This window comes from Roseomonas sp. E05 (assembly GCF_030063475.1).
GTDB lineage: Bacteria > Pseudomonadota > Alphaproteobacteria > Acetobacterales > Acetobacteraceae > Pseudoroseomonas.
In genome coordinates this window covers 1-53,930 of sequence record NZ_JASIRT010000029.1, presented here as the reverse complement: position 1 = coordinate 53,930, position 53,930 = coordinate 1, and the positions used below count along the sequence as shown (strand labels likewise).

59 protein-coding genes (1 of these 59 running past the window's edge) are annotated in these 53,930 nt (G+C 70.4%); 29 read left to right on the top strand and 30 right to left on the bottom strand.

Annotation, left to right across the window (positions count from 1 at the left end; genetic code table 11):
* The 11 genes from QMO56_RS21280 to QMO56_RS21230 form a co-directional block, all read left to right on the top strand.
* Positions 1–348, top strand: partial view of a nitrate reductase subunit alpha gene (locus QMO56_RS21280; protein ID WP_283529151.1) — the final stretch only. The gene continues 3,363 nt to the left of window position 1, outside the view; only the last 348 of its 3,711 coding nucleotides appear in the window; the start codon falls outside the window, past its left edge; it ends in the stop codon at positions 346–348.
* Positions 348–1,868: a nitrate reductase subunit beta gene (gene narH / locus QMO56_RS21275; protein WP_283529150.1), complete on the top strand. Its 1,521-nt coding sequence runs from the start codon at positions 348–350 to the stop codon at positions 1,866–1,868. Before QMO56_RS21280 ends, narH begins: the two co-directional genes overlap by 1 nt.
* Positions 1,868–2,548, top strand: coding sequence for a nitrate reductase molybdenum cofactor assembly chaperone (gene narJ, locus QMO56_RS21270; RefSeq protein ID WP_283529148.1), 681 nt, complete (start codon positions 1,868–1,870; stop codon positions 2,546–2,548). The genes narH and narJ overlap by 1 nt, the downstream gene beginning before the upstream one ends.
* 13 nt (positions 2,549–2,561) lie before the next feature.
* Positions 2,562–3,356: a respiratory nitrate reductase subunit gamma gene (gene narI, locus QMO56_RS21265; protein ID WP_283529147.1), complete on the top strand. Its 795-nt coding sequence runs from the start codon at positions 2,562–2,564 to the stop codon at positions 3,354–3,356.
* Positions 3,357–3,359: 3 nt separating this feature from the next.
* The gene (locus tag QMO56_RS21260) at positions 3,360–4,181 is read left to right on the top strand and encodes a peptidylprolyl isomerase (protein WP_283529145.1); all 822 of its coding nucleotides are present in this window, start codon (positions 3,360–3,362) and stop codon (positions 4,179–4,181) included.
* 11 nt (positions 4,182–4,192) lie between these two features.
* Positions 4,193–4,498, top strand: a complete 306-nt coding sequence (locus QMO56_RS21255; RefSeq protein WP_283529143.1) for a hypothetical protein — start codon at positions 4,193–4,195, stop codon at positions 4,496–4,498.
* Positions 4,495–5,742: a gephyrin-like molybdotransferase Glp gene (gene glp / locus QMO56_RS21250; protein WP_283529142.1), complete on the top strand. Its 1,248-nt coding sequence runs from the start codon at positions 4,495–4,497 to the stop codon at positions 5,740–5,742. Before QMO56_RS21255 ends, glp begins: the two co-directional genes overlap by 4 nt.
* Positions 5,735–6,253 carry a group III truncated hemoglobin gene (locus tag QMO56_RS21245; RefSeq protein WP_283529140.1) on the top strand — a complete coding sequence of 173 codons (519 nt, stop codon included), beginning with the start codon at positions 5,735–5,737 and terminating at the stop codon, positions 6,251–6,253. Before glp ends, QMO56_RS21245 begins: the two co-directional genes overlap by 8 nt.
* Entirely contained in the window at positions 6,250–6,804 is a 555-nt protein-coding gene (mobB, locus tag QMO56_RS21240; RefSeq protein ID WP_283529138.1) for a molybdopterin-guanine dinucleotide biosynthesis protein B, read from the top strand. Before QMO56_RS21245 ends, mobB begins: the two co-directional genes overlap by 4 nt.
* Positions 6,805–6,869: 65 nt before the next feature.
* Positions 6,870–7,601: a carbonic anhydrase gene (locus QMO56_RS21235; protein WP_283529136.1), complete on the top strand. Its 732-nt coding sequence runs from the start codon at positions 6,870–6,872 to the stop codon at positions 7,599–7,601.
* 287 nt (positions 7,602–7,888) lie between these two features.
* Positions 7,889–8,233 (top strand): carboxymuconolactone decarboxylase family protein, encoded by a 345-nt coding sequence (locus tag QMO56_RS21230; protein WP_283529134.1) that lies wholly within the window; start codon positions 7,889–7,891, stop codon positions 8,231–8,233.
* A 43-nt stretch (positions 8,234–8,276) separates the two neighbouring features.
* On the opposite strand, the gene QMO56_RS21225 is transcribed toward QMO56_RS21230, so the two are convergent.
* On the bottom strand, positions 8,277–8,759 hold the full coding sequence (locus QMO56_RS21225; protein ID WP_283529132.1) for a hypothetical protein: 483 nt from the start codon (positions 8,757–8,759) through the stop codon (positions 8,277–8,279).
* Between the two features lie 37 nt (positions 8,760–8,796).
* On the bottom strand, positions 8,797–9,474 hold the full coding sequence (ytfE, locus tag QMO56_RS21220; RefSeq protein ID WP_283529130.1) for an iron-sulfur cluster repair protein YtfE: 678 nt from the start codon (positions 9,472–9,474) through the stop codon (positions 8,797–8,799).
* A gap of 148 nt (positions 9,475–9,622) precedes the next feature.
* On the opposite strand from ytfE, the gene QMO56_RS21215 reads away from it, so the two are divergent.
* Together QMO56_RS21215 and ilvD are read left to right on the top strand one after the other, a co-directional pair.
* A complete protein-coding gene (locus QMO56_RS21215; RefSeq protein WP_283529128.1) occupies positions 9,623–10,042 on the top strand; it encodes an Rrf2 family transcriptional regulator in 420 nt (139 codons plus the stop codon).
* A 246-nt stretch (positions 10,043–10,288) separates the two neighbouring features.
* Positions 10,289–12,142, top strand: a complete 1,854-nt coding sequence (ilvD, locus tag QMO56_RS21210; protein WP_283529126.1) for a dihydroxy-acid dehydratase — start codon at positions 10,289–10,291, stop codon at positions 12,140–12,142.
* An 89-nt stretch (positions 12,143–12,231) separates the two neighbouring features.
* On the opposite strand, the gene QMO56_RS21205 is transcribed toward ilvD, so the two are convergent.
* Positions 12,232–12,543: a hypothetical protein gene (locus QMO56_RS21205; RefSeq protein ID WP_283529124.1), complete on the bottom strand. Its 312-nt coding sequence runs from the start codon at positions 12,541–12,543 to the stop codon at positions 12,232–12,234.
* Between the two features lie 305 nt (positions 12,544–12,848).
* Between QMO56_RS21205 and QMO56_RS21200 the strand changes: the two genes are divergently transcribed.
* A complete protein-coding gene (locus QMO56_RS21200; protein ID WP_283529122.1) occupies positions 12,849–13,175 on the top strand; it encodes a hypothetical protein in 327 nt (108 codons plus the stop codon).
* A gap of 38 nt (positions 13,176–13,213) precedes the next feature.
* Here the strand turns inward: QMO56_RS21200 and QMO56_RS21195 are convergent, their stop codons facing one another.
* On the bottom strand, positions 13,214–13,420 hold the full coding sequence (locus tag QMO56_RS21195) for a hypothetical protein (RefSeq protein WP_283529121.1): 207 nt from the start codon (positions 13,418–13,420) through the stop codon (positions 13,214–13,216).
* Positions 13,421–13,612: 192 nt separating this feature from the next.
* Between QMO56_RS21195 and QMO56_RS21190 the strand changes: the two genes are divergently transcribed.
* The 3 genes from QMO56_RS21190 to QMO56_RS21180 all read left to right on the top strand — a co-directional run bounded on the left by QMO56_RS21190 (position 13,613) and on the right by QMO56_RS21180 (position 15,463).
* Positions 13,613–13,888 carry a metal/formaldehyde-sensitive transcriptional repressor gene (locus QMO56_RS21190; protein WP_283529119.1) on the top strand — a complete coding sequence of 92 codons (276 nt, stop codon included), beginning with the start codon at positions 13,613–13,615 and terminating at the stop codon, positions 13,886–13,888.
* 10 nt (positions 13,889–13,898) lie between these two features.
* Positions 13,899–14,843, top strand: a complete 945-nt coding sequence (dmeF, locus tag QMO56_RS21185; RefSeq protein WP_283529117.1) for a CDF family Co(II)/Ni(II) efflux transporter DmeF — start codon at positions 13,899–13,901, stop codon at positions 14,841–14,843.
* Between the two features lie 173 nt (positions 14,844–15,016).
* Complete coding sequence (locus QMO56_RS21180) at positions 15,017–15,463, top strand: YqaA family protein (RefSeq protein WP_283529115.1); 447 nt, start codon at positions 15,017–15,019, stop codon at positions 15,461–15,463.
* A 13-nt stretch (positions 15,464–15,476) separates the two neighbouring features.
* Here QMO56_RS21180 and QMO56_RS21175 read toward each other — a convergent pair whose 3' ends face one another.
* Both QMO56_RS21175 and QMO56_RS21170 read right to left on the bottom strand, forming a co-directional pair.
* On the bottom strand, positions 15,477–16,013 hold the full coding sequence (locus tag QMO56_RS21175) for a metallophosphoesterase (protein ID WP_283529114.1): 537 nt from the start codon (positions 16,011–16,013) through the stop codon (positions 15,477–15,479).
* Between the two features lie 133 nt (positions 16,014–16,146).
* Positions 16,147–16,575 (bottom strand): VOC family protein, encoded by a 429-nt coding sequence (locus QMO56_RS21170; protein ID WP_283529111.1) that lies wholly within the window; start codon positions 16,573–16,575, stop codon positions 16,147–16,149.
* 229 nt (positions 16,576–16,804) lie between these two features.
* Here QMO56_RS21170 and QMO56_RS21165 point away from each other — a divergent pair, with 229 nt between their 5' ends.
* Complete coding sequence (locus QMO56_RS21165; RefSeq protein ID WP_283529109.1) at positions 16,805–17,782, top strand: zinc-binding dehydrogenase; 978 nt, start codon at positions 16,805–16,807, stop codon at positions 17,780–17,782.
* Positions 17,779–18,804 (top strand): Gfo/Idh/MocA family protein, encoded by a 1,026-nt coding sequence (locus QMO56_RS21160; protein ID WP_283529107.1) that lies wholly within the window; start codon positions 17,779–17,781, stop codon positions 18,802–18,804. Before QMO56_RS21165 ends, QMO56_RS21160 begins: the two co-directional genes overlap by 4 nt.
* Before the next feature lie 153 nt (positions 18,805–18,957).
* Here the strand turns inward: QMO56_RS21160 and QMO56_RS21155 are convergent, their stop codons facing one another.
* The 8 genes from QMO56_RS21155 to QMO56_RS21120 all read right to left on the bottom strand — a co-directional run bounded on the left by QMO56_RS21155 (position 18,958) and on the right by QMO56_RS21120 (position 28,541).
* Positions 18,958–20,556 (bottom strand): ABC transporter substrate-binding protein, encoded by a 1,599-nt coding sequence (locus tag QMO56_RS21155; protein ID WP_283529105.1) that lies wholly within the window; start codon positions 20,554–20,556, stop codon positions 18,958–18,960.
* Positions 20,553–22,085 carry a serine hydrolase gene (locus QMO56_RS21150; RefSeq protein ID WP_283529104.1) on the bottom strand — a complete coding sequence of 511 codons (1,533 nt, stop codon included), beginning with the start codon at positions 22,083–22,085 and terminating at the stop codon, positions 20,553–20,555. Before QMO56_RS21150 ends, QMO56_RS21155 begins: the two co-directional genes overlap by 4 nt.
* A gap of 60 nt (positions 22,086–22,145) precedes the next feature.
* Positions 22,146–22,844, bottom strand: a complete 699-nt coding sequence (locus tag QMO56_RS21145) for a DUF2161 family putative PD-(D/E)XK-type phosphodiesterase (protein WP_283529102.1) — start codon at positions 22,842–22,844, stop codon at positions 22,146–22,148.
* A 44-nt stretch (positions 22,845–22,888) separates the two neighbouring features.
* Positions 22,889–24,403 carry a DHA2 family efflux MFS transporter permease subunit gene (locus QMO56_RS21140; RefSeq protein ID WP_283529100.1) on the bottom strand — a complete coding sequence of 505 codons (1,515 nt, stop codon included), beginning with the start codon at positions 24,401–24,403 and terminating at the stop codon, positions 22,889–22,891.
* 11 nt (positions 24,404–24,414) lie between these two features.
* The gene (locus tag QMO56_RS21135; RefSeq protein WP_283529098.1) at positions 24,415–25,575 is read right to left on the bottom strand and encodes an HlyD family secretion protein; all 1,161 of its coding nucleotides are present in this window, start codon (positions 25,573–25,575) and stop codon (positions 24,415–24,417) included.
* A 51-nt stretch (positions 25,576–25,626) separates the two neighbouring features.
* A complete protein-coding gene (locus tag QMO56_RS21130) occupies positions 25,627–26,088 on the bottom strand; it encodes a MarR family winged helix-turn-helix transcriptional regulator (RefSeq protein ID WP_283529096.1) in 462 nt (153 codons plus the stop codon).
* Positions 26,089–26,406: 318 nt separating this feature from the next.
* Positions 26,407–27,117 carry a FadR/GntR family transcriptional regulator gene (locus QMO56_RS21125; protein WP_283529094.1) on the bottom strand — a complete coding sequence of 237 codons (711 nt, stop codon included), beginning with the start codon at positions 27,115–27,117 and terminating at the stop codon, positions 26,407–26,409.
* Positions 27,117–28,541 (bottom strand): FAD-binding oxidoreductase, encoded by a 1,425-nt coding sequence (locus QMO56_RS21120; RefSeq protein WP_283529092.1) that lies wholly within the window; start codon positions 28,539–28,541, stop codon positions 27,117–27,119. Before QMO56_RS21120 ends, QMO56_RS21125 begins: the two co-directional genes overlap by 1 nt.
* Positions 28,542–28,750: 209 nt before the next feature.
* On the opposite strand from QMO56_RS21120, the gene QMO56_RS21115 reads away from it, so the two are divergent.
* From QMO56_RS21115 to QMO56_RS21095, 5 genes are read left to right on the top strand one after another with little or no spacing between them, the layout of a single operon-like run.
* Positions 28,751–29,695: an NAD(P)-dependent oxidoreductase gene (locus QMO56_RS21115; protein ID WP_283529090.1), complete on the top strand. Its 945-nt coding sequence runs from the start codon at positions 28,751–28,753 to the stop codon at positions 29,693–29,695.
* Positions 29,696–29,698: 3 nt separating this feature from the next.
* Positions 29,699–30,580, top strand: coding sequence for an NAD(P)-dependent oxidoreductase (locus QMO56_RS21110; RefSeq protein ID WP_283529088.1), 882 nt, complete (start codon positions 29,699–29,701; stop codon positions 30,578–30,580).
* 53 nt (positions 30,581–30,633) lie between these two features.
* On the top strand, positions 30,634–31,629 hold the full coding sequence (locus tag QMO56_RS21105; RefSeq protein WP_283529086.1) for a TRAP transporter substrate-binding protein: 996 nt from the start codon (positions 30,634–30,636) through the stop codon (positions 31,627–31,629).
* A gap of 21 nt (positions 31,630–31,650) precedes the next feature.
* Complete coding sequence (locus tag QMO56_RS21100) at positions 31,651–32,199, top strand: TRAP transporter small permease (RefSeq protein ID WP_283529084.1); 549 nt, start codon at positions 31,651–31,653, stop codon at positions 32,197–32,199.
* A gap of 10 nt (positions 32,200–32,209) precedes the next feature.
* Entirely contained in the window at positions 32,210–33,514 is a 1,305-nt protein-coding gene (locus tag QMO56_RS21095) for a TRAP transporter large permease (protein ID WP_283529082.1), read from the top strand.
* 85 nt (positions 33,515–33,599) lie between these two features.
* On the opposite strand, the gene QMO56_RS21090 is transcribed toward QMO56_RS21095, so the two are convergent.
* The 4 genes from QMO56_RS21090 to QMO56_RS21075 form a co-directional block, all read right to left on the bottom strand.
* The gene (locus tag QMO56_RS21090) at positions 33,600–33,794 is read right to left on the bottom strand and encodes a hypothetical protein (protein WP_283529080.1); all 195 of its coding nucleotides are present in this window, start codon (positions 33,792–33,794) and stop codon (positions 33,600–33,602) included.
* A 7-nt stretch (positions 33,795–33,801) separates the two neighbouring features.
* Positions 33,802–34,104: a hypothetical protein gene (locus QMO56_RS21085; protein ID WP_283529079.1), complete on the bottom strand. Its 303-nt coding sequence runs from the start codon at positions 34,102–34,104 to the stop codon at positions 33,802–33,804.
* A gap of 33 nt (positions 34,105–34,137) precedes the next feature.
* On the bottom strand, positions 34,138–34,353 hold the full coding sequence (locus QMO56_RS21080) for a dodecin (protein WP_283529077.1): 216 nt from the start codon (positions 34,351–34,353) through the stop codon (positions 34,138–34,140).
* A gap of 98 nt (positions 34,354–34,451) precedes the next feature.
* A complete protein-coding gene (locus QMO56_RS21075) occupies positions 34,452–35,375 on the bottom strand; it encodes a LysR family transcriptional regulator (protein WP_283529075.1) in 924 nt (307 codons plus the stop codon).
* 98 nt (positions 35,376–35,473) lie between these two features.
* On the opposite strand from QMO56_RS21075, the gene QMO56_RS21070 reads away from it, so the two are divergent.
* The 3 genes from QMO56_RS21070 to QMO56_RS21060 are packed head-to-tail and all read left to right on the top strand — an operon-like array spanning position 35,474 to position 38,507.
* Positions 35,474–36,343, top strand: a complete 870-nt coding sequence (locus QMO56_RS21070; RefSeq protein WP_283529073.1) for a MaoC family dehydratase N-terminal domain-containing protein — start codon at positions 35,474–35,476, stop codon at positions 36,341–36,343.
* Positions 36,340–37,539, top strand: coding sequence for a CaiB/BaiF CoA-transferase family protein (locus QMO56_RS21065; protein WP_283529071.1), 1,200 nt, complete (start codon positions 36,340–36,342; stop codon positions 37,537–37,539). Before QMO56_RS21070 ends, QMO56_RS21065 begins: the two co-directional genes overlap by 4 nt.
* A complete protein-coding gene (locus QMO56_RS21060; protein ID WP_283529069.1) occupies positions 37,536–38,507 on the top strand; it encodes a tripartite tricarboxylate transporter substrate binding protein in 972 nt (323 codons plus the stop codon). The genes QMO56_RS21065 and QMO56_RS21060 overlap by 4 nt, the downstream gene beginning before the upstream one ends.
* Before the next feature lie 126 nt (positions 38,508–38,633).
* Here the strand turns inward: QMO56_RS21060 and QMO56_RS21055 are convergent, their stop codons facing one another.
* The 8 genes from QMO56_RS21055 to cyoA form a co-directional block, all read right to left on the bottom strand.
* Positions 38,634–39,560 (bottom strand): NYN domain-containing protein, encoded by a 927-nt coding sequence (locus QMO56_RS21055; RefSeq protein WP_283529067.1) that lies wholly within the window; start codon positions 39,558–39,560, stop codon positions 38,634–38,636.
* A gap of 73 nt (positions 39,561–39,633) precedes the next feature.
* Positions 39,634–40,167 (bottom strand): response regulator transcription factor, encoded by a 534-nt coding sequence (locus QMO56_RS21050; protein ID WP_283529065.1) that lies wholly within the window; start codon positions 40,165–40,167, stop codon positions 39,634–39,636.
* A complete protein-coding gene (locus tag QMO56_RS21045; RefSeq protein ID WP_283529063.1) occupies positions 40,157–41,551 on the bottom strand; it encodes an ATP-binding protein in 1,395 nt (464 codons plus the stop codon). Before QMO56_RS21045 ends, QMO56_RS21050 begins: the two co-directional genes overlap by 11 nt.
* A 35-nt stretch (positions 41,552–41,586) precedes the next feature.
* The gene (locus tag QMO56_RS21040; protein WP_283529061.1) at positions 41,587–42,363 is read right to left on the bottom strand and encodes an SURF1 family protein; all 777 of its coding nucleotides are present in this window, start codon (positions 42,361–42,363) and stop codon (positions 41,587–41,589) included.
* Between the two features lie 2 nt (positions 42,364–42,365).
* Positions 42,366–42,755, bottom strand: a complete 390-nt coding sequence (cyoD, locus tag QMO56_RS21035) for a cytochrome o ubiquinol oxidase subunit IV (protein WP_283529059.1) — start codon at positions 42,753–42,755, stop codon at positions 42,366–42,368.
* On the bottom strand, positions 42,752–43,387 hold the full coding sequence (gene cyoC, locus QMO56_RS21030; RefSeq protein ID WP_283529057.1) for a cytochrome o ubiquinol oxidase subunit III: 636 nt from the start codon (positions 43,385–43,387) through the stop codon (positions 42,752–42,754). Before cyoC ends, cyoD begins: the two co-directional genes overlap by 4 nt.
* 4 nt (positions 43,388–43,391) lie before the next feature.
* Complete coding sequence (gene cyoB, locus QMO56_RS21025; protein ID WP_283529055.1) at positions 43,392–45,392, bottom strand: cytochrome o ubiquinol oxidase subunit I; 2,001 nt, start codon at positions 45,390–45,392, stop codon at positions 43,392–43,394.
* Positions 45,393–45,396: 4 nt separating this feature from the next.
* Positions 45,397–46,494, bottom strand: a complete 1,098-nt coding sequence (gene cyoA, locus QMO56_RS21020; RefSeq protein WP_283529053.1) for a ubiquinol oxidase subunit II — start codon at positions 46,492–46,494, stop codon at positions 45,397–45,399.
* Between the two features lie 255 nt (positions 46,495–46,749).
* Here cyoA and QMO56_RS21015 point away from each other — a divergent pair, with 255 nt between their 5' ends.
* Positions 46,750–48,096, top strand: a complete 1,347-nt coding sequence (locus tag QMO56_RS21015) for an MFS transporter (RefSeq protein WP_283529051.1) — start codon at positions 46,750–46,752, stop codon at positions 48,094–48,096.
* Between the two features lie 49 nt (positions 48,097–48,145).
* Here the strand turns inward: QMO56_RS21015 and QMO56_RS21010 are convergent, their stop codons facing one another.
* Together QMO56_RS21010 and QMO56_RS21005 are read right to left on the bottom strand one after the other, a co-directional pair.
* Positions 48,146–48,397, bottom strand: coding sequence for a DUF6489 family protein (locus QMO56_RS21010; protein ID WP_283529049.1), 252 nt, complete (start codon positions 48,395–48,397; stop codon positions 48,146–48,148).
* Between the two features lie 21 nt (positions 48,398–48,418).
* Complete coding sequence (locus QMO56_RS21005) at positions 48,419–50,407, bottom strand: alpha/beta hydrolase (protein ID WP_283529047.1); 1,989 nt, start codon at positions 50,405–50,407, stop codon at positions 48,419–48,421.
* A 617-nt stretch (positions 50,408–51,024) separates the two neighbouring features.
* Between QMO56_RS21005 and QMO56_RS21000 the strand changes: the two genes are divergently transcribed.
* A complete protein-coding gene (locus QMO56_RS21000; protein ID WP_283529045.1) occupies positions 51,025–51,318 on the top strand; it encodes a hypothetical protein in 294 nt (97 codons plus the stop codon).
* A gap of 69 nt (positions 51,319–51,387) precedes the next feature.
* Here the strand turns inward: QMO56_RS21000 and QMO56_RS20995 are convergent, their stop codons facing one another.
* Entirely contained in the window at positions 51,388–52,779 is a 1,392-nt protein-coding gene (locus QMO56_RS20995; RefSeq protein ID WP_283529043.1) for a DUF5666 domain-containing protein, read from the bottom strand.
* A gap of 2 nt (positions 52,780–52,781) precedes the next feature.
* A complete protein-coding gene (locus QMO56_RS20990; protein ID WP_283529041.1) occupies positions 52,782–53,624 on the bottom strand; it encodes a DUF6502 family protein in 843 nt (280 codons plus the stop codon).
* Between the last annotated feature and the right edge of the window lie 306 nt (positions 53,625–53,930).

Below are 53,930 nucleotides of genomic sequence, written 5' to 3'. Positions count from 1 at the left end.
GGCATCGCCGACAACGACTGGGTGGAGGCCTACAACGCCAATGGCGCGCTGGTCGCCCGGGCGGTGGTCTCCCAGCGTGTCAACCCGGGCATGGTCATGATGTACCACGCGCAGGAGAAGATCGTGAACATGCCGGGCAGCGAGGTCACGGGCAAGCGCGGCGGCATCCACAACTCCGTCACCCGCGCGGTGCTGAAGCCGACGCACATGATCGGCGGCTACGCCCAGCAGTCCTATGGCTTCAACTACTACGGCACGGTCGGCTCCAACCGCGACGAGTTCATCGTCATCCGTCGCATGAACAAGGTCGACTGGCTCGAGGAAACCACCGCGAAGGAGACCGTGTGATGAAGGTTCGCGCGCAGATCGCGATGGTGTTGAACCTCGACAAGTGCATCGGCTGCCACACCTGCTCGGTGACGTGCAAGAACGTCTGGACCAGCCGCGAGGGCGTCGAATACGCCTGGTTCAACAATGTCGAGACCAAGCCCGGCATCGGCTACCCTAAGGACTGGGAGAACCAGAAGCGCTGGAAGGGCGGCTGGGTGCGCCGCGAGGATGGCAGGATCGAGCCGCGCATCGGCGCCAAGTGGCGCGTGCTGAGCAAGATCTTCGCCAACCCCGACCTGCCGGAGATCGACGACTACTACGAGCCCTTCACCTTCGACTACGAGCACCTGCAGAAGGCGCCCGAGGTCAAGGCCATGCCGACCGCCCGCCCGCGCTCGCTGATCTCGGGCGAGCGGATGGAGAAGATCGAGTGGGGGCCGAACTGGGAGGAGATCCTCGGCGGCGAGTTCAGCAAGCGCAGCCAGGACTACAACTTCGAGGGCGTGCAGAAGGACATCTACGGCGCCTTCGAGAACACCTTCATGATGTACCTGCCGCGGCTCTGCGAGCACTGCCTGAACCCGGCCTGCGCCGCCGCCTGTCCCTCCGGCGCCATCTACAAGCGTGAGGAGGACGGCATCGTCCTGATCGACCAGGACAAGTGCCGGGGCTGGCGCATGTGCGTCTCCGGCTGCCCATACAAGAAGGTCTATTACAACTGGTCCTCCGGCAAGTCGGAGAAGTGCACCTTCTGCTTCCCGCGCATCGAGGCAGGCCTGCCCACGGTCTGCTCCGAGACCTGTGTCGGCCGCATCCGCTATCTCGGCGTGGTGCTCTATGACGCCGACCGTATCGCCGAGGCGGCTTCGGTGCCGGATGAGGGCGATCTCTACGAGGCGCAGCTGAAGGTCTTCCTCGATCCCTTCGATCCCCGCGTGCAGGCGCAGGCGCGGGAAGATGGGATTCCGGACGCCTGGCTGGAGGCGGCGCGCCGCTCGCCGGTCTGGCGCATGGCGATGGACTGGAAGATCGCCTTCCCGCTGCATCCGGAGTACCGCACCCTGCCGATGGTCTGGTACGTGCCGCCGCTGAGCCCGATCCAGTCCGCCGCCGCGAAGGGCGACCTCGGCGCCGTGAACGGCCTGCCGGACGTGAAGTCGCTGCGCATCCCCGTCGAGTACCTGGCGAACCTGCTGACCGCCGGCCGCAAGCAGCCCGTGGAACTGGCGCTGGAGCGGATGCTGGCGATGCGCGCCTACATGCGCAGCAAGACCGTGGACGGCGTGCTGGATGATGGTCTCGCCGAACGCGTCGGCCTCACCGGCAACGACATCGAGGAGATGTACCGGCTGATGGCCATCGCCAACTACGAGGACCGCTTCGTCATCCCGACGGCGCATCGGGAGACCGGGGAGGACGCCTATCAGCTTCGCGGCTCCTGCGGCTTCTCCTTCGGCGACGGCTGCTCGGGCAAGACCGGCTTCAACCTGTTCGGCGCCCGCCAGACCCAGGGCAAGACCCCCATGGAGGTCGAGTGATGGCCCGCACCTATCGGGCGCTCGCCGCCCTGCTGTCCTATCCCACCGAGGCGCTGCAGGCGGCGGCGCCGGAGATCGCCGCTGTCCTGGAGGCCGAGGCGCTGCTGCCGGAAGCCCGGCGCACGGCGCTGGCCGGCCTGCTCAGAGCGTTCGCGCAGCAGGACATCTACGATCTCCAGGAGCGCTATGTCGGCCTGTTCGACCGCGGGCGCGCCGTGTCGCTGCACCTCTTCGAACATGTGCATGGCGAGAGCCGTGACCGCGGCCAGGCCATGGCCGACCTGATCACCCTCTACGGGGAGCATGGCCTGGAGATGGCGCCGGGAGAGCTGCCGGATTTCCTGCCGCTCTTCCTGGAGTTCCTCTCCCTGCTGCCGCGGGTGGAGGCGCAGGCCCTGCTGGCCGAGCCCGCCGCCATCCTGCGCGCGCTGGCCGACCGGCTCGCCACGCGCGATGCCGGCTATGCCGCGGTGATGGAGGCGGTGGCCGAACTCGCCCGGGCGCCCGCGGTCGGCGCCTCGGCCATCCCGGACGAGGACCCGAATGATCTCGCCGCGCTCGACGCGGCCTGGGAGGAGGCGGCCGTCCGCTTCGGTCCCGGCGAGGCGATGGACGGCTGTGGAACCGACCGGCTGCGCACCCGCCTGCGGGCGGCTTCGCGCGACGCGGCGGCAGCCTGAGGAGGCATCCATCATGGGCAACTGGCTCAACAACGCGCTTTTCGGCTGGTATCCCTACGTCGCGCTGACGGTCTTCCTGCTCGGCAGCCTGCTGCGCTTCGACCACTCGCAGTACACCTGGCGGGCCGGGTCGAGCCAGCTGCTGCGGCGGAAGCAGTTGCGCTGGGGATCGAACCTCTTCCATCTCGGCATCCTGGTGATCTTCGGCGGCCATCTGGTAGGCCTGCTGACACCGGTGGCGGTGTTCGATGCCTTCGGCATCGGTCACGGCTTCAAGCAGGGCATGGCGATGCTGGTCGGTGGCATTGCGGGTGTCGCCTGCTGGATCGGCATCGCCCTGCTGGCGCACCGGCGCCTGCTGGACCCCCGGATCCGCGCCACCTCCAGCTTCAGCGACACGGCCATCCTGCTCGTGCTCTGGGCGCAGCTGACGCTCGGCCTGCTGACCATTCCGGTCTCGGCGCAGCACATGGACGGCCATGAGATGGTCAAGTTCATGACCTGGGCGCAGGGCATCGTGACGCTGCAGCCGGGCGTGGCGGCGGAGATCGCCGATGTCAGCATCATCTTCAAGCTGCACCTGCTGCTTGGCATGACGTTGTTCGTGCTGTTCCCCTTCACCCGGCTGGTCCATGTCTGGAGTGCCCCGGTGTGGTATCTGGGCCGCACCGGCTACCAGGTCGTCCGCACCCGGCGCCCGGTGACGCGCGCCCGGCCGCAGGCTGCCGCGCGTCCGGCGGTGGCCGGGCCGGGCTTCAGGCCGGTCCCGGAGGCGCCCGCGCCGCAGCTCGCCGGTGGGGATGACTGAGCCATGCGCATCGTCACCCTTCGCAATGCGGCGGCGCCGGTCGTGGCGGTCAACGACGTCGTCATCGCCAATGCCGCCATCGCCCGCGAGGCGCAGAACCATGCGGGAGCGAATGCCAAGCAGGCCTGGGATGAGGCAACCCGCGCGCTGGTCGTGCGGGAGCTCCTGGCGCAGCGTGCGCATGCGCTGGGGCTGGTCGCGGCCCCGCAATCCGTGGACGGGCTGCGGGAGACCGAGGAAGAGGCCCTGATCCGCGCCCTGCTGGAAGCCGAGGTCAGGACGCCGAAGGCCGACGAGGCCAGCTGCCGCCGCTACTACGAAGCCAACCTGGCGCGGTTCCGGGGCCCTGACCTGTTCGAACCGCTGCATATCCTCTTTCAGGCCGCGCGCGAGGATGCGGCGGCCTATGCCGTGGCCCTGGAACGGGCGCAGGCGGCACTGGCCGAGGTTCTGGCGGAGCCCGGCCGCTTCGAGGCATTGGCCCGCGCCCATTCTGATTGCCCCTCCGCCAGCGACGGCGGCCGCCTCGGGCAGGTCGGGCGGGGCGAGACGACGCCGGAATTCGAGGCGGCGCTGCTGCCCCTGAAGGCGGGCGAGACCTGCCGCGTGCCGGTCGAGACCCGCTACGGCGTGCATGTTCTGCGGCTGGAGCGGAAGGTGGAGGGGCAGGTGCTGCCCTTCGCGGGGGTGCGTGAACGCATCGCGCGCTACCTCGAGGAAAGCGCCTGGCACCGTGCTGTGGCGCAATACGTCGCCCTGCTGGCGGGCCAGGCCACGATCACCGGGTTCGACATGCCGGGCGCCGCTTCGCCCCTGGTTCAGTAGGAGGGCCGGTCATGCTTGGCGAAATCCTCAGCGGCCTGACGGACGCTGCTCAGGCGGAAGAAGTCCTCTCCATTGTCGGCCGGCCGGAGGTGCAGGCGCGGATCGCCCAGGCGGCAGCGAAGGAGGGTGTCGCCCTTGGCGCCTTGATCGCTTCGAAGGTCCGTCACCTGGTCGAGCATGGCGATGAGGAGGTCTGGCTGGATCTGGTTGGCGCCATGGCCAACGCGCCCCAGCCTGCCGCCGCCGCGGTGGAGCGTATCCTGGCCCGGGCCTTTCCCGACCCGGTACGGGTGCGCGTGACCCGGGTGCCGTCATGAACGCCATCTCTCCCGGCTTCGCCTGCGCGGCGGGCGGCATGCCCTTCGAGGCTGCGCAGGCCCGCGTCCTGGCGCTGGTTCCGCAGCCCTTGGCGGTTGAGACGGTCTCCCTGGAGGAATGCGTCGGCCGGGCGACGGCGGCTCCGGTTGCCGCCCGTCTGTGCCTGCCGGGCTTCGATCAGTCCGCCATGGACGGCTATGCCGTCGCCTCCGCCGGGCTGACGCCCGGCGCCTGGCTTCCTGTCACCGGCCGCACCGCCGCAGGCGAGGCCCCCGGCAGGCTGGTGCCCGGCGGCGCCCATCGCATTCTGACCGGCGCTCCGGTGCCGGAGGGCGCCGACGTGGTCATCGCCCAGGAAGGCGTCGTCCGCCATGGGGATCTGCTTCAGATTGGAGCGGTGCCGCCCCGGGGGACCAACCTGCGTCGCCGGGGCGAGGATGTCCGTTCGGGGGATGTCCTGATCCACGCGGGCACCCTGCTGGACTGGCGCCACGTCACGGTGCTCGCCTCGCAGGCGATCGAGGCGGTGGCGGTGCGGCGGCGGCCGCGGGTCGTGCTGCTGTCGAGCGGGCGCGAGTTGTGGGCACCAGGGCAGTCCCTGGCGCCCGGCCAGATCCACGATTCCAACCTGCCGATGCTGCGGGCGTTGCTTGGCGCCTGGGGCGCCGAGGTGAGGCCGCGCCCGGTGGTTGCCGACGAGCCCGCCGCCATGCGTGCGGCCCTGCGGGCGGCAGCCGAACAGGCCGACCTGGTGCTGACGACGGCGGGGATTTCCGTAGGCGACGAGGATCACGTCCGCGATGCCATCGGCGCGCTGGGCGGTGACCTTGCGGTGCTCAAGGTGGCCATGAAGCCCGGCAAGCCGCTGGCGGCGGGACGGATCGGGGAGGCGGCCTTCGTGGGGCTGCCGGGCAACCCTCAGGCGGCCCTGGCGGGCGCGCTGGCTTTCGTGCGGCCTCTGCTGGCGCGCATGACCGGCACGGCCGCGCCCGCGCCTCTGGGCGCCAGGGCAGGCTTCAGCCTGCGCCGGAAGGCCGGGCGGGCGGAGTTCCTGCCCGTCCGCCTGCACGCCGAGGGCGCCTGCCTGCGGGCGGAGCGGACCGGACCGGACGGCTCCGGCAGGCTGTCGCCGCTGCTCGCCGCGGACGGCCTGGCTTACGTCCCGGCCGGGCAGCAGGACGTCCAGCCCGGGGACCTTGTCGAGGTCCTGCCCTTCCACGGGGCGGGGGTGGCCCATGCCTGACGAGACGAAGGCGAGCGGACCGCAGGCGGCTTCGCTTGGTGCCATCCTGGCCACGCGCCGTGCCGAGGCCAGCCGTGGCGCCCAGGAGGCCACAGGGCTGGACGAAGCCGTGCTCGAGCGCCTGGTGCGCGCCTTCTATGCCACCGCACGGCGCGACCCGGCCATCGGGCCGCTGTTCCGGGGCATCGAGGACTGGGAAAGGCATATCGCCAGGATCCACGACTTCTGGTCCTCGGTGGCACTGAAGACGGGGCGCTACCACGGCCAGCCCATGGCGGCGCATGCGCCGCTCGGGCTCCGGCCGGAGCACTTCGCGCGCTGGCTCGCCCTGTTCGAGCAGACCGCCCGGGAGGTCTGCACCGCCGAGGCCGCCGACTATCTGCTGGAGCGGGCGCGGCGCATCGCCATCAGCCTGGAGCACGGCGTGGCCTTCCAACGCGGGGAACTGCCCCGGCCCATGGCCGCGCCGGGGCACATCCTCGCGGCCTCAGAAACAAGGACGATTCCATGAGGGTCTTCGGTGTGGTGGGAGGCTGTGCCGCCAAGGCCGGCCTCGTGCGCAACCTGGTCGCGGAGCTGACACAGCGCGGGCTGCGGGTCTCCACAATAAAGCACGTGCCTGATGATGTGGACCTCGACAGGCCGGGCACCGGCAGTTGGGCGCATCGGGAGGCGGGGGCTGAGGAGATCATGCTCGCCAGCGCTGCGCGCCAGATCCTGATGCGGGAGCGCCGCGCGGCCGTGGATGAACCGGAGGTCGACGACCTGCTGATCCGCCTGGCGCCCGTGGACCTGGTCCTGCTGGAAGGCTTCCGCCTGTCGCCCTATCCGAAGCTGGAGGCCGTGAAGCGCGGCCAGGACCGGCGCCTGCTCGCCCTGGATGATCCTTCGGTCTGCGCGGTCACCGGCGACGCGCCGGTCGCGGCGCCCGTGCCGTTCATCCCGCTCTCCGATGTGGTTGCGCTGGCCGACCTTGCCCTCCTGCAGGCGGCGGCAGCCTTCATGCCGGCGGGCAGGGGGGAGGCCGGCAAGCTCCCTGGGGAATGCCTGTCTCCGGCCTGACCGCCGGTGGCGGCAGGGCAAGGCCTGCAGGTGCAAGGCTGGCGCCGAGGTGAGGACAATTCGCGATGGATCAGGTTCAACCAACGCCACCCGACAGGGATGCCGCGCTGCGGCGTCTGGTGAGCGGCTTCAGCCAGTTCCGGCGGCAGCATTTCGAAGCCGATGAGGCTCTCTACGACCATCTGCTGAACGGCCAGCATCCGGAGGTGATGGTGATCGCCTGCTCGGACAGCAGGACCGACCCCGCGATCATCTGCGGCGCGCGCCCAGGCGATCTCTTCGTCGTCCGCAATGTGGCGGCGCTGGTGCCGCCGCCATCCGCGGATGGCCAGCCGCATGGCACCGCCTCCGCCATTGAGTTCGGGGTCAAGGCGCTTGGGGTGCGCCACATCGTCGTGCTCGGCCACTCCTTCTGTGCGGGTGTGCGCTGTCTGCTGGAGCATGACCATGCGGCGCGCCGCTTCGACTACGTCTCCGACTGGGTGGGTGTGGCCCGTGGTGTGCGCGAGGAGATGGACGGGCTGGTCACCGAGGCGGAGCGCGCCAGCATCGCGCGCTGGGCCGAGCAGGCGGCCGTCCTGGCCAGCCTCCGGCATCTTGCGGCCTATCCCTTCGTCGCCGAACGGGTGGCGGCAGGCGAGTTGTCGCTGCACGGCTGGTATTTCCACTTCGGATGGGGCGTCCTGCAAGCGGCCGCCGGACCGGACGGCCCCTTCCTGCAACTCGACCCCGACCACCCGCTGCGGGCAACCGTCGGGGCAGTCTCGAAAGGCGCTCTGGCCTGTGCGTCCGGGTGAGGGAAGTGGCTGGCGGCGGGGCAGGCGGAGACGAATCCCGCCACTCCGCCGGAGGTAAGGATAAAAATCACGCCTCTTCGGGAAGCTTTTGCGCCGTCTGGGAGATTGGATATCCACCGGGCCCGCGGCGGCGGCCGATGCCGGCCTGCTGATGCCGCGGCGCTTCAGAGTCGGCCGGGGCCGCTGGTTTGCGCACCCTTCGCGGGTGGGCCGGCACAAGGCTGTTCGGACACCGCTTCCCTTCGCGTCAGCTCCCCGGCACGAACCAACTCAGACAGGAGACCGTCATGACGAACACGGCTGACAACCAGCCTGCCAACCTGCCCTCCGGCGCCGGGCGCCTGGCGGCCCGCTACCCTGAGGTCTGGCAGGCCTATGCCGAACTCGGTGAGCGCTGCGCTGAGCAGGGTCCGCTGGATGCCAGGACCCGGCGGCTGGTCAAGCTGGCGCTGGCCATTGGTGCCGGGTCTGAGGGGGCCGTGCACTCCCACGTCCGGCGCGCCTTGGCCGAGGGTATCGCACCTGACGAGCTGGAGCACGTCATGCTTCTGACGATCCCGCTGGCTGGGCTTCCGACCGCCGTGAAGGCGATGACCTGGATCGACGATCTGGCCAGCGGGCGGAGCGCCTGACGTCGGGCAGGGTTTCAGGGCAGGGGCAGCGCAAGCGGGCAGATCACCAGGCTGACCAGTCGATGCCATGACTTCCCGCAACCGCTCCCCCCACGGTCAGGAGGCTGAGGCTCAGAAGCAGCCAGTGAAGCCGCTCGACGAAGCGGTAGGTTGCCTCGGGGCGCGATGACGCCTGGCGGGCGAGGAAGCGGTCCAGGAAAAACGGCTCAAGCACAAAGAGCATCGTGGTGAAGGCGAGCCATGTCAGAAGCATGGCGTGCATCCACCAGAACTCCAGGCTCTGGAAGCGCTCCCACGCCTCCAGGCGCCAGGTCAGGTAGAACCCGCTGATGCCCGCAAGGAGGGTGGTCAGGCGCGCCTGCCGCGCAAAGCGGCTCTCCAGGCTGTGGAAGGCCCCGAAGCGTTGCCCGGCGGGATAGGCTCGCCTGACGGCCGGCAAGATGACCGTCGTCACCATGCCCACGCCGCCGATCCAGAGGACGACGGCGAGGACGTGGAGCGCGCGGGCAACAGCAAGATCGTTCATGGCAAGCCTTTGTCCGGCGGATGACCGGGTCCGCAGATCAGCCTGCGAAGCGCGGGAACAGGATGTTGTTCTCCGTGTGGATGTGCTCCACCAGGTCTTCCGCGAGCTTCCGGGCGCCAACATACAGGGCGCGCCAGGTCGGGCAGGCGTCGTCCGGAACGGTGAAGTCGGCAGTGAGGCGCTCGAGTTCGCGGAGATGCTCCCCGTGGTCGTCATGCTCGGCCAGCATCGCGGCGATGGGCTGCGCGATCATGGGATGGCCGCCGCGGCGCATCAGGGGAAACAGGATCTGCTCCTCCTTCCGCATGTGCTCCTCCAGCTCTCCGGCCATGGTCTCCAGGTGATGAGCCAGCCCGTGCGGCGCGGCGGGGTGGGCCTTGTGGACGGCCTCGACCCGCCGCGCGAGCCGGACGAGTTCCGGCAGTTCCCTGCGGTGAACAGCATGGTAGCGCGTTTCGATGAGGCCGATGAGATCTTCGGTCGCCTCCGGCAGCGTGGCAGGCAGCCCGAGCGTGGCGACGTCCCTGAGGTCGGCCTCGACTTCCTCCAGGGGCAGGCCCTTGGCGATGGCCGCTTCGGCGAGTGAAACCCTGCCACCGCAACAGAAATCGAGTTTGCGCTGGCGAAAGACCTGGGTGGCGCCGGGAAGCGTGACGGCAATGTCTGCCAGGCTCCTGTGGGCGAAGGCAGACCCATGAAGATCGGTGGCGCTCATGCGGCAAGCTCCTGGCCCGCGGATCGGCGGGCGCTATGCCCACGCTGCGCGGCGGGCGGGCGTTGATCGCCAAAAGGTGCATTGACGATGCACCTTTCATGCGCCCCGGAATCTGGTATCGTCAATACCAAATCTGGAAGCATGCCGAATGCGCCTCCTTGCTTCGACCGACTTCGCTCTCCGCATCCTTATGCTGCTGGCCATGAGGCCGTCCGGGGCGCCCGTCAGCGTCGAGGCGCTCGCCAGGGAGCTTGGCGGTCTGTCCCGTCACCACCTGCACAAGATCGTTCAGGATCTGAATGACCTGGGGGTCACGCGCACGATGCGGGGAATGTCGGGCGGCGTGCTGCTTGCCAGGGCGCCTGCGGAGATCCGGCTCGGGCAAGTCATCATGCGCCTGGAACAGGAGCAGGCCCTCGTGGAATGCTTCCGCCCTGGCAGCGCAGGCTGCACGCTGCTTCCGGCCTGCCGGCTGAAAGCGGCGCTCAGCGCCGCACAGAAGCACTTCTACGGGCACCTTGACGGCTACACCTTGGCAGACATGGCTGCAGGGCAGGTAAGTGTCTGAATCCGCTATCGGAACGGAGGGGGCCGGTGGTTGATGGCAGGGCGGTGTTCGTGCGGCCACGGGTGCCGGAAGGGGGGGAACGCCAGCCGTGGGATGGCCGCCCGGAAACTGGTATCCCGTCAATCGGGCGGCCGCCCTGGCTGGCCGAGACGTGCCGGCGGGAGTAAAGGCGGGTGACCCGACCCGGTGTCCCGCATGAGGCGCGGCCGGGACAGCCAGAACCGGCACGGAATGAGGATCGCCAGCATGCCCGCTTACCGTTCGCGCACGACCACCCACGGCCGCAACATGGCCGGTGCCCGCGGCCTTTGGCGGGCCACGGGGATGAAGGATTCCGACTTCGGCAAGCCGATCATCGCCATCGCCAACTCCTTCACCCAGTTCGTGCCCGGCCATGTCCACCTGAAGGACCTCGGCCAGCTGGTGGCGCGCGAGATCGAGGCGGCGGGCGGCGTGGCGAAGGAGTTCAACACCATCGCGGTGGATGACGGCATCGCCATGGGCCATGGCGGCATGCTCTACAGCCTGCCCTCGCGCGAGCTGATCGCCGACAGCGTCGAGTACATGGTCAACGCCCATTGCGCCGACGCGCTGGTCTGCATCTCCAACTGCGACAAGATCACGCCGGGCATGCTGATGGCGGCGATGCGCCTCAACATTCCCGTCGTCTTCGTCTCGGGCGGGCCGATGGAGGCGGGCAAGGTCGTCCATCGCGGCCAGAAGCGCAGCGTGGACCTGATCGACGCCATGGTCGCCGCCGCCGACAGCACCGTCACCGATGCCGAGGTGCAGGTGATCGAGCGCTCGGCCTGCCCGACCTGCGGCTCCTGCTCCGGCATGTTCACCGCCAACTCGATGAACTGCCTGACCGAGGCGCTGGGCCTGGCGCTGCCGGGCAACGGCACGGTGGTCGCCACCCATGCGGACCGCAAGGGCCTGTTCCTGGAGGCCGGGCGGCTCATCGTCGATCTTGCCAAGCGCTACTACGAGCAGGACGACGCCTCCGCCCTGCCGCGCAACATCGCCACCTTTGCCGCCTTCGAGAACGCGATGACGCTGGACATCGCCATGGGCGGCTCCACCAACACGGTGCTGCACCTGCTGGCCGCCGCGCAGGAGGGCGGCGTGCCCTTCACCATGCGCGACATCGACCGGCTCTCCCGCCGCGTGCCCGTGCTGTGCAAGGTCGCGCCCGCGGTGGCGGACGTGCATGTCGAGGACGTGCACCGCGCCGGCGGCATCATGGGCATCCTGGGCGAGCTGGACCGCGCCGGGCTGATCGATACCTCGATCCCCACCGTGCACGAGCCGACGCTGGGCGACGCGCTGGCGCGCTGGGATGTGCGGCGCACCGAGAGCCGCACCGCGCACGAGTTCTTCCGCGCCGCGCCGGGCGGCATCCCCACCACCGAAGCCTTCAGCCAGTCCGTTCGCTGGGAGGCGCTGGACCTCGACCGCGAGAAGGGCGTGATCCGCGACCGCGAGCATGCCTTCTCGCAGGACGGCGGGCTGGCCGTGCTCTACGGCAACCTGGCGGAGGAAGGCTGCATCGTGAAGACGGCGGGGGTGGATGCCTCCATCCTGACCTTCGCCGGGCCGGCCCGCATCTTCGAGAGCCAGGACGCGGCGGTGGAGGGCATCCTCGGCGGCCGCATCGTGCCGGGCGACATCGTGCTGATCCGCTACGAGGGCCCGAAGGGCGGCCCCGGCATGCAGGAGATGCTCTACCCGACGAGCTATCTGAAGTCGAAGGGGCTGGGGAAGGCCTGCGCCCTGGTGACCGATGGCCGCTTCTCCGGCGGCTCCTCCGGCCTGTCGATCGGCCATGTCTCCCCCGAGGCGGCCGAGGGCGGTCTGATCGGGCTGGTGGAGGATGGCGACCGCATCGAGATCGACATCCCGAACCGCGTCATCCGGCTGGCCGTCGCCGAGGAGGTTCTGGCGCAGCGCCACGCCGCCATGGAGCAGCGCGGCGCGGAGGCCTGGCAGCCGGTGAACCGGGAGCGGCAGGTCTCCGCCGCGCTGCGGGCCTATGCCGCGCTGACGACCAGCGCCGCCCGCGGCGCCGTGCGTGACGTGGAGCAGCGCCGGCGGCGCTGAGCCGCGCCTGGCCGGCCCATGAAAAAGCCGGGGCCGCCTTGCGGCGGTCCCGGCTCGTCAGCCTGCAAGCGGATGGCCGGCGCCGCGGATCAGCGCGCCGCCATCATCGAGGAGGCCGGCGCCTGGGGAAGATAGACGACCTCTCCATGGCTGCCGCCCAGGTCCACCGGGATGCCGGCGGCGTGCTTGCCAAGGGTGGGGTCGGCGTAGGTGATCTGCGTCTCCCGGCCCAATTGCGTGAAGCGGGCGTAGCCGCCGCCAAGGATGTTGCCGGTGTAGCTCGGATCATACTGGACCGCGAAATTCTCGCCGCGGTTTGTCACGGCCAGGTCCTGCGCCTGGGCGGCACCCGCCAGGCCCACGAGGGCGATGGCAGCAAGAAGCGAACGGGTGATGGTCATGATGACTTGTCCTGAAAGGGGTTTGTCTCGCTGACGGGCTTGCCGTCGGTGCACCCGATATGGACCCTCATGACCTCCTGCTGAATTGGCGGGATGCTGATGCCAGGTATTGGTTGAAACGATGGTCGCGGCCGGCCGCCGTGCCTCTCCCTGTCGGGCGGCGGCCGCTCCTGCGCCATCTGCCGGGGGCGAAGGGCGGTCAGCGGGCGGGCGGCACAAGGGATGACGATTGGTCCGTTGCGGCGCCTGTGGCGCGTCGCCCGTGGCTCCAGGAGGTGGCAATGGGAATGAGATGCGGGCCGAGCATGGCGGCTGCCTTTCTGGCCCTCTTCGCCGGCGGCCTGCCGGTGCGGGCGGCCGCGGCGCCGGACCAGCAAGCCCCGAGCTGGTCCGAGGTGAAATGCGCCCGCTACACGGAGGCGTGGAACAGCGCCCTGATACAGTTCGGCCGCCAGGATCTGAGCCGGGACTTCCTCGAAAGGCATGCGGCCTTCCTTGCCTCCGGCTGCCGCGCGGGCCGGGATGTCTGCCCGCGTTCACAGGCAGAGCTGGATCTGGCGAACGCCATGAGCATCGCGGCGATGAACGCGGGCGCCGCGAGCAGCTTCCTGCCCTTCGCCTGCCGCAGGTGAGGGCCGCAGGTCCGGGCTGGCAGCGCCACCGGCAAGGCTCAGTCGCTGACGGAGGTGACGCTGCAGCCGGCGCTGTCGATGAGGAAGCCGACGATCTGCGGATCGCTGGAGAGATCGATGCGGACCTCGCCGGACCGCAAATCCGTCTCCACCGTGACGAGCGTGCCGAAATGGTCCTGCAGCTTCTTGCGGATGAGCCCGGCGGTGCGCTCGTTCGCCATTCCCGCAACCCGGTAGGTTCGCACTCTAACTTTCTCCCCGATGGAATTCCGGATCGTTTGCGGCGGCCAGGCCGCGACGGCTTGAACGCGCGGGAAGCGCCTCGGGTTCACCGGTGCCGTGGGGGAGGGGAGGCCGGAGCAGGGTGCCCGCGTGCCTGCCCGCCTTACCCAGTTCAGGCTTTTCAGGATCTGCTCTATAGGGTAGGGGGGTATGGTATGTCGCACCTGAAAGCCAACCGGCAGCAACTGCTCAACCGCGTCCGGCGCATCGCCGGGCAGGTGGAGGCGGTGGAGCGTGCCCTGCTGGAGGATGCGGAATGCGCCGTGACCCTCCAGCGCGTCGCCGCCGTGCGCGGCGCGGTCAACGGCCTGCTGGACGAGATCCTGGAGGACCACCTGCGTGAGCATGTCGCCCGGCCCGGCCTCAGCGACGAGGAGCGGCGCGAAGGGGCGGAGGACATGATCGCCGTCATCCGGCGCTACGCGAAGTAGGACCATCCCCATGGCGAACCAGACCGGCACCGAGGACCTCTCCCACGACCACGTCTTCCTCGGCCGCGCACATGACGAGAATGCCCGCCGGACGCTCTGGGTGGTCGCCCTGACGGCGGTCATGATGGTGGGCGAGATCATCGCCGGCAGCCTGTTCGGCTCGATGGCGCTGCTGGCCGACGGGTTCCACATGGCGACCCATGCGGGCGCACTGGCGGTGGCGGCGGGCGCCTATGCCTATGCCCGGCGCCATGCCCGGGACCGGCGCTTCAGCTTCGGCACCGGCAAGGTGGGCGACCTCGCCGGCTTCGCCTCGGCCCTGGTGCTGGGCGTCGTGGCGCTCGCCATCGCCGTGGAGTCCCTTGGCCGGCTGCTGGCGCCGCGCGAGGTGGCCTTTGGCCAGGCAGCGCTGGTGGCCGCCCTCGGCCTGGCGGTGAATCTGGTCAGCGCGCTGATGCTCTCGGGCGGGCACCATCACCACGACCATCCCCATCATGACCACGGGCACGGTCATCACCACACCCCCGCCGGGCAGGGGCAGGACAACAACCTCCGCTCGGCCTATCTGCATGTCCTGGCCGATGCGCTGACCTCGGTGCTGGCGATCGCCGCGCTGCTGGCCGGGCGCTACCTGGACTGGGTCTGGCTCGACCCGGCCATGGGCGCCGTGGGGGCCATCGTCATCGCCCGCTGGTCCTGGAGCCTGATGCGCGACACCGCCGCCGTGCTGCTCGACACCAGCGACGCGGCGCTGGAGGCCGAGGTGCGTGAGCAGGTCGAGGGTCCGGGCGATGTGCGGATCACCGACCTGCACATCTGGCGCGTCGGGCCGGAGGCGCATGCGGCCATCGTCAGCGTCAGCGGCGCCGATGCGACGGCCACCGAGGCGATCCGCGCGCGCCTGCGGCCGGTGCATGAACTCGCGCATGTCACGGTGGAGTGCCGCCGAGCCTGATGGCCGGCGGCTGGCCGCCTGTGCCGCGCTGCGCTAGAGCAGATCCCGTTCCGATGGCATCATCGGGACGGGTGAAGATGCTCGTCAAAACAAGCGGCTAGAGCATTTTCCGTGAGCCAGAGCGAACGGAAAATGCTCTAGGGGCGGCACGGGACCAGGGGGGGCCTCCCGCAATGGCTGAATTCGCTGTCTATGCCGGCCTCTTCGGCCTTTCCCTCGTCGCCGCGACCATCCTGCCGGCGCAGTCGGAGGCGGCGCTGGCCGGTCTGCTGCTCGCCGGAACCTATTCGCCGGCCCTGCTGCTGGTGGCCGCGAGCCTGGGCAACACCGCCGGCTCGGCCATCAACTGGGCGCTGGGCCGCTCGATCGAACGCTATCGCCGCCGGCGCTGGTTCCCTGTGCGGCCCGCCATGCTGGAGCGGGCGCAGGGCTGGTACCGGCGCTACGGGAAATGGTCGCTCCTGTTGAGCTGGCTGCCGGTCGTGGGCGATCCGCTTACTCTGGTGGCAGGGGTGATGCGGGAGCCGTTCCTGCCTTTCCTGCTGCTGGTGGCGCTGGCCAAGGCCGGGCGTTACCTCGTGGTCGCCGTGCTGGCGCTGGGCTGGACGGGCGCCGGGTGATGCCGTCCTCCTGTCAGCCGCCATCCGGCGCTTCCTTCGCGGCGCTGCGGCGCCACGGGCGGGCGACGAGGATCTCTTCCAGCGTCACCGGCCGGAAGCCCCAGGCATCGACGCCGACATCGGCCTGCCGTGGCAGCGGCCTCAGTCGGCCATGGCTGTGCCCGTGCAGGTTGATCCAGCCCCGGCCCATGTTCCGCCAACTGCGGAAGGCATAGTGGCACAGGACCAGCGGCGCCCCTTCCACGGTGATCTCGGCATAGGGCCGCACGCTGGCCCAGCCCGGCAGGCCGAGCGTGGCCGGGCCGTCATTGTTGCCGGTGATGAGGTGCTTGCGCCCGTGCAGGCGGCCGAGCAGCGCCTCCATGACGGCGGCATCCGGCCCGAGCGCGAAGTCGCCGAGATGCCAGACCTCATCCTCCGGCCGCACGGCGGCGTTCCAGCGCTCCAGCATCGCCGCATCCATCGCGGCGGTGGAGGGGAAGGGGCGGCGATAGAGCCCGCGTGCCCCGCCATGGCCGAAATGCGTGTCGCCGGTGAAGAAGACGGCCAAGGCTCCCCCCGCTTTCCCTTGCCGTGGGGCTAGAGCATTTTCCGTTCGATCTGGCTCACGGAAAACGCCCTAGCCGTTTGTTTTGACGAGCATCTTCACCCGTTCCGATGATGTCATCGGAACGGGATCTGCTCTAGTAGTTCTTCCACAGGCCGGGCGTCGCCAGTTCCACGAGATTGCCGTCCGGGTCGCGGAAATAGAGGCTGCGCGACCCGCGCGGCCAGTCCACCCGGCCTTCGATGACGATGCCCCGCGCCTCCAGATGTGCCTGCCAGGCCGCAAGCTGCTCGGGCGCGACGGCAAAGGCGTAATGGAGATGGCCGCTGCCGTCATGCGGCGGGATCACGCCGCCGGGCAGCTCCACCGGCGTGCCGGTGGTGCCGCGCTGGAACAGCAGCAGCACGCTGCCCGGCGCTGCCGGATAGGCGGCGATGCGCTCGTCCACGACCATCGGCCGCAGCCCCAATACCTCCTCGTAGAAGGTGCGGGCCCGTGGCAGGTCGTCCACGTAGAGGCTGGTTTCGAGAACGCCACCCAGTGGCGGTGCATCCTCATTCGGCATCACGGCTCCTCCCTGGCTGCTGAAGCAATGAGCGGTGCGCCCGGAAGTTTACCCGGGCCGGAGGCGCGGCTTCTCACGGGCCGCAGGGCCCGGGAGGCAGTGCTTCCCAGGCGGAGGACGCAAAGCTTTGATTTTCTCCCGAGCAGGCCAGGGCCTAGGTCGGAGGCACGCCTGAGGCGAAGGAGGGCTGAAACGCAATGACTGATGGGATCATCGCGCTGTGAACCATATGGCCGCCACAACCCGCACGATGCAGGCCGCGACGCTCGTCGGCCCGGGACGGATCCAGCTTGAGGAGGTGGCGCTGCCCGAGCCCGGGCCGGGGCAGGTGCGGCTCCGGCTGGAGGGCTGTGGCGTCTGCGCCTCCAACCTGACGCCCTGGGAAGGGCCGGAATGGATGCAGTTCCCGACCGAGCCGGGCGCCCTCGGGCATGAAGGCTGGGGCGTGGTGGACGCGCTGGGCGAGGGCGTCGAGGGGCTGCGCCCCGGCGACCGCGTCGCCGCCCTCTCCTACAAGAGCTACGCGGAATACGACCTCGCGGATGTCGAGGCCGTGGTGCGTCTGCCGGACTCCCTGGCCGGCCAGCCCTTCCCGGGCGAGCCGCTGGGCTGCGCGATGAACATCTTCCGCCGCAGCGGCATCGAGGCCGGGCAGACCGTCGCCATCATCGGCATCGGCTTCCTGGGCGCCCTCCTGACGAAGCTCGCCAGCGACGCGGGCGCGCGCGTCATCGCCATCTCGCGCCGGCCCTTCTCGCTCGATCTGGCGCGGCGCATGGGCGCGGCGGAGGCGATCCCGATGGAGGACCACCACGCCATCATCGCGCGCGTGAAGGAACTGACCGGCGGCACCTTCTGCGACCGCGTCATCGAGGCGGTGGGCAAGCAGTGGCCGCTCGACCTCGCCGCCGAACTGACCCGGGAGCGCGGCCGGCTGATTGTCGCCGGCTACCACCAGGACGGGCCGCGGCAGGTCAACATGTGGCTGTGGAACTGGCGCGGGCTCGATGTCATCAACGCGCATGAGCGGGACCCGAAGGTCTATATGCAGGGTATCCGCGAGGCGGTGGAGGCCGTCGCCTCCGGCCGGCTGGACCCGGACGGGCTCTACACCCACCGCTTCCCGCTGGAGCGGCTGGACGAGGCGCTGAACGCCACACGCGACCGGCCCGACGGCTTCCTCAAGGCGCTGGTGACCTTCCGATGAGCCAGGTGCTGAGCGAGGCGCCGCGCCCGGCGCAGCTCCGCCGCCCGCGGCTCGGCTTCCTCGGCGTCGGCTGGATCGGCCGCCACCGGATGCAGGCCATCCTGGAGACCGGCATGGCGGAGGCCGCCGCCATCGCCGATCCCTCGCCCGAGATGGTGGCGGAGGCGAAGAAGCTGGCGCCCGGGGTGCGCCGGGTCGATGGCCTGGGCGCGATGCTGGCGATGGACCTGGACGGCGTGGTGATCGCCACCCCGAGCGCGCTGCATGCCGAGCAGTCCACCCGCGCGCTGGAGCGCGGCGTGGCGGTGTTCTGCCAGAAGCCCCTCGGCCGGACGGCGGCGGAGGCGCGGGCGGTGGTCGAGGCGGCGCGCAAGGCGGACCGCCTGCTGGCGGTGGATCTCTCCTACCGCTTCACCGAGGGGATGCGGCGCATCCGCGAGATCGTGCAGTCCGGCGAACTCGGCCGCATCTACGCGGTCGATCTCGTCTTCCACAACGCCTACGGGCCGGACAAGCGCTGGTTCTACGATCCCGCCCTCTCCGGCGGCGGCTGCGTCATGGATCTTGGCGTGCATCTCGTGGACCTCGCCCTTTGGGTGCTGGACTTCCCGGGCGTCGCCAAGGTCTCGGGCAGCCTCTTCGCCGGCGGCGAGCCGCTCGGCGGAAGGCCGGACCGGGTGGAGGACTATGCCGTCGCCACGCTGGGTCTGGAGAGCGGCGCAGCGGTGCAACTCGCCTGCTCCTGGCGCCTGCAGGCCGGCTGCGACGCCATCATCTCCGCCGCCTTCTACGGTACCCAGGGCGGCGCGGCGCTGCGCAACGTCAACGGCTCCTTCTACGACTTCACCGCTGAGCGCTATCGCGGCACGGCGCGCGAGACCCTGGCCTCGCCACCCGATGCCTGGGGTGGCCGCGCCGCCGCCGACTGGGCGACGCGCCTCGCGCAGGGTGCGCGCTTCGACGCCGGCGCCGAGCGGCTGGTGGCGGTTTCCGAAGTGCTGGACCGTATCTACGGGCGGTAAGCGCAGAGCTGGGGAGGCCCAAGGGACCATGGGGCCTCCCCGGACCCCGCGATGAGTTTAGTTTGAACAGAAGGGAGGTTCAGGGCAAAGCCTGCAGGTTTCGCCAGGTTTCTGGCGGTGAGTCCGGGAGGCAGCGCCTCCTGGACTCCGTCGTTACTTCTTCTCGATGTTCCAGAACACCATGACCGGCGCGTTCAGCACGCCGGAGACATTGGCGCGCCGCGCATAGGGCTGCGTGTACTGCCCGAGCACGCGATAGGGCTGCACTTCCGCGAGCCGCCGGTGCAGCGCCTCGGTGGCGGCGCGGCGGCTCGCGTCATCCACCGCCTCCACCACGGCGTTGCGCAGCTTTTCCGCCTCGGCATCGCAGGGCCAGCCGGCCCAGGCGCGGTCGCAGGACATGTTGGTGCCGATATTGGTGATCGGCGACTGCATGGTGGGGCCGGAAGCCGTGGTGACGAAGAGGTTCCAGCCTCCCTGATCCGGTGCCGCGCGGTTCTGTTGCCGCGTCGTCACCGTGCCCCAGTCGGCGAACTGCAGGTCCACCTTCATGCCGATCTTCTTCAGCGCCTCGGCCGCCACCTCCGCCATGCGGCCGATCGGCGCAATGTCGTAGGAGGAGGTGATCACCATCGTCTCGCCCTTGTAGCCGCTCTCGGCCAGCAGCTTGCGGGCGGTCTCCAGGTCCGGCTTGGCATAGGCCTCCGTGCCGGCCTCGGTGCCGTTCGGGCTGCCGCAGACGAAGTACGACGCGCAACGCTTCCACCACTGCTCGTCGCCGAAGCCGGCGGCGAGGAAGTCGGCCTGGTCGGTCGCATAGGCGAGGGCCAGCCGCGCGCGGGGGTCGTTGAAGGGCGGGTGCAGGTGGTTCGGCCGCAGCATCGCCTGGTTGTCGAGGCTGGAGTAGCGCTCGACCTTGATGTCGCGGCCGCGGCTGATGACCGGGATGAGGTCCTGGCTCGGCTGCTCCCAGATGTCGATCTCGCCGGCCTGCAGCGCGGCGGAGGCCGTTGCGGCATCGGGCATGATGGTCCACTCGACCCGGTCGAGCTTCACCACGCGGCCGCCGGCGAGACCATCGGCAGGCTCGCTGCGCGGCTTGTAGTCGGGGTTGCGGTCATAGACGACGCGCGCGCCGCTGCGCCATTCCGCGCGGTTGAACAGGAAAGGGCCGCTGCCGATGGTGTTCTGCACCGGCTTCATCGGGTCCGTCGTCGCGTCGCTCTCGCGCATGATGGCCGGGATCTGCCCGACCGCCGAGCCGAGCGCGAAGGGCACCATGCCCGTTGGCTTCTTCAGCCGCAGCGTGAAGCTGCGGTCGTCCTGCACCTCCAGCGCGGCGGTGTACTCGGCGAGCTTGCCGCCCACCGTGTCCCGCGCCATCCAGCGCTTCAGCGAGGCGATGACGTCCTTGCTGGTGACGGGCTGGCCGTCATGGAAGCGCAGGCCTTCGCGCAGCCTGAAGGTCCAGGCGAGGTTGTCCGGCGCGGTGGAGAAGCTCTCCACCATCTGCGGATGCGGCTGCAGCTTGGAATCCCAGGCGAACAGCGTCTCGTAGACCATCAGCCCGTGCATGCGGGTGATGACGATGGAGGCGAAGACCGGATCGAGCGTCTTGAGGTCCGCATGCGGGGCCACGCGCAGCACGCGGTTCGGTGCCGGCTGCGCCACCGCCTCCGAGGATAGCGGCAGGGCCAGGGTCAGGGCGAGCGGCGCGGCGGAGAGCGGCAGCGCAAGGCGTGTGCGGATCAAGCATCATCTCCCGGTTCGTTCTGGCGGTGGAAGTGCAACACCCGGGCGCGATGGCTGGCAACCCGCAAAGAACCATCCGGCTCAAGGGAAAGGCAGGGGCGGTGACGCCAGGGGCCATGCGCGAGATCCGCGAGGGCGCGGCCGCCCGGCAGCGGCGTGAGGGCGGTCTCCGCGCCGATCCCGCCCGCCCAGGGAAAGCGGGCGGTGCCGTCGGCACGGATGTGGAGCGTCAGGCCGAGCCGTGCCTCCTGCCATGTGCCGGCCAGCGCGGGAGCGAGCGCCTGATCCGCCGGCACGCGCCGCAGCCGTCGCGCGGCGCCGCCGACCGTGCCGGCCAGCATATCCTCACCCTCCGCCCGGAACCGCACGTCGAGATAGGCCGGCAGGCTGCGTGCGCCGCCCTCCGGCGCGGCGACCAGGTGCTCGTAGGCGCCCATGTAGGTGATGGAAGCGGCTGTGGTCTCGGCCCAGAACGGCCCTTCCGCCGCCGCGAAAAGCCCGCTGGGGAAGCCCTGCGGCGCTTCGGGCAGGGATTCCCTCAGGAGGGCCGCCATCACCCGCAGCGCGGGCCAGAGCGCGTCCTCCTCGCGGTTGGTCAGCACGACGACGCCGGCGCCATGCTCCGGCGCCATGAGAAAGTGGTTGCGGTAGCCGGGCAGGGAGCCGCCATGGCCGAGCAGCGTTGTGGCGCCCAGCGCGCTGCGCACCAGGCCCAGGCGGTAGAGGCTTTCCGAACCGTCGGCGAAGTGGCGGGGGGCGGCGAGGTGTTCCAGCATTCCGGCCAGCGGGCCGCGGCCGGCCAGCAAGGACGACAACCATTCCGCCAGCGCCGCCGCGCTGCCCGCCAGCCCGCCGGAGGCCGAGAAATGCACGCCGTAGCGGCCGCGCCGCCAGGAGGCGCCGTCCCGCCAGTAGCCGGTGGCGAGGCCGGGCACGGCCTCCGCCTCGTCCTCCGGGAAGGCGATGAGAAGGCCGAGCGGCTCCAGCAGGCGGCGCCGCAGGGCTTCGGCATAGGGCACGCCGCGCTGCGCCGGGAAGACGGCCTGGGCCAGCCGCCAACCGGTGTTGGAATAGGCCATCTCCGTGCCCGGCGCCGCGTTCAGCCCGGGCAGGCCGCGCGCCACCGCCATGATCTCCTCGGCCTTCAGGCTGGCGGTGAAGGGCACGCCACGCTGCCACAACACCTCCATCATGTCCGGCAGGGCGGCGGTCATGTCGAGTGCGCGGCCGAGCGGCACCGCGCCGAGCGCCGCAGGCAGGCCCTCCAGCAGCGCGCCCAGCGGGGCGTCGAGGGAAAGGCCCTCCAGAAGCAGGGTCGCCGCCAGGAAGTGCTTGCTGATCGAGGCATAGCGGTTCGGCGTCTCCGGGGTGAAGGGGAGGCCGTGCTCGATGCTGGCCAGGCCGCCGCTGGCCGCGTGGCGGATACCGCCGGTGTCGAAGGTCAGGATGGCGCCGCCCGGCCCCGCCGCCCCGGTCCAGGCGCCAGCGATGATGTCGGCTTCGGTGGCGGCGCGGTTCCAGTCCGGCATGCGGCGTATCCCTTTCGGAGCGGAAGGAGGGCGCTATTCCCCCAGCCTTCCGCCCTGGCGTCAACTCGGGGGAGCGTCGGCCTCCGCCACGGCCGCCCATTGCCGGAGCGCCTGCTCCCCGGCCGGGGTGAGGCGGTAGACACCGCGCTCCGCGCGTTCGAACCAGCCATAGACGTTGCGCAGCAGGATGCGGCCGGCCTCGGGCGCGGCGGGTTTGAGGTCGCGCGGCCGGCACGGACCCTCCCGCAGGGCCGCCGCGCAGGCCAGGGCCTGCTGGCGGTAGGCCGTCATGACCGGGCTGCGGCTGCCGCCGCCGGGTGTCGGGTCGCCCTGGCGGCGCTGGTGCTCGCGCAGCAGCAGGGCGCGGCGCCGGAGGTTGGGGCGCGGCCGGTAGGGGGCGGGTTCCGCCAGTACCTCGACGGCGCGGCGGGCCGGGTCCACCGCCAGCAGGCCGAAGCCGAGCAGGCGGCAGAGGCGATGGGCGCGGCGGTCGCGGTCCCGCCCGCGGCGGGAGGCGCGCACGGCCAGCCAGACCTCGTCCGCCGCCGCCAGCCGGTCCACGCCCTGCAGGACGAGGTCCAGCGTGAAGCTCATCTTCAGCTCGGTGATGACGAGGAAGGGCGGCTCCCCCGGCCGGAGCGCGACGATGTCGCAGCCGCAGACCTCGCCCTTGGCCTCGTAGCCGCAGGCTTCCAGATGGGCCTTGACCGCCGCATAGAGGGAGGTCTCGGGAGCGCGGCGGGGGCGGGCGGCGGTCATCGCCGCCGGATAGCGCGCGGCGCGGCAGCCGGGAAGGCCGCCGCCTATTCCATGGCGACGCTGTGGTCCACCGCCGCGGCCTGCTGCGGGCGGCGCAGCAGCAGCAGCAGCGGAAGGGAGGCCAGCGACAGGATCATCAGCAGCTTGAAGTCGTCGAGATAGGCGATGATGGTCGCCTGATTGGTTACCAGCTCGTCCAGCGCCGCGCGGCCGGGCAGGGTGAGCGGGCTGTAGGCCTGTATCTCCGGCTGCTGCAGCAGGCGGTTGAAGGGCGTGATGTGGCTGACCAGCTCGGCATGGTTGACCTGGACGTTCTCGCTGATCAGCGCCGTCACCGCCGAGATGCCGACCGCCGAGCCGATGTTGCGTGACAGGTTGTAAAGGCCTGTGCCCTCGCCACGCTGCTGCGCCGGCAGCGTGGAGAAGGTGACGGTGGTCAGCGGCACGAAGAGGAAGCCGAGCCCGGCGCCCTGCACGAAGCCGGTGACGATGATGCGCCACTGCGAGACGTCGGGCGTCCAGGCCGTCATGTCGTACATCGCCCAGGCCGTCAGCAGCAGGCCGGTGGCCAGCAGCAGGCGCGTGTCCACCCTGCCGATCAGCCGGCCGACGATGAACATGCACACCATCGTGCCCATGCCGCGCGGCCCCATGACGATGCCGGCGGTGACCACCGGATAGCCCATCAGCGTCTGCAGATAGGGCGTCATCAGCGCCAGCGAGGCGAGATAGGTGATGCCGACGACGAAGATGAAGACCATGCCGAGGGTGAAGTTGCGGTCCAGGAAGAGGCGCGGGTTCACGAAGGACCGCTCGGCGGTGAAGGTGTGCACGAGGAAGATGTAGAAGGCGGAGGCCGCCACCACCGCCTCGACCAGGATCTCGCCCGAGCCGAACCAGCCGAGCTGCTCGCCGCGGTCGAGCATGAGCTGCAGCGAGGCGATGGTGAGGCTGAGCGCGCCGAAGCCGGTCCAGTCCAGCTTCGCCGCGCGTTCGACGCGCGTCTCCTGCACGAAGGCGCTGACGCCGAGGAAGGCCAGCAGGCCGAGCGGCACGTTGATGTAGAAGACCCAGCGCCAGCTCAGGTTGTCGGTCAGCCAGCCGCCGAGCACCGGGCCCAGCACCGGACCCACCATCACCGAGACGCCGAACAGCGCCATGGCGGAGCCGCGCTCCTCCGGCGTGTAGATGTCGAGCAGGATGGCCTGCGAGAGCGGCACCAGCGAGGCGCCGAAGAAGCCCTGCAGCAGCCGGAAGCCGACGATCTGCACCAGCGACTGCGCCAGGCCGCAGAGCACCGAGGCGGCGACGAAGCCGGCGATGGCGGTGAGCAGCACGCGCTTGCGCCCGAAGCGTGCCGAGAGCCAGCCGGAGGGCGGCGTCATGATCGCGGCGGCGACGATGTAGGAGGTCAGCACCCAGTTGATCTGGTCGGCGCTGGCCGAGACGCTGCCCTGGATATAGGGCAGCGCGACGTTGGCGATGGTGGTGTCCAGCGCCTGCATGATCACCGCCAGGATGACGCAGGCGGTGATGGCGCCGCGATTGGCGACCGGCATGGCGGCCGCCCTCAGCCGGCCCGGCCCGGGGCGCCGCCGTTGGCGCCGAACAGCCCGGCCAGGAAGGACGGCATGCCGCGCGCATGGCCGGTATCCACGCTGATCACCGCGCTCATGCCAACGCGCAACGGCGGCGCGCCGGCCTCGGGCTCGAGATGCACGCGCATCGGGATGCGCTGCACCACCTTCACCCAGTTGCCGCTGCTGTTCTGCGCCGGCAGCAGCGCGAAGCTGGAGGCCGAGGCGGGGCTGACGCTCTCCACCGTGCCGTGCCACGCGTAGTCCGGATAGGTGTCGATGGTCACCGTCACCGGCTGGCCGGGCCGCACATAGGTCAGCTCGGTCTCCTTGGGCGTGGCCTCGATCCACATGTTGCCGGTGGCGACGATGCTGAAGCCGGCCGTCGCGGCGGCGAGGTACTGGCCCGGCTGCAGCGAGGGCACGTTGGTCGCGGTGCCGGCGATCGGCGCCCGCACCACGGTATGGGCGAGCTGGCGGGCGGCCTCGTCGCGCGCCGCCACCGCCTCGATATAGCGCGGGTGCTGCTCGACCGGCAGGTCCGGATCGCCGCCCAGGTTGGCGGCGATGCCGGCGAGCTGCTGGTTCAGCGAGGCCACCTTCTGCTGCGCGGCGCGCAGGTCGCGCTCGGCCTGCTCGAAGGTGACGTGCGAGGCCACGTTGCGAGCGATCAGCTGGCGCTGCCGCTCCAGTTCGCGCGTGTCGTAATCCACCTCGACCTGCGCCTGGCGGATCTGCGCCTGCATGTCGCGATAGCCGGCCTTCTGCGCATTCAGGTCGTTGGCGACGATGCCGAGCTGCGCCTCGGCGCGGGTCAGCGCCAGGCGGAAGGGCTGGTCGTCCAGGCGGAACAGCACGTCGCCCACCGCGACATGCTGGTTCTCGTGCACCGCCACCTGCGTGACGATGCCGGAGATGTCGGTCGTCACGCCCACCATGTCGGCGCGGACATAGGCGTTCTCGGTGGACATGATCTGTCCGCCGGTGACGTAGAAATAGCCGCCCGCCACCAGGGTCACGGGCAGCAGCAGGAACAGCGCCCAGCGCAGCCGGCGGCGGCCCGACATGCGCGCCACCGGCGGGCGGTGTGGCGGCTCGGCCGTGCTGATCGCCGCTTCATCCTGCGCTTCGGTCGTGGTCTGCAGCCGGCTCATTCCTGCTTCCTTGCTCTCATGGCCATGCCGGCGGGCCGGGCTGCGGTCCGCTCAGTCATGCTTCGTCTCCTCGACCGGCTGCTCGCAGGCCGCGGTCAGGTTCTTTCGCATGGCCAGCAGCAGCCGCAGCAGCTCCTCGCGCTCCGCCTGGGAGAGGCCATCCAGCGCCTCGGCACGGGTGCGGTCGCCGATCTGCCGCATCCGCGCCAGCATTGGGTGGGCCTTCGCGGTCAGGTAGAGCTGCCAGACGCGGCGGTCCGTCGGGTGCTGCCGCCGCTCGACCAGCCCGTTGCCCTCCAGCCGGTCCAGCAGGCGGGCCAGGGTGATCGGCTCGATCTCCAGCAGCTCCGCCAGGCCGCCCTGATGGATGCCCTCGTTGGGCGCCAGGAAGGCCAGCACCTGCCATTGCGAGCGCGTCAGGCCGAGGCAGCGGGCGCGCTGCTCGAACCGCTTGCGCAGGAAGCGCGCGACGTCGTGCAGCACGAAGCCGAGGGTGGGTTGGGTGTCAGGCATCCGGCGGAAGCGAGCAAGAGGTCATGAGCAGCACTGTTATAAGCATGCTTACATTACGCGCCAGCCCCGCCCGCCGGCTCCTTCCGCGCAAGGCCCGCCGCAAGCGGCTGTTTCCATGCCCTCCGGGGCGGCTCCCCACGGGGCGGGAGGCAGGCCCGCGGAAATGGAATGCGGCATCAGGAGGGGTTCCACCCCTCCTGAACATCCCAGTTGGGGGAACTGAGTTCCCCCAGCCTCCCACATTCTTTCTGATGGTGGGGTCCGGGGTGACACTGTCACCCCGGCGGGGGTCCAGGGGGCGGCGCCCCCTGGCATCCCTCAGACCGCGAGCGCGAAGCCAAGCCGGCTGGCGGCGTTGCGGATATGGGTGGCCATGGCGTTGCGGGCCGCCTCCGGATCGCCGGTGAGGATGGCCGCGTGGATGGCACGGTGCTCGGCGATGGTGACGGCGATGACCTCGCTGACCGAGCTGCCCGGCCGGGTGCGGGTGGCCATGATGGTCTCGCGCACCTGGTCGGAGAGGAAGCTGATCACGCGGGCAATCTGCTCGTTGCCGGCGGCGCGGGCCACGGCGCGGTGGAAGGCGAGGTCGGCATCCACCCCGCCGGGATCGCCCTCGACCTCGCGCTGCATGTCTCGGAAGGCGTCGGTTATGGCGGCGATGTCGTTCTCGGTGCGACGCTCGGCGGCGAGGCCGGCGGTCTGGATCTCCAGGATGGCGCGCAGCTCGAAGAGGTTGCGGAAGGTGGCATCGTCCTGCAGGGCCTCGGTATCGAAGCGCAGCACACCGGTGCCCTGCTTGCGAATGACGAAGGCGCCGACGCCCTGGCGCGACTGCACCAGCCCGTCAGCGCGCAGGCGCGAGATCGCCTCGCGCACGACGTTGCGGCTGACGCCATAGGCATCCGCCAGGGCCTGCTCGGCGGGCAGGCGCTCGCCCGGCTTCCAGCGGCCTTCGGCGATGCCGGCGGCGACGAGGTCGGCGATGCGGGAGGGAAGCTGGGGGGGGCGGCTGACGCGATCGCTCATCACTCGTCCAATGTGAAGATACGGCCCGGGCTCATGCGGCCGGCGGGGTCCAGGCCGGATTTGATCGCACGCAACAGATCACGGTCAACCGCACCCAGGCGCCGGAGGAAGGGCGCGCGCTTGACGCGGCCGATGCCGTGCTCGGCGCTGATCGAGCCGCCGAAGCGGTCCACCAGTTCGAAGATCAGCTCCTCGGCTTGGTGCAGCAGCGCGTCGCAGGCGGCGGGGGCGAGGCCGGGCGGCGGCAAGACGTTGTAGTGCAGGTTGCCGTCGCCGACATGGCCATAGGCGACCGGCAGGGCCTGGGGCAGGTGGCGGGCCATGGCGGCATCGGCCGCCGCCATGAAGGCGGCGAGGTCGGAGATCGGCACGGAGACGTCGGTGCGCAGGTGGCGGCCATGACGGTGCTGCGCCTCGACCAGCTCCTCGCGCAGGCGCCAGAAGTCGCGCGCCTGGGCCTCGCTCATGGCGACGGTGCCGTCGAGGATCGCCTCGCGCTCCAGGCAGCTGGCGAGGAACTGCTCCATCAGCGCGGCGAGGTCCACCAGCCCGCTGGCGGAGGCCTCCATCAGCACATAGACCGGCGCGGGTGCGGCGAGCGGCTCGCGCAGGGCAGGGCTGGCGGCGAGGGTCAGCTCGATGCAGCGGCGCGGCAGCAACTCGAAGGCGGAGAGCAGGTCGGAAAGGCCGCGCCGTGCGGCGGCATAGAGCGCCATGGCGGCCTCGACCGAGGCGAGGCCGAGCATGACGGTCTGCACCTGGGTCGGGCGCGGGAAGAGCTTCAGCGCCACGGCGGTGACGATGCCGAGCGTGCCCTCGGAGCCGATGAAGAGCTGCTTGAGGTCGTAGCCCGTGTTGTTCTTGCGCAGGCTGCGCAGCCCGTTCCAGACGCGGCCATCGGGCAGCACCACCTCCAGGCCGAGCACGAGGTCGCGCGCCATGCCGTAGCGCAGCACGTTGACGCCCCCGGCATTGGTGGCCACGTTGCCGCCGATCTGGCAGCTTCCCTGCGCACCGAGCGAGAGCGGCAGATGCAGGTCCTGCTCGGCGGCGGCGCGCTGCAGGGCGGCCAGCACGCAGCCGGCCTCGGCGACCATGCTGAAGTTCACCGGATCGATGCCGCGCAGGCGGTCGAGGCGTTCCAGGCTGAGCACCAACTCGTCGCCCTCGGGGGAGGGGACGGCGCCGCCCACCAGCCCGGTATGGCCGCCCTGCGGCACGACCGGCACGCCCGCCCCGGCGCAGAGGCGCGCCACCTGGGCGACCTCCTCCACCGTGGCGGGGCGGGCGACGGCGAGCGGCCGCCCGGCGAGGTCGCCGGACCAGTCCTGCGCATAGCGGGCGAACTGCGCCGGGTCGTCAAGCAGGCCCTGGGCTCCGAGCAGGTCCCGCAGGCGGGGGATCAGGTGGCCGGCAGTGTGCAAGTTCGCGCTCCCTGGCGGTCCCGGCGCGCGGCGGCACACCGGGGGTGTGGCGGCGCCGCGGATCGGGCCGGAAACCACTTGTCCAACAATAGGACAACGTGCCAGAGTTCAGCAACAACGACGCGCCGGGGTCCGCCCGGCCGGGCCTGCGGGCAAGGAGGAGACCGGATGCCAGGACCACGCACCTGCCGCGCGCCGAGGGCAGCGGCATGAGCCAGGACACAGACACCACCGCCCGGCCGCGCCTGGGCTTCATCGGCATCGGGCTGATGGGCACGGCGATGAGCCTGCGGCTGTTGGAGCGCGGCTGGCCGCTGACGGTGTGGAACCGCGAGCGGCCCAGTCTCGACCCGGTGCTGGCCGCAGGCGCCGCCGAGGGCGGCAGCCCGCGCGAGGTGGCCGAGCGCAGCGACATCGTGCTGATGTGCGTGCTGGACACGCCGGCGGTGGAGGCCTGCGTGTGGGGCAGGAACGGCATTGCCGAAGCCACGGGCGGCGCGCGGCTGCTGATCGACTTCTCCACCATCGACGCCGAGGCCACCCGCGACTTCGCCGCGCGGCTGCGCGCGCAGACGGGCATGGGCTGGATCGACGCGCCGGTCTCCGGCGGGCCGGCCGCCGCCCGTGACGGCACGCTGACCGTCATGGCGGGCGGCGAGGAGGCCGAGCTTCAGGCCGCCGCCGCGGTGCTGGCCGATCTCGCCGGCAACGTCACCCGCATGGGGCCGGTGGGCGCCGGGCAGGTGACGAAGGTGGTGAACCAGGCGATCGTCGGCGCGGGCTTCGTGGCCATGGCGGAGGCGCTGCACCTGGCCGAGGCGGCCGGAATCGACGCCGCGGCGCTGCCGGCCTGCCTCGCCGGCGGCCTCGCCGACAGCGCCCTGCTGCAGCGCATCTACCCGCTGATGCAGCGCCGCGCCTTCGACCCGCCGCTCGGCTATTCGCGCCAACTGCTGAAGGACATGAAGGCGGTGAAGGGCTTTGCCCAGGGGCTCGGGCTTGATCTGCCGGGCGTGGAGACGGCGACCGGGCGCTTCGCCGCCTATGTCGAGCAAGGCAATGCCATGGCCGACATCGTCTCGATCATCCGTCTCTACGAGCACGAGCGGCAGCAGGGCGGGGAACCGGCGCCGCACCATCAATCGGGGACCTAGGGAATGGCTCGAATCGGTTTCATCGGCCTTGGCGTCATGGGGCGCGAGATGGCGCTCAACCTCGCCAGGGCAGGGCATGCGGTGGTCGGCCATGACGTCGTCCCCGGCGTGGCCGAAAGCCTCGCGGCGCAGGGCGTCACGCCGGCGCGCGACCTCGCCGCGGCGGCGGCGGAGGCGGAATTCGTCATCCTCATGCTGCCCGACACGCCGCAGGTGGAGGAGGTGCTGACGGCGCCGGGCGGGCTGCTCGACGCGCTGCGCCCGGAGCAGCTGGTGATCGACATGAGCACCATCTCGCCCGTCGCCACGCGGAAGATGGCCGAGGCGCTGGCGGCGCGTGGCGTGGCGATGCTGGACGCCCCGGTCTCCGGCGGCGTCACCGGCGCGCGGGACGCGAAGCTGTCGATCATGGTGGGCGGCGAGGCGGCGGCCTTCGCCCGCGCGCGGCCCGTCCTGGAGGCGATGGGCAGCAAGGTCGTGCATGTCGGCGCCGTCGGCAACGGGCAGACGGTGAAGCTGTGCAACCAGCTTGTCTGCGCCATCAACATCCAGGCCATGTGCGAGGCCATCGCGCTCGCCCGCGCCTCGGGGCTCGACCCGGCGGTGGCGCGCGAGGTGCTGATGGGCGGCTCGGCGAATTCCTGGATGCTGGAGAATCTCGGCCCGAAGGTGCTGGCCAAGGACGACAGCGCCGGCTTCCGCATCGACCTGAAGCTGAAGGACCTCCGCCTGGCCAACGATCTCGCCTTCCAGCAGGGCGTGCCGCTGCCGGGCACGGCGCTGGTGACGAGCCTCTACCTGGAGGCGCGCGCGCATGGCGAGGGCAGCAACGGCAACCAGGCGCTGTTCCGCGTCTACGACCGCATGACCGCGCAGGACCGCTGAGCGCGCGCCCGCTGCGGCGGGCGCAGGACTTCCAGGAAAGCAGGAGAAGAAAAATGTTCAACTTCAAGGCTGCCCTTGCAGCGGCCGCGCTGTCCTCGTCTGTGCTGCTGCCAGGCGGCGCCTTCGCGCAGACCGTGCTGAAGCTCGGCCATGTCTGGCCGGCGGCCGAGATCCACGCCAGGGCTGCGGAGCGCTTCGCGGCGGATGTCGCGCAAGCGACCAACGGCGCGGTGAAGGTGGAAATCTACGGCGGCAGCACGCTGGGCAGCGACCGGGAACTCGTCGAGGGCCTGCGGTTCGGCTCGAACGACATCTGGGTCGGCGGGGGCGGCGTGCTCACCTCCGCCTCGGACACGGCGAAGATCTTCGCCATGCCCTTCATGATCCGCGACCCGCAGCACTTCGAGCAGGTGTATAATGGCCCGACCGGCAAGGAGATCACCGAGGCCGTCAAGAAGGAATCCGGCCTGCAGGTCCTCGCCTACTGGCTTCGCGGGCCGCGCTGGCTGACCACCAAGACGCCGGTGAAGACGCCCGCCGACCTGTCCGGCCTGAAGATCCGCGTGCCGGACAGCCCGGTATCGGTCGCCTCCTGGAAGGCGCTGGGTGCCGCGCCGACGCCGATGAGCTTCGGCGAGGTGTTCAACGCCCTGCAGCAGGGCGTGATCGACGGGCAGGAGAACCCGCTCTCGCTGATCGTGACATCGAAGTTCTCCGAAGCGGTGAAGTACCTCGTGCGGACCGAGCATTCCTACGAGCCGATCGTGATCGTGATGAGCGCCAGCCGGCTGGCCGGGCTGCCGGAGGCGCAGCGCAAGGCGGTGCTGGAGGCCGCCAGCGGCGCCGCCCGCGCCTATGCCGCCGAGGAGGTGGGCAAGGGCGAGGCCGGCTTCGTCAAGACGCTGCAGGGCGAGGGCATGACGCTGATCGAGCCGGACAAGGCGGCCTTCCGCGCCAAGGTCGGGCCGGCCTTCGTGAAGTCCACCTTCCCCTCGATTGCGGCGCTCTATGAGAAAGTGGCCGCCGTCGGCGCCCCCGCAGCGCGCTGACCGGCCGGGAAGGAGCCTGCCATGTCATCCCTCCCGCGCGCCGGCGCCGTGGCGGAGCCGGCGGGCCGGGCCTCCGGGCCGCCGCGCTGGGTCCGGGTGATCGACGGCTTCAACCTGGCGCTGTTGACGGCGCTGGCCCTGGTGCTTGGTGTGCTGGCGCTGCTCGCCTTCGTGCAGGTGATCGCCCGCTACCTGATCGGCGCGCCGCTCACCTGGTCGGAGGAGCTGATCCGCTATGTGCTGATCTGGTCGGTCTTCCTCGGCGTCGGGATCGGTGTGCGCCAGGGCATGCTGGCCTCGGTCGAGATCGTCAACGCCACCGTGCCGGCGCCGGTCGCACGGCTCCTGACCTGGGCGAGCCTTGCGCTCTCCGCCCTCTTCTGGATGGTCCTGATCGCCTATGGCTGGATCATCCTGGGCAACGTGCAGGGCATGCGCTCCGGCGCGCTGGAAATGCCGATGGCTTATGTCTACGCGGCCATCCCACTCGGCAGTTTGCTCGCCCTGGTCAACACCCTGGCCGTCGCCGCCGATCCGCCGCGCGGCGGCAGCGAAATGCCGGTGGACTGAGGAGCCTGCCATGAGCCCCGTCGTGATCGGCCTCTCCCTCCTGGCGCTCTTCGCCCTCGGCGTCCCGATCGCCATCTCGCTCGCGGGCACGGCGGCGCTGTCCATGCACGCCTCCGGCATCCCCTTGCAGGCGCTGGTGCAGCGGATGTTCGCGGCGCTGGATTCCTTCCCGCTCACCGCCATCCCCTTCTTCATCCTCGCCGGAGCGCTGATGGAGGCGAGCGGCATCTCGCGCCGGCTGATCAACTTCGCCCAGGCGCTGGTCGGGCGCGCCATCGGCGGGCTCGGGCTGGTGGCGGTGGTCTCGGCGATGTTCTTCGCCGCCATCTCCGGCTCCAGCGCGGCGACCACGGCGGCCATCGGCGGCACGCTCATCCCGGCCATGGCGCAGCGCGGCTTTCCCCGTCCCTTCGCCACCTCGGTGCAGGCGGTCTCGGGCGAGCTGGGCGTCGTCATTCCCCCCTCCATCCCGATGATCATCTTCGCGCTGACGGCGGGCGTGCCGGTGTCGATCGGCAGCCTGTTCATCGCCGGCGTGGTGCCGGGCCTGCTGATCGGCGGTTCGCTCATGCTGACCGTGCATGTGATCAGCCGGATGCGCGGCTACGGCCAGGCCGTGCCGCGCGGCGGGGCGCCGGGCGGGCTCGGCGAGCCGGAGGGTCTGTTCCGCAGCTTCCGCGCCGCGCTGTTGCCGCTGCTGCTGCCCGTCATCATCCTGGGGGGCATCTATGGCGGCATCTTCACGCCGACCGAGGCGGCGGCGGTGGCGGTGTTCTTCGCGCTCTTCGTCGGCGCCGCGGTGTACCGGACGCTGACGCCGGCACGGCTGCTCGCCGCGCTGCGCGCCTCGCTGCTCAGCACGGTGGTCATCCTGGTCATCATCTCGGCGGCCAGCGTCTTCGGCTGGGTGCTGACGGCCAACCGCATCCCCGAAATGATCGCGCATTTCTTCATCAGCCTCTCGGACAATCCGGCGGTCTTCCTGCTGCTGGTGAACGCCTTCCTGCTGATCGTCGGAATGTTCCTGGAGACCGGCGCGGCGATCACCATCGTGGCGCCCATCCTCACCCCTGTGGCGATGCGGCTGGGCATCGATCCCGTGCATTTCGGCATCATCATGATCGTCAACCTGGCCGTCGGGATGACCACGCCGCCGGTGGGGGTCAACCTGTTCGTCGCCTGCCAGGTGGCGGGGCTCAGGATCGAGCAGATCCTGAAGAGCATGCTGCCCTTCTACTTCGTCCTGCTGGCGGATATCGCCCTCGTGACCTATCTGCCGCAGCTTTCGCTCTGGCTTCCGCGCGTGCTCGGCTGAGGCCGAAGCCTGGGAGGCGCTGCCTCCCAGACCCTCCGCCGGGGAGGCAACGGCCTCCCCGGACCCCGCGGCCGGTTTTGCGGAATCAGTCGGCGGGGGTGTCCATTTCCGCCAGCCAGACCTCGGCGGCATCGGCCGCCGCCTCGTCCGGGGCGGTGATGACGAGTTTCGTGGGATCGTCCGGGGCGGGCGCGATGGTCACGTCCCTGGCCTTGTATTCGTTGATGATGTCGCTGTCGATTGTCAGGGAGACGGGGCGGCGGACGGTACGGGTGATCATGATGGCCTCACGCAATTCGCAGGATTTCCACCGCCGGCGGCGAGAGCAGGATCTCGCTGAAGGCGCGCATCCAGTCGCCGGCATCCTCGCCGGGACTGCCACCCTGGTGGCGCAGCGTCTCGAACTGGTCGAGGCTGGCGAGCTCCACCTCGAACTGGAGGGCCGCGCCACCCTGGCCCCGTGTGAGAGGCACCAGCAGCCGGGCCTTCAGGCCGTTGCGGCCGGCCGCCTCCATCTCCTGCCGGATGAGCTCGACGGCGCGCTGCCGGTCGACGGGCAGCACGTCATAGCAAAACCGCGCGAGATACATCGCTTCCTCCTGTTCCGCTGATCGCTGCGGGGCTCAGCCCTCGTCGAGGGTGAAGCCCGCCTTCAGGGTCACCTGGTAGTGGTCCACCTTTCCGTCTTCCCCGACGGCGCCCCGGACCTGCGCCACCTCGAACCATCGCAGGTTCCGCAGCGTGCGGCCGGCGCGGGCGATCGCCACCTGGATCGCGTCGTCGATGCCTGTCTTCGACGAGCCCACCAGCTCGACCACCTTATAGACATGTTCCGACACGGCAGCCTCCCTTCCTGGGTCCGCGATGGCGCGGATCGCGCGGGTATCCGCGCGGCATGCTGGCAGAACTCGGCAGGGCGGTCCTCCGTTGCGCGGTCCTATCGGTCCGGCCTCCGGGCGCGCTCCCGATCGCCCTCCGGGCCGCCGAGCGTCTTCAGGATCTGCTCCATCAGGTCGCGCGCGGCAGGGGGCTGCACCCGGTCCCGCCGGCGCAGCAGACCGATGCTGCGCGTCAGCGCAGGCTCCACCAGCGGCACCGCGACAATGCCCTCGCCAGCCCGCCCGGCGATGGCGGAGGCGGGCAGGGCGGTGAGGCCCGCCCCCGCCGCCACCAGCGCCACGGCAGTGGAGAGATGCCGCACCTCGATCCGCCAGCGTGCCGTCACGCGGGCACGGCGCAGCGCGGCCTCGATGATGCGCCGGTTCTCGCTGAGCGGACCGATGGAGACGAGCGGCTCCGTGGCCAGCTCGCCCCAGGCGACGGCGGCGCGGCCCGCGAGCCGGTGGCCCTCCGGGCAGACCAGGAAGAAGGGCTCCTCCAGCAGCGGGATGCCCTCGATGTCCCAGTGCTCCGGGCCGAGGGCGGCGAGCGCGAAGTCCAGCCGCCCCTCCTGCAGCATGTTGCGGATCTCGGCGCCGGAGATGTCGTAGACGATGACCTCGCCGCCCTGCCAGTGCCGCCGGTGGCGTGCCAGCAGCGGGCCGAGATAGCGCACCGCCAGGGTCGGCAGACAGCCGAAAGCGACGTTCTGCGTCTCCGTCCGGTCGCCGGCGCGGCGCAGGGCGTCGGTGAGCTGCGCCATGGCGCTCTGTGCCTCCGGCAGCAGCGCCGCCCCGGCCGGGCTGAGACGGATCGGCCGGGAGCGCCGCAGCAGCAGCTCGCGCCCGACGATCTGCTCCAATCGCTGCAGCCGCCGCGTGAGCGCCGGCTGGCTGATGCCGAGCCGCGCCGCGGCACGCTGGAAGGAGCCGAGATCGGCCACTGCGACGAAGGCTTCCAGACCGGGGAGATCGAGATGCATGGCGGCGATGATGCGTGCTGTGCATCGGGCTGTCACCGAATTGCATTGGACGCATCCGCGAAGCCCCGGCCAGATGAACGGCCAGAGGAGGAAACGCGATGCAGGACATGGCCGCCGAGATCGAGGCCCTGCAGGGCTGGGTCGGCCGCAGCGAGGTGGTGGAGGACGAGGCCGCCTTGCCCGTCGTGCGCCGCCTGGCGGCGCTGCTCGACCGGGACGCCATGGCCTTCCGCCGCGGCGACGCGCTGCCGGAGGGCTGGCACGCCGTGTTCTTCGGCCCCGTCACGCCGCAGTCCCAGCTCGGGCCGGACGGGCACCCGCGCAAGGGCGACTTCCTGCCGCCGGTGCCGCTGCCGCGCCGCATGTTCGCCGGGCGGCGCATCCGCTTCCTGGCCCCGCTGCCGGTCGGCGCCGAACTGCGCCGCACCTCCACCATCGCGGCGGTGACGCCGAAGACCGGGCGCAGCGGCCGGATGGTCTTCGTCCGCGTGGACCACAGCATTGAGGCGGAGGGCAGGGTGGTCGTCACCGAGGAGCACGACATCGTCTATCGCGAGGAGGCGGCCAAGGCGGCCGGCGCCGCCGCCGCCCCGCCGCCGGCGCCTGTGCCGCTGCCGGAGCCGAGCGCCACCGAGGTCTATGCGCCGGACACCGTGACGCTGTTCCGCTACTCGGCGGTCACCTTCAACGGCCACCGCATCCACTACGACCAGCCCTACACCACGCAGGAGGAGGGCTATCCGGGCCTGGTGGTGAATGGTGGGCTGACGGCGCTGCGGCTCTGCGAACTGGCCAAGCGGCAGCTGCCGGAGGGACGCATCGGCCGGCTCGCGGTGCGCAACGTGCGGCCCTTCTTCGTTGGGCGGCGTGGCGAGCTGCGCTGCCGGCAGGACGCGGACGGGCGCCTGCTGCTCTGGGCGCTGGACGAGGCGGGGCGGCCGGTCGCGGAAGGCGAGGCGGCGGCATGAGCGGCGGGCCGCTCGCCGGAATCCGTGTGCTGGATGCCACCGGCGTCATCGTCGGCCCCACCGCGACGCTGCTGCTGGCCGAACAGGGCGCCGAGGTCCTCAAGGTGGAGCCGCCGGAGGGCGACCTGATGCGCCGCCTGGGCGGCAAGGCGCGCCAGCCCGGCCTCTCGCCGAAATTCCTGCACTTCAACCGCAACAAGCGCTCCATCGTGCTCGACCTCAAGAGCGAGGCGGGGCGCGAGGTGATGCGGCGGCTGGCGGGGACGGCCGATGTCTTCGTCAGCAATATGCGCGCCCGCGCGCTGGCCTCGCTGGGCCTGGACTGGGCGACCATGGCGGCGCTGAACCCGCGGATGATCCACTGCACCATCGCGGGCTTCGCCAGCGGCGGGCCCTATGACGGCGCGCCGGCCTACGACACCATCATCCAGGGGCTTTCCGGGGTTGCCGCCTGCTTCCAGCGGCAGACCGGCGAGCCGCGCTTCGCGCCCTTCGTGCTGACCGACCATATCGTCGGCATCATCGCCGCGCAGGCGATCTGCGCCGCGCTGGTGGGGCGCGGCCGGGACGGCGTCGGGCAGGCCATCGAGGTGCCGATGTTCGAGAATGCGGCGGCCTTCGTGCTCTCCGAGCACATGGGCCAGCGCACCTTCGGGCCGGACGGCGATTTCGGCGACCCGCGCATCATGACGCCCGATGCCCGCCCGCTGCCGACCAGGGACGGCTATATCTGCGTCTCCGCCAACACCGACGCGCAGGCACGCGGCTTCTTCGACGCCATCGGCCGGCCCGAGCTGAAGGACGATCCGCGCTTCAGCACCGTCAGCGCCCGGCTGGAGAATGTCGCCGCCTATTTCCGCCTGCGCACCGAGGCGATGGCCGAGCGCACCACCGATGAATGGCTGCCGCTGCTGCGCCGGCACGACGTGCCGGCGATGCGTTTCCACACGCTGGAGAGCCTGCTGGACGACCCGCAGCTGCGCGGCTCCGGCGTGCTGACCGAGGAACCGGAACAGGACACGGAGGAAACCATGCTCGGCCTGCGTCATGCGAACCGCTATTCACGCAGCGGTGTCGCGCCCGCGCGGCTGGCGCCGCGCCTCGATGAGGATGGCGAGGCCATCCTGCGCGAGCTCGGCTATTCCGAGGCCGAACGGGCCGCGCTGCGGAGCCGTGCCGGTGGGGGGCGGCCGTGAGGCGGCGCGATCTGCTGCTCGGCGCGGCGGGGCTCGCCGCGCCGGCCCTCGGCCTGCGTGCCGAGGAGAACTGGCCGGGCCAGCCGCTGCGGCTGGTGGTGCCCTTTCCGCCCGGCGCCGCCAACGACACGCTGGGCCGCGCCATCGCCGACCAGCTCTCGCCGCGGCTCGGCCAGACCGTCGTGGTGGAGAACCGCGCCGGCGCCGGCGGCGCGGTGGGGGCGGAGAACGTGGCGCGCTCGCCGGCCGACGGCTACACGCTGCTGCTGGGCCATATCGGCACGCTGGCGGTCAACCCGGCCATCTATCCGAGGTTGCCCTATGACGTGCTGAAGGACTTCGCACCGGTCGCGATGATCGCGATGGTGCCGAACGTGCTGGTGGTCCACCCGAAGCTGCCCTTCCGGGACGTGAGGGGCCTGGTGGAGCATGTCCGCGCCCATCCCGGGCAGCTCCGCTACTGCTCGGCCGGCAATGGCAGCGCCGGGCATATCGTCATGCTCGCCTTCCTCAACGCGCTGGGGCTGGAGATGGAGCACGTGCCCTATCGCGGCCTGGGGCCGGCGCTGAACGACCTGGTGGCCGGCCGGGTGGATGTCACGCTGGGCGGCGTGCCGACCGTCATGCCCCTGGTGCGGCAGGACATGCTGCGGGCGCTCGCCGTCTCCAGCGCCGAGCGCGTCAGCAGCCTTCCGGATGTCCCGACGGTGGCGGAGAGCGTCTCCCCCGGCTTCAACGTGGTGCCCTGGTACGGCATTGCGGCGCCGGCCGGCACGCCCGCCGCCATCATCACGCGCATCAACCAGGAGGTGAATGCCAGCCTGAACAGCCCGGCCGTGAAGGAGCGGCTGGAACAGGAGGGCGCGGTGCCGGCGCCGATGACGCCGGAGCAGTTCGCCTCGCTGATCCGCTCCGAACTGGACCGCTGGGCCAGGCTGATCCACGCGGCGGGGGTGACGGCGAACTGAGGCGGCCCGCCCTGCCGGCCGGCAGGGCGCGGCGATGGCCTCGGCGGCGAAGGGAACCGGTACCTTCCTGATGGATGGCGCCATGGTGGACGCGCCCTTCGTTGAGCGCGACGGCATGCCATGCCGTCATGGCGGAGAAGGCAGCTCCGCCGCCTCGTCGGGCCGCAGGAGCGGATGCCGCGCCGTGTCGCGCACCCAGCCGCCGCCATAGCCGGGGATCAGCTCCATCTGCGGGTCGCCGGCGGCAGCCAGCAGGCGGGCCAGGCTGCCCGCGCCGCCGAAGGCGGTGGCCCGAACCTGCGGCCCAAGCCGCTCGTGCAGCCGCTTCCCCAGGGCCGGCAAATGGAGCGGGGCCGGCGCCCGGGCCAGTTCGGCGGCGACCTGCGCGAGGATGGCCTCGCGCATTGCGGCCGGGTCCGGCGCCTCTCCGTCGGGCGAGGCGGGTTCTTCCCAGCGTTCCGCCGCCGGGCCGTCCGGCGGCTCCGTCCCCTCGCCGGGCAGCCCGAGCGCCTCACGGATGAACTCCCCGGGGCCGACCACCTCGTCGGCGGCGGCGCGGTAGGCGTCGGCCGCGCTGCCGATGGAGACCACCATGGTCCGCCGGTCATGCGCGCGCAGGCGCTGCAGGATGGGCGTGAAGTCGGCGTCGCTGGAGAGGATCGCGAAGGTGTCGAAGCGGGTGGCGTGCTGCAGCGCATCGAGCACGTCCATCACCATGACGATGTCGGCGCTGGTCTTGCCGCCGCGGGTCAGGGGCGGACAGTCCGTCACCTGGAAGCCGGCGCGCACCAGGTTGTTGCGGAAGCTGCCGAAGAACACGCGCTCCCCGCTCTCCAGCAGCAGCGAGCCGCTGGGGTTCAGGTAGCAGCGCCGCACCAGCAGCCGGCAGGCGCCTTCCTCGGCCGGGGCCGCCGCCTGCCGCACCCGGCGCGCCACCCAGTCCAGCCAGCGGCCGGGTTCGAGGACGAAGGCCTCCGCCGCCTCGGGCGCCTGGGCGCAGAGGGCGCCGAAGACATTGTCGAAGTCGAGGAAGAGCGCGACCCGGCGTTCCAACTGCAGCGCCTCCTGTCCTGCGGGGGATCGATCCTACCGGCTGGGAAGCGCGAGCGCGAGCCTGCCCCGCGGATCACTCGACCTGCCGCTTCTCCAGCTTGCGCGCCAGGGTGCGCCGGTGCAGCCCGAGCCGCCGGGCGGATTCCGAGACGTTGAAGCCGGTCTCGGCCAGGGTCTGATGGATGCGCTCCCATTCCAGCGTCTTGATCGAGGTCGGACGCTGGCTGAGCGGCGTGTCCACGTCGCCCCCCGCCTTGCCGAAGGCGGCTTCGATGTCGTCGGTGTTGGAGGGCTTGGCCAGGTAGTGGCAGGCGCCCAGCTTGATGGCCTCGACGGCGGTGGCGATGCTGGCGAAGCCGGTCAGCACGACGATCAGCATCGCCGGGTCGTGCGCGTGCAGCACCTGCACGCAGGTGAGGCCGGAGGCGCCCTCCAGCTTCAGGTCCACCACGGCGTAGCGTGGCGTGCGCTCCCGCAGCTGTGCCTCCATCTCCTCCGGGCCCGCCGCGACCATCACCTCGTAGCCGCGCCGCTCGAAGGAGCGCCGCAGGCTCCGCGCCAGGCTGGCATCGTCCTCGACGATCAGCAGCAGGCGGTCATGCGGCATCGGCGCGCCTCCTCTCGATGGCGATGGAGCCCAGCGGCAGGGAGAGCGTCACCGTCGCGCCGCCTTCCGGCCGGTTGCGCGCCGCGACGCGGCCGCCGAGCTTGCGCACGACATTGACCACCAGGAACAGGCCGAGCCCGCGGCCCTGTCGGCCCTTGGTCGAACGGTAGGGATTGCCGAACTGCGCCAGCATCTCGGGCGCGAAGCCCATGCCGTTGTCGCGCACCTCCAGGGTCAGCATCTCGCCCTCGCGGGTGGCCGACAGGCCGATGCGCGAGGCGAAGGCTTCCTGCGCATTGTTGAACAGGTTGAACAGCACCTGCTTCAGCGCGGGGTCGGCGACGATCGGCACCGCGCCGCCGAGACGGCTCTCCAGGGAGAGGCGCGCGCGCGGGCGCCGGCTGTTCCACTCGTTCACCAGCCCTTCGAGGAAGGCGCCGAGAGTGGTCATCGCCGCTGCCTCGCTGCGCGCCTCGCCAGCCGAGAGCAGGATCCCGCTGATGATCTCCTTGCAGCGCTGCAGCTGGGTCTGCATCTCGTCGATCTCGTCCCGCAGGTCGGGCATGGCGCGGAGCGCCGGCATGCGCTTCCAGTCGCCCAGGATGACCGACATGGTTGCCAGCGGGGTGCCCAGCTCATGTGCCGCACCGGAGGCGAGCAGGCCCATGCGCACGATGTGCTCCTCCTCGACCGCCTGGCGGCGCAGATCGGCCAGCCGGGCATCGCGCGCGCGCAGGTTGCCGCTGATGCGGGTGACGAAGACCACCAGCAGCGCGGCATCCAGGATGAAGCAGACCAGCAGCCCCTGCAGGTGCAACCGGAAGGGATCGGCGCTCAGGGCGGAGGGCAGCGCCAGCGGCTGGTGCAGCAGCGACAGGCCGAGGAAGCAGAGCGTGGTGATGGCGGCCATGGCCCAGGCCCAGCGGATCTGCAGCAGCACCGCCGCCATGGTGACCTGCAGCAGATAGAGGGAGATGAAGGGGTTGGTCACGCCGCCGCTGAGATAGAGCTGCACGGTCAGCGCCGCCACGTCCAGCAGCAGCGCCAGGAACAGCTCGGCCTGGCGGACCGGGGCGCGCAGCCGCAGGCGGAGCAGGCTGGCCAGGTTCAGCAGCGCCAGCGCCACCACCACCACCGCCATCGGCCGCAGCGGCAGCTCGACCTCCAGTACGAGCTGTACGAAGCCGATGGTCAGCACCTGGCCGACCGCCGCCATCCAGCGCAGATGGATGAGCTGCAGCATGTTCTTGCTGCCCGTGGCATCGGGCGAGGGGAGGCCGGCGCGCGCGCCGGCGGACTGGGCAGACCCCTCTCCCGGCGACCCCCAGAGCGCGCCAAGCAGGCGCCACCAGCGGGCCGGGGGCGCCGTCTCCCTCACTGCCATCCATCCTCTCCAACCGCCCGGCCGGGCCTGCCTGCTCAGGAGCCACGGCTCCGCCGGGCACGCCATTCCTCGCGCACGGCATAGAAGGTGGTGCCGGCGAGCATCAGCGCCAAGGCATACCAGGTGAGCGCATACACCAGATGGTTGTTCGGGAAGGAAATGACGGTCAGTCCGCCGATTGGGAAGGCACGGGGGTCCGGTCCCGCTTCGGCATCGATGAAATAGGGCGCCACCTCGCCCAGCCCGCGGGCGGTGGCGATGGCGGCGACGTCGCGCGAGTACCAGCGCCCTTCCGCCGGCGCGTTGCTGCGGAGGAAGCCGCCGCCGGGCTCGCTCGGGCGCAGCAGGCCGGTCACGGTGAGGGCACCCGCGGGCGTGCCGCCGACGCGGCCGGTAGCCTCTTCCCGGTCTCCCGGAACGAAGCCGCGGTTGACCAGCACGGTGAAGCGGCGTTCGGTCTGCAGGGGGGTGAGCACCCAGTAGCCGGCGCCGAGGGCGGTGCTGGCCTGCACCAGGGTGTTGCTGTCCGGCAGATAGTGGCCGGTGGCCCGGACGTGGCGGTACTCGTCCCGCGCAGCGGAGACCTGTGGCCATTCCGCGGGCCCGGGAGGCGGCACCGGCGCCGCATGCACCCGGGCGTCCACCCGGGCGATCAGGTCGAGCTTCCAGGCGCGGCGCGCGACCTGCCAGTTGCCCAGCGCCACCAGGACGATGACGCCGAGCACCGCCAGCGCCCCGAGCAGGGCCAGGAGGCGCGGCGAGCGGGGCCGCCTTGCCTCTCCGGCCTCCGCTGCGGGGCGCGGCGCCGGCATTCTCAGGGGATGCCGCGCATGTCGTGGTGGGGCATGGGCATCATGTTGGCGTTGAGGTGGTACATCACCCAGAGCGATCCGCTGAGCGTGATCGCCACCACCACCAGCGTGAAGATCAGCGCCAGCATGGTCCAGCCGCCTTCCGACCGCGAGTTCATGTGCAGGAAGTAGACCATATGGACGACCACCTGCACCACCGCCAGCGCCATGACGGCGAAGGCGGTGACCTGCGGGTTCGCGAACACCTCGCCCATGACCAGCCAGAAGGGGATGGCGGTCAGGATGACGGCGAGGATGAAGCCGGTCAGGTAGCCCTTCAGAGTGCCATGGCCGGCGCCGTCATGATGCGCAGGGTCATGGCCATGATGCTGCGCCATCGTGTCGGGGCTCATTGCAGCACTCCCATCAGATAGACGAAGGAGAAGACGCCGATCCAGATGACGTCCAGGAAGTGCCAGAACAGGCTGAGGCACATCAGCCGCCGCTTGTTGTCCTCGCCCAGGCCGCGGTTCGCGACCTGCACCATCAGCGTGACCAGCCAGACCAGCCCGACCGTGACGTGCAGCCCATGGGTGCCGACCAGGGTGAAGAAGGAGGACAGGAAGGCGCTGCGCTGCGGCCCGGCCCCCTCGGCGATCAGGTGGGCAAACTCGTAGAGCTCGAAGTAGATGAAGGCGGCGCCGAACAGGCCGGTGACGGCCAGCCAGAGCAGCGTCATGCCCTTCCGGTTGCGCTCCATCTCCAGCATGGCGAAGCCATAGGTGATGGAGGAGAACAGCAGCATGGCGGTGTTGAGCGCCACCAGCGGCAGGTCGAACAGGTCGGCCCCGGAAGGCCCGGCCGCATAGCTGCGGCCGTACACTCCGTAGCAGGCGAAGAGCACGGCGAAGATGAGGCAGTCGCTCATCAGATAGATCCAGAAGCCCAGCATGGTGCTGGCCCCGGAATGCGCGTGCTCCTCCTCCGTCACGTAGAAGGCCACTTCCTCGGCGGGCGTGGCGGCGTGCAGGGTGGGTGCGGACATGGGCTTACTCCCCCGCCATCAGAGCCGTGCGGCTCTTCTCGGTACGGTCGACCACCTCGGCCGGGATGAAGAAGTCCCGGTGGTAGTTGAAGGTATGGCCGATGGAGATGACGATCATCGCCGCGAAGCTCAGTGCCGCCAGCCACCACATGTACCAGATCATGCCGAAGGCGAAGGCGATCGACAGGCCGGCCAGGATGATGCCGGTGCCGGTGTTCTTCGGCATGTGGATGGGGCGGAAGCCGTGCAGCGGGCGGGTGTAGCCGCGCTGCTTCATGTCCCACCAGGCGTCGTGGTCATGGATGACGGGCGTGAAGGCGAAATTGTAGACCGGCGGCGGCGAGGAGGTGGACCACTCCAGCGTGCGGCCGCCCCAGGGGTCGCCGGTCAGGTCGCGCAGCTGCTCGCGGCGCAGGAAGCTCACCACCAGCTGGATGAGGAAGCAGGCGATGCCGCAGGCGATCAGCACCGCACCGAAGGCGGCGATGACGAACCAGATCTGCAGCGAAGGGTCGTCGAAGTGATTGACGCGGCGGGTCACGCCCATCAGGCCCAGCACGTAGATTGGCATGAAGGCGACCCAGAAGCCGATCAGCCAGAACCAGAAGGACATCTTGCCCCAGAACGGGTCCAGCTTGAAGCCGAAGGCCTTGGGGAACCAGTAGCTGATGCCCGCGAACATGCCGAACACCACGCCGCCGATGATGACGTTGTGGAAGTGGGCGATCAGGAACAGGCTGTTGTGCAGCTGGAAGTCGGCCGGGGGCACCGCCAGCATGACACCGGTCATGCCGCCGATGACGAAGGTGACCATGAAGCCCACCGTCCACAGCATCGGCACCTCGTAGCGGATGCGGCCACGGAACATGGTGAACAGCCAGTTGAAGATCTTCGCACCCGTCGGGATCGAGATGATCATCGTCGTGATGCCGAAGAAGGAATTGACGCTGGCGCCCGAGCCCATGGTGAAGAAGTGGTGCAGCCACACGAGGTAGGACAGGATGGTGATCACCACCGTCGCATAGACCATCGAGGTGTAGCCGAAGAGGCGCTTGCTGCAGAAGGTGGAGACGACCTCCGAAAAGACGCCGAAGGCCGGCAGGATCAGGATGTAGACCTCCGGGTGGCCCCAGATCCAGATCAGGTTCACGTACATCATCGGGTTGCCGCCGAGATCGTTCGTGAAGAAGTTGGTCCCCACGTAGCGGTCGAGCGACAGCAGCACCAGCACGGCGGTCAGCACCGGGAAGGAGGCCACGATCAGCACGTTGGTGCAGAGCGAGGTCCAGGTGAAGACCGGCAGCTTCATCATGGTCATGCCCGGCGCCCGCATCTTGACGATGGTGGCGATCAGGTTGACGCCTGAGAGCAATGTCCCGATGCCGGCGACCTGCAAGGCCCAGATGTAGTAGTCCACCCCTACCCCTGGACTGCCCGCCAGGCCGGAGAGCGGCGGATAGGCCAGCCAGCCGGTCTGCGCGAACTCGCCCACGAAGAGCGACATCATGACGATGACCGCGCCCGAGACCGTCATCCAGAAGCTGAAATTGTTCAGGAAGGGGAAGGCGACGTCGCGCGCGCCGATCTGCAGCGGCACCACGAAGTTCATGAGTCCCGTCACCAGCGGCATGGCGACGAAGAAGATCATGATCACGCCATGGGCGGTGAAGATCTGGTCGTAGTGGTGCGGCGGCAGGTAGCCCTCGGAGCCGCCAAAGGCGATCGCCTGCTGGGCCCGCATCATCAGCGCGTCGGCGAAGCCACGCAGCAGCATGATCAGCGCCAGCACGATGTACATGATGCCGATGCGCTTGTGATCGACGCTGGTCAGCCACTCGCGCCACAGATACGGCCAGACGCGGAAATAGGTCATGGCGCCGAGCATCGCGGCGCCGCCCAGCGCCACCGCGATGAAGGTGATGACCAGGATCGGCTCGTGAAGCGGGAAGGATTCCCAGGAGAGCCGCCCGAAGACGAAGCTCCAGAAGTCCGGATTGCTGGACATGGCGTTACTCTGTCGTTCCAGGGGACGAGGGGCGCGGAGCGGGGTCCGTGCCGGTCGCTCCATAGGGCTGGTCGATCGTGCAGAAGGACAGCACGTAGCGGCGCTCGGCGCCGCGGGCGTCCTGGCCCGGGCGGCTGGCGGCGGCATACTGGACCCGCTCGCTCACCACGTTCACGGTGCCCGCCATGCCGGCGCCGCCCTGCGCGTCGATGCGCGCCATCTCGCTCATGCACATCTTCCCGGGCTCGACGCAGCGCTCGACGATGGCGCCGTACAGCTCGGGATCGATGCTGCCGAAGCGGCGCACCGGCTCCTTGGTACTCGGCTGCGCCAGCGCCAGGTACTCCTGCCGCCCGAGGCGCTCACCGGAGGCCTTCGCCTTGGCCACCCAGGCGTTGAAGTCGGTCTGGCTCAGGCCATGGAACTTGAAGTGCATGTCCGAGAAGCCGTGGCCGCTGTAATTGGCCGAGAGCCCTTGGTAGACGCCCGGCTCGTTGATCACCGCGTGCAGCTTCGTGACCATGCCGGGCATGGTGTAGACCTGGCCGGCCAGCGCGGGGATGGCGAAGGAGTTCATCATCGTCGAGGAGGTCAGGCGGAAGTTGATCGGTGCATCGACCGGCGCCGCCAGCTCGTTGACCGTCGCGATCCCCTGCTCGGGGTAGATGAACAGCCACTTCCAGTCGAGCGAGACGACCTCCACCTCCAGCGGCCGCACCTCGTCGCGCAGCGGCGTGTTGGCGTCGATGCGCGAGAGCGGCCGGTAGGGGTCGAGCAGGTGCGTACTGACCCAGGTCAGTGCGCCCAGCGCCACGATGATGGCAAGAGGTGCCGACCAGATGACGACTTCCAGGGCTGTCGAATGATTCCATTCCGGATCATACTTGGCCTTGGTGTTCGATGCCCGGTACCGCCAGGCGAAGAACAGGGTCAGCAGGATGACCGGTACAATGATGATCAGCATCAACACCGTCGAGTAGACGATCAGGTCGCGCTGCTGCGCGGCGATGTCGCCCGAGGGATTGAGGATGGTCATCTTGCAGCCGGAGAGAATGGCCGCGAGGGCCATCAGAGGCAGGATGCGCAGGATCTTGCAGGACATGCCGTTCAATCAGGGAGCCATGTTGCAGTGCGGCCGTACATAGGCGCGTGAGCGGCGGCCGGGGATTGGACACTTTGTCCTATCGCCAGCCTCGGCGGGGCTGTGCTACCTATGAGTGCTAAAAACCTGCGCCCGGATGGCCTTGGGCTTCAGGGCCGGGCCGCGGAGGGGGAGGCACGGTGCGGATCGGCCGGTGTGCCTGCAACCTCTGGCGGAGCGGCGACATTCAGCGGGTCGAAGGCTGGAGGACAGGGCTTGATCACGAGCAGCCACATTCAGGGATTGCCGAACTCGGCCGAGCTTGAGCGCGATGCGCGGCGGGCCAATGCCGACCATCACGCGGTCTCGCCCGGGGAGATCGCGATCGGGGTCGTGATCGGACGCATGTCCGAATTCTTCGACTTCTTCGTCTATGCCATCGCCTCGGTGCTGGTCTTTCCCCACTTCCTCTTCCCCAACACCGACGCGACCGTGGCGATGCTTTATTCCTTCGCCCTGTTCTCGCTCGCCTTCATCGCCCGGCCGCTCGGCTCCCCTCTCTTCATGGCCCTGGACCGCCGGCACGGCCGTGGCGTGAAGCTGACGGTCGCACTGTTTCTGCTCGGTGGCTCCACCGCGGCGATCAGCATGCTGCCCACCCCCGAGCAGTTTGGCGCCCTCACGATCGTGCTGCTCGGCCTCGCCCGCTTTGCGCAGGGCCTGGCGCTGGGCGGCGCCTGGGACGGGCTGGCCTCGCTGCTGGCGCTGAATGCCCCGCAGAACCGGCGGGGCTGGTATACCATGATGCCGCAACTCGGTGCCCCGCTCGGCTTCCTGCTCGCCGCCGGCCTCTTCGCCTTCCTGGTCTCCTCCCTGCCGGAGGCGGATTTCCAGAGCTGGGGCTGGCGCTATCCGTTCTTCGTCGCCTTCACCATCAACGTGGTGGCGCTGTTCGCACGGCTGCGGCTGGTGGCCACGCGGGAATTCGCCGCCCTGCTGGAGCGGGACGAGCTTCAGCCCGCCCGCATCTCCGACGTGGTGACCGTGAGTGGCCATAACCTTGTGATCGGCGCCTTCGTGCCGCTGGCCTGCTTCGCCCTGTTCCACCTCGTCACCGTCTTCCCCCTGGCCTGGATCGCGCTGCGCACCGACCGCGGGATCGCCGAGTTCCTGATGGTGCAGGCCGCCGGCGCCGCCATCATGCTGGTCACGGTCGTGCTGTCCGGCTGGATCGCCGACCGGATCGGCCGGCGACGGCTGCTCGCGGGGGGCGCGGTGCTGATCGGCGGCTTCGCGCTCATCGGTCCCTTCCTGCTGGGGCAGGACTCCTCGGGCCACACCAGCTTCGTGCTGCTTGGCTTCGCCCTGCTCGGCCTCTCCTTCGGCCAGGCGAGCGGCGCGGTGGCTTCCAACTTCGCCCGCCGCTTCCGCTACACCGGCGCGGCCCTGACCTCGGATATCGCCTGGCTGGTGGGAGCCGGCTTTGCGCCGCTGGTGGTGCTGGCCCTCTCGCAGTGGCTGGGGCTGGCGGCGGTCGGCGGCTATCTGCTCTCCGGCGTGGTCTGCACCCTGCTGGCGCTGGCGACCAATCGGCAGATGCAGATGGAGATCCGCGACCAGTAAGGCGTTGCGCCGGCCGGGATGCCCGGCCGGCCGGCGCTTCTGGGGCGCCTCACTCCTTCCGGGATCGTCCGAAGGAGGCGTTCAGCATCGTGGCCATCAACTCCTGCATCTGGGCGGGGGTCCAGGGTGCTCCGGGCGCCCAGGTCTTCAGCAGGGCCTCCGGCGACATGCGGGCCAGGGCGTCCAGCATCTGCTGTTCCACCTTCTGCATCACCGCGGCCTGCATCGGCTTCACATCCGGCAGGCCGAAGAAGCTGCGGGCCTCCTCCGGCGTGCAGTCGATCTCAATGTTGAACTTCACGGCCTGTTCCTCCTCCGGCGCCTATTTCTCCAGCACGTAGCGGCCGGGCGCATCCTCCAGGGGCGGATGCGCCGCGCTGCCCATCGGCGGGGGCGCGCCGCGCCGGCCGGAGCGTTCGGCCAGCCAGGCCGCCCAGTCCGGCCACCAGCTTCCGGCCTGCTGGGTGGCGGCCAGCCGCCACTCGCCGGCGGTCGCAGGCGGCGGCGCCGCGGGGTCGAGGGTCCAGTGGAAGCCCTTGCCGCCCGGCGGATTGATGATGCCGGCGATGTGGCCGCTGGAGGCCAGCACGAAACGCACCTTGCCTCCTACCAGCCGCGTGACGCGCCAGGCCGCGTCCCAGGGCACGATATGGTCCTTCTCCGCCCCCACCGCATAGAGGTCATTGCGGATGCGGCCCAGGTCGATCGCCTCGCCCTTCAGCTCGATCCGGCCGGGCATGATCAGGTTGTTCTCGCGGTAGGTGTTGCGGAGATACCAGCTATGCGCCGTCCGGGCCATGCGGGTGCCGTCGCTGTTCCAGTAGAGCAGGTCGAAGGCGGGGGGCTTCTCGCCCATCAGGTAGTTGTTGACGACATTGGCCCAGATCAGGTCGTTCGAGCGCAGCAGGTTGAACATGTTGGACATCTCGCGGCTGTCCAGATAGCCGCGTTCCATCATCTGGCGCTCGATCAGGTCGATGCTGCTGTCCTCCATGAACACCGCCGTGTCGCCCACCTTGGCGAAGTCCTGCAGCGAGACCATGAAGGTGGCGGCGTTGAAGCGCCTGTCCTTCTTCGCCGCCAGCCAAGCCAGCACCATGGCCAGCAGCGTGCCGCCGATGCAGTAGCCCATGACGTTCACCCGCGCGCTGCCGGTGATCTCGCGCGCCACGTCACAGGCCTCCAGCGGACCGAGATCCATGTAGTCCTCGATGGTGATCCCATCCATGGCGGCGTCCGGGTTCCGCCAGGAGATCATGAACACGGTGAAGCCCTGCTCGGTCAGGTAGCGCACCATGCTGTTCTTCGGCTGCAGGTCGAGGATGTAGTACTTGTTGATCCAGGGCGGGAGGATCAGCAGCGGCGTGGCATGCACGCTGTCGCCGGCCGGCGCGTACTGGATCAGCTCGATCAGCTTGTTGCGATGGACGACCTTGCCGGGCGAGAGGGCGAGGTTGTGGCCGGGCGCGAAGGCGGAGGCATCCACCATGCTCAGGCGGCCGGCCTGCAGGTCGTTCAGCAGGTTGCGGGCGCCGTCGGCGACGCTGGCGCCGCCGGTTTCCATCGCCCGGCGCAGCGCGGCCGGGTTGGAGATCAGCAGCAGGGAAGGGCTCATCGCATCCACGAACTGCCGCAGGTGGAAGGTGATGCGCTGCTGTTCGGCCGGCTCCATGTCCGCCGCCTCGCTCTGCCGGAGCAGCCAGTCCGAGGCCAGGAGATAGGCTTCCTTGAGCGTCCGGTAGGCCGGGTTGTTGTGCCATTCCGGCGCCGCGAAGCGCTTGTCGGTGCCCTGCGGGGCGGTGCTGGCGGCCTGGGCGCCCTCCAGCCAGCGCCGTCCGGCCTCGGCCCAGCTGTCGGCGGCGCTGCGCCAGAGGGCTGCGTTCAGCTCGATGGTGGAGGCCAGCGCCTTGCCCGGATCGCCGAGCGAACGCAGCCAGACGATGCGCAGCGCGCGGGTGATCTCGGCCCAGTCCACCGGGATCACCTGGCGGAGCGGGTTGGCGTTCCACATGCGGTCCACCGCGCGCAGCACCGGGTCCTGGCTCAGCAGCTTGGTCAGGTGCCGCATGCCGGTGGCGAGAAACTGCCCCGCCAGCTCATCCGCGGGCAGGGAGGGCCGGGATGCCTGCCCGCCGAGGCCTTCCGGCCGGCGCCCCATCGGCGCCATCCAGGCAGACCAGAGGCCAAGCATCGCATCGAGGCCGGGCGCCGCCGCGCCGGCCGGATGCCCGCCGCCGGCAGCCTTTGTCTTGCCTCCTGCGCCGCCCGCGGCCCGCGGTGCCTCCGCTTCTCGGCCTTTGTTCTCCGGCATGGCGTTCTCCCCGAGGCATGCGTTTCTCGTCCAGGCGGCGTTTCCTGCTCGGCCCGGCCGGAGTATGGAGCCGCGTTTCCGGCTTTTCCACGAAACTGCGCAGCACAGCGGGAACGCGCCGCCCTGACCGGCCCGGATCTGTAAGGAACGATCCCGGGCTTGGTTGCAGGAGGGGCGTGGCACGCGCGTGGAACAGGAGGGCATGACAGGGATGGATCGCCGCGGCCGGCCTCGGCGAAACCCGCGCTGGCTGGTGGCGTTCAGGCGGGCAGAGGGAAAGTGGACGCGAGGGCGCTGTCCGGCCAGGGTGGTGCGGGATTCGCCTGCCGTGACAGGCGGAACATGTCCTTCGCTCCGTTCGCGGTAGTCCCTCGGTCGGGCTGCCGTCAGTGCGGTTCATTCTTGCCAAGCCGGCAGCTTGGACGCAGGCTGCCCCCGCGCAGATGACGCGGGCAAGGGAAAGTCTCGGGAAGCAGTCCGCCCTTCGTGCGTGGGAAAATTTACCACATTTCCTGTGCCGACTGCGCGCAGGCTTTTGCTCCGGGATGCTTTGAGGTGGGGAACTCGGATCCCGGCTCTCCGAGGGGCTCGTAAATGCCAGCATGGGGGATGAGGATATGAAGACCCGAGATTTCCTGAACGGCGCGGCGCCAGGACTGGCCGAGGCTGAGGAATGCCCGCGCGAGCGCCCGAAGCCGCCCCGCGGCCTTGCCGCCTCCGCCCTTTGGAAGACCCGCCGGGCGCAGGCTGGAGCGGCGCCGCTGTGGTGCGAGGCCTGCCTCAACACCGGCGTGGTGGATTGCTACTGCGGCGGTGACCTGTGCGTCTGCGAGTGCTACGGCACCGCGCCCTGCCCGGCCTGCGGCGGCCTGCTAGCCTGGGCCGACGAGGCCGCTCCCGGACAGGCATGATCCGGGCCTGACACCTCCGCCGAGGCGCGCTGCCGGGAGGGCTCTGCAAATTCCGGCCTCTGCCCGGGATCAGCGCGGACCTCCCGGGCCGCCTCCCGGGCCGCCTCCAGGACCGCCTCCAGGACCGCCTCCCGGGCCGCCTCCCGGGCCGCCTCCAGGACCGCCTCCCGGGCCTCCTCCCGGGCTGCCTCCAGGACCGCCTCCCGGGCCGCCCCCCGGGCTGCCGCCAGCGCCAGCCGGTCCGCCGCCCGGGCCATTGCCTCCGCCGCCGAAGCCGCCCGGACCTCCGGCGGGGCCTTCATTCCTGCCGCCGGGCGGGGCTCCGGTGCCTCCCGGACCGCCGAAGGCGCCCGCAGGCTCGTCACGGCTGTGCGGCCCGCCGCCCGGCCCATTCCGCGGTGCTGCAGGCCGGTCCTGCATGGGAAAGCCAGCAGGAGGGCCAGGGGGAGGGGCGCCGAAAGGGCCTTTCGGAAGGCCGGGCGGTGTCGCCGCACCGGCCGCGCCACCATCGCCCTGGCGGTGCAGGTCCACGGCGATGAAGCTGCCGTCGGGCTGGCGCTGCAGATCCACCACGGCGTGCTCCAGCGGCGTGCCGGGCACCTGCAGCCCAGCCGCCAGCGGGGCCTGCAAGGCACCGAGCGCCAGTTGCCCGTCCTGGATGGAAACATAGGCCTCGACCACCAGCCGCTGCGCCGTGGCGAAGCGCAGCGCCGGATTGGCCCGCAACAGGTCCGGCTCCGCCTGTTCGACCTGGAGCGCGCCTCCGGCATAGGTGCCGCGCACCATGACAGGTCCGGCCCGCTGCGGAACGCCAGGGCGCGCCTGAAGGTGCAGGCCGCCCATGCGCCATTGCCCGTCCTCCACCACCGCCACGCCGTGGACCTGCACCGCGCCGGGCGGGCGCGGGCTGATCCGCGTCGCCACGATGGTGCCGTCCGGCCGGCGAAGACCGCTCACCGCCACCCACTCTCCCGGGGAAGGGAGGGATGCCGCGCCGGCGGCGCGGCCAGACAGCACCCGCTGTCCGGCGACGCGCAGCAGGTCGTCGGGCCCGATGGCCTCGACCGGGCCGGAGACCTCATGCCGCACCGAGACGTGGCGGGCCTGAAGCTGCCTCGCGGAGCCGGCTGCCTCGATGACCACCTGATCGCCGACATGCAGGCCGCTGCCGGCGGTGTCGTAGCGCACCTCCAGGCCATTGACGCAGATGCTGGCGAAGCCGGAGACAGTGCCGCTGATCCCCGTGCCGCCGATGCCGCGGTCCTGGTTGTCGTCCCCATCGCTGATCCCCGTGCCGCCGATGCCGCGATCGGCTTGCTGGCCAGGCGGAGCGGCCGGCGGGCCACCATCTGGGGCCGCCTTGCAGAAGGCGAGGGTGCCCTCCTCCATTGGCGGAGGGAAAGGAAGGGCCGGGGCGCAACCGCCCAGCAGGGCCAGCAGCAGGAGACGGATCCGGCGCATGGTCAGGGCGCTCCGGCCGCCGGCGGCTCGTCCTCGGCATAGAGATAGACGCCGAGATGGACCCGGCGGGTCTGGCTGCCGGGCGGGGCCTCGCCGGAGGCCTCCAGCGAGGCCAGGGCCTGCCGGTTCAGCTCGATCAGCATCTGCTGCGCCGCCGCGCGCCACTGCGCTTCCAGCCGCGCGGCGAGCTCGGGGGGCAGGCGATCATAGTGCAGGCCGCGTTCAAGATAAGGCGGCTGGGGATTCGCTATATTGGCGCTGGCCGCGGCCAGATGGTCGCGCAGGTTGCGGGTGAAATAATAGAGCTGCTCCTCGCTGCCCGGCCGCGGCAGGAAGGCGGCCTGCTTCAGCACCACCTGGCCTTCCGCGTCGAGCAGGACGAGGCCCTGGCTCAGCCAGTCGTCCAGCACGGCGCGTGGCCGAACATCCGTGGTGACCGAGGCGACCAGCGCCTCAAAGGAGGGAATGCCGGCCGGGGCGGTGCGGGGCAGCGGCCGGGGCTGGCCGGACGCGTCGGTGTATTGCGGCAGGCCGACCCAGCGCGCGATGGCCTGGCTGGTGACGGTCACCACCGCCGGGACCTCGGTCCGCGTCTCGCCCTGCTCGCGCAGCCGGCGGATCTCCTTGCGGTGGACGCCGGTGAGCAGGCTGATGCGGCTGTCACTCCGGACGCCTTCCCGCTCCAGGAACTCGGCGGCCAGCTGGACGTAGAGCGTGCGCAGCAGTTCTGCCAGGATCGGGAAAGTCACCCCGCTGCGGATCAGCAGCCACACGAGGGGGCGCAGCAGACGGGCGACGGGGCGGAGCAGGCCTTGCGGGGCGGGGGGCTGGGAGAGATCGTGCACCAGAATCCTGCGGCTGAAGGAGCGCTCATCCCTCCTAGCACAGGTGCCGCCCGCGCCGCCCAGGCCCGCAAGCGCCTGTGGGACAATTTACCGCGCGATCCGCCGCATGCCGGGCAGAGGGAAGAACCGGCCTCCTTCCTGATCCTGGCCGGTTTTGCGCCCCCGCCTGAGTGGGCGGGGGCGTTTGTCAGGCGAAGAGATAGTCGGTGGTGGCGAGGCTGGTGACGCCGTGGAGGGTGAGGTGGTCGGTGGAGCCATCGGCGGCGTGGATGGCGAAGAGGTTGCCCTGCTCGTGGGTGATGGTGG

What these genes read in the sequence shown, in the direction of transcription:
- QMO56_RS20995 (WP_283529043.1), bottom strand. Translation starts at nt 52,779, where the DNA reads ATGCGCCGGATCCGTCTCCTGCTGCTGGCCCTGCTGGGCGGTTGCGCC.
- cyoA (WP_283529053.1), bottom strand. Translation starts at nt 46,494, where the DNA reads ATGTCCTGCAAGATCCTGCGCATCCTGCCTCTGATGGCCCTCGCGGCC.
- QMO56_RS21045 (WP_283529063.1), bottom strand. Translation starts at nt 41,551, where the DNA reads ATGGCAGTGAGGGAGACGGCGCCCCCGGCCCGCTGGTGGCGCCTGCTT.
- cyoB (WP_283529055.1), bottom strand. Translation starts at nt 45,392, where the DNA reads ATGTCCAGCAATCCGGACTTCTGGAGCTTCGTCTTCGGGCGGCTCTCC.
- QMO56_RS21085 (WP_283529079.1), bottom strand. Translation starts at nt 34,104, where the DNA reads ATGTATCTCGCGCGGTTTTGCTATGACGTGCTGCCCGTCGACCGGCAG.
- QMO56_RS21000 (WP_283529045.1), top strand. Translation starts at nt 51,025, where the DNA reads ATGAAGACCCGAGATTTCCTGAACGGCGCGGCGCCAGGACTGGCCGAG.
- QMO56_RS21230 (WP_283529134.1), top strand. Translation starts at nt 7,889, where the DNA reads ATGACGAACACGGCTGACAACCAGCCTGCCAACCTGCCCTCCGGCGCC.
- narH (WP_283529150.1), top strand. Translation starts at nt 348, where the DNA reads ATGAAGGTTCGCGCGCAGATCGCGATGGTGTTGAACCTCGACAAGTGC.
- ytfE (WP_283529130.1), bottom strand. Translation starts at nt 9,474, where the DNA reads ATGAGCGCCACCGATCTTCATGGGTCTGCCTTCGCCCACAGGAGCCTG.
- QMO56_RS21130 (WP_283529096.1), bottom strand. Translation starts at nt 26,088, where the DNA reads ATGCCTGACACCCAACCCACCCTCGGCTTCGTGCTGCACGACGTCGCG.
- QMO56_RS21165 (WP_283529109.1), top strand. Translation starts at nt 16,805, where the DNA reads ATGGCCGCCACAACCCGCACGATGCAGGCCGCGACGCTCGTCGGCCCG.
- QMO56_RS21090 (WP_283529080.1), bottom strand. Translation starts at nt 33,794, where the DNA reads ATGATCACCCGTACCGTCCGCCGCCCCGTCTCCCTGACAATCGACAGC.
- QMO56_RS21065 (WP_283529071.1), top strand. Translation starts at nt 36,340, where the DNA reads ATGAGCGGCGGGCCGCTCGCCGGAATCCGTGTGCTGGATGCCACCGGC.
- QMO56_RS21070 (WP_283529073.1), top strand. Translation starts at nt 35,474, where the DNA reads ATGCAGGACATGGCCGCCGAGATCGAGGCCCTGCAGGGCTGGGTCGGC.
- QMO56_RS21160 (WP_283529107.1), top strand. Translation starts at nt 17,779, where the DNA reads ATGAGCCAGGTGCTGAGCGAGGCGCCGCGCCCGGCGCAGCTCCGCCGC.
- QMO56_RS21100 (WP_283529084.1), top strand. Translation starts at nt 31,651, where the DNA reads ATGTCATCCCTCCCGCGCGCCGGCGCCGTGGCGGAGCCGGCGGGCCGG.
- QMO56_RS21170 (WP_283529111.1), bottom strand. Translation starts at nt 16,575, where the DNA reads ATGCCGAATGAGGATGCACCGCCACTGGGTGGCGTTCTCGAAACCAGC.
- QMO56_RS21105 (WP_283529086.1), top strand. Translation starts at nt 30,634, where the DNA reads ATGTTCAACTTCAAGGCTGCCCTTGCAGCGGCCGCGCTGTCCTCGTCT.
- QMO56_RS21125 (WP_283529094.1), bottom strand. Translation starts at nt 27,117, where the DNA reads ATGAGCGATCGCGTCAGCCGCCCCCCCCAGCTTCCCTCCCGCATCGCC.
- narI (WP_283529147.1), top strand. Translation starts at nt 2,562, where the DNA reads ATGGGCAACTGGCTCAACAACGCGCTTTTCGGCTGGTATCCCTACGTC.
- QMO56_RS21190 (WP_283529119.1), top strand. Translation starts at nt 13,613, where the DNA reads ATGTCGCACCTGAAAGCCAACCGGCAGCAACTGCTCAACCGCGTCCGG.
- QMO56_RS21110 (WP_283529088.1), top strand. Translation starts at nt 29,699, where the DNA reads ATGGCTCGAATCGGTTTCATCGGCCTTGGCGTCATGGGGCGCGAGATG.
- QMO56_RS21235 (WP_283529136.1), top strand. Translation starts at nt 6,870, where the DNA reads ATGGATCAGGTTCAACCAACGCCACCCGACAGGGATGCCGCGCTGCGG.
- mobB (WP_283529138.1), top strand. Translation starts at nt 6,250, where the DNA reads ATGAGGGTCTTCGGTGTGGTGGGAGGCTGTGCCGCCAAGGCCGGCCTC.
- QMO56_RS21255 (WP_283529143.1), top strand. Translation starts at nt 4,193, where the DNA reads ATGCTTGGCGAAATCCTCAGCGGCCTGACGGACGCTGCTCAGGCGGAA.
- QMO56_RS21135 (WP_283529098.1), bottom strand. Translation starts at nt 25,575, where the DNA reads ATGAGCCGGCTGCAGACCACGACCGAAGCGCAGGATGAAGCGGCGATC.
- QMO56_RS21260 (WP_283529145.1), top strand. Translation starts at nt 3,360, where the DNA reads ATGCGCATCGTCACCCTTCGCAATGCGGCGGCGCCGGTCGTGGCGGTC.
- QMO56_RS21005 (WP_283529047.1), bottom strand. Translation starts at nt 50,407, where the DNA reads ATGCCGGAGAACAAAGGCCGAGAAGCGGAGGCACCGCGGGCCGCGGGC.
- QMO56_RS21200 (WP_283529122.1), top strand. Translation starts at nt 12,849, where the DNA reads ATGGCGGCTGCCTTTCTGGCCCTCTTCGCCGGCGGCCTGCCGGTGCGG.
- QMO56_RS21225 (WP_283529132.1), bottom strand. Translation starts at nt 8,759, where the DNA reads ATGAACGATCTTGCTGTTGCCCGCGCGCTCCACGTCCTCGCCGTCGTC.
- QMO56_RS21095 (WP_283529082.1), top strand. Translation starts at nt 32,210, where the DNA reads ATGAGCCCCGTCGTGATCGGCCTCTCCCTCCTGGCGCTCTTCGCCCTC.
- QMO56_RS21115 (WP_283529090.1), top strand. Translation starts at nt 28,751, where the DNA reads ATGAGCCAGGACACAGACACCACCGCCCGGCCGCGCCTGGGCTTCATC.
- dmeF (WP_283529117.1), top strand. Translation starts at nt 13,899, where the DNA reads ATGGCGAACCAGACCGGCACCGAGGACCTCTCCCACGACCACGTCTTC.
- QMO56_RS21140 (WP_283529100.1), bottom strand. Translation starts at nt 24,403, where the DNA reads ATGCCGGTCGCCAATCGCGGCGCCATCACCGCCTGCGTCATCCTGGCG.
- ilvD (WP_283529126.1), top strand. Translation starts at nt 10,289, where the DNA reads ATGCCCGCTTACCGTTCGCGCACGACCACCCACGGCCGCAACATGGCC.
- cyoD (WP_283529059.1), bottom strand. Translation starts at nt 42,755, where the DNA reads ATGAGCCCCGACACGATGGCGCAGCATCATGGCCATGACCCTGCGCAT.
- QMO56_RS21215 (WP_283529128.1), top strand. Translation starts at nt 9,623, where the DNA reads ATGCGCCTCCTTGCTTCGACCGACTTCGCTCTCCGCATCCTTATGCTG.
- QMO56_RS21150 (WP_283529104.1), bottom strand. Translation starts at nt 22,085, where the DNA reads ATGCCGGACTGGAACCGCGCCGCCACCGAAGCCGACATCATCGCTGGC.
- QMO56_RS21075 (WP_283529075.1), bottom strand. Translation starts at nt 35,375, where the DNA reads ATGCATCTCGATCTCCCCGGTCTGGAAGCCTTCGTCGCAGTGGCCGAT.
- QMO56_RS21040 (WP_283529061.1), bottom strand. Translation starts at nt 42,363, where the DNA reads ATGCCGGCGCCGCGCCCCGCAGCGGAGGCCGGAGAGGCAAGGCGGCCC.
- QMO56_RS21050 (WP_283529065.1), bottom strand. Translation starts at nt 40,167, where the DNA reads ATGCCGCATGACCGCCTGCTGCTGATCGTCGAGGACGATGCCAGCCTG.
- QMO56_RS21180 (WP_283529115.1), top strand. Translation starts at nt 15,017, where the DNA reads ATGGCTGAATTCGCTGTCTATGCCGGCCTCTTCGGCCTTTCCCTCGTC.
- QMO56_RS21205 (WP_283529124.1), bottom strand. Translation starts at nt 12,543, where the DNA reads ATGACCATCACCCGTTCGCTTCTTGCTGCCATCGCCCTCGTGGGCCTG.
- narJ (WP_283529148.1), top strand. Translation starts at nt 1,868, where the DNA reads ATGGCCCGCACCTATCGGGCGCTCGCCGCCCTGCTGTCCTATCCCACC.
- QMO56_RS21245 (WP_283529140.1), top strand. Translation starts at nt 5,735, where the DNA reads ATGCCTGACGAGACGAAGGCGAGCGGACCGCAGGCGGCTTCGCTTGGT.
- cyoC (WP_283529057.1), bottom strand. Translation starts at nt 43,387, where the DNA reads ATGTCCGCACCCACCCTGCACGCCGCCACGCCCGCCGAGGAAGTGGCC.
- QMO56_RS21145 (WP_283529102.1), bottom strand. Translation starts at nt 22,844, where the DNA reads ATGACCGCCGCCCGCCCCCGCCGCGCTCCCGAGACCTCCCTCTATGCG.
- glp (WP_283529142.1), top strand. Translation starts at nt 4,495, where the DNA reads ATGAACGCCATCTCTCCCGGCTTCGCCTGCGCGGCGGGCGGCATGCCC.